Annotated in this window: 44 protein-coding genes; 6 read left to right on the top strand and 38 right to left on the bottom strand. The window is 65.3% G+C overall.

Translation table 11 applies throughout. The features are described from left to right. Positions 1 to 68 precede the first annotated feature (68 nt). Complete coding sequence (locus HOP58_RS20800; protein ID WP_234261480.1) at positions 69 to 368, bottom strand: cation-transporting P-type ATPase; 300 nt, start codon at positions 366 to 368, stop codon at positions 69 to 71. Between the two features lie 18 nt (positions 369 to 386). Then, positions 387 to 1,394: a lysylphosphatidylglycerol synthase transmembrane domain-containing protein gene (locus HOP58_RS20795; RefSeq protein ID WP_234261478.1), complete on the bottom strand. Its 1,008-nt coding sequence runs from the start codon at positions 1,392 to 1,394 to the stop codon at positions 387 to 389. A 274-nt stretch (positions 1,395 to 1,668) separates the two neighbouring features. Here HOP58_RS20795 and HOP58_RS20790 point away from each other — a divergent pair, with 274 nt between their 5' ends. Beyond that, positions 1,669 to 2,679 carry a trypsin-like peptidase domain-containing protein gene (locus HOP58_RS20790; protein ID WP_234261475.1) on the top strand — a complete coding sequence of 337 codons (1,011 nt, stop codon included), beginning with the start codon at positions 1,669 to 1,671 and terminating at the stop codon, positions 2,677 to 2,679. A 112-nt stretch (positions 2,680 to 2,791) separates the two neighbouring features. Here the strand turns inward: HOP58_RS20790 and HOP58_RS20785 are convergent, their stop codons facing one another. From HOP58_RS20785 to ftsH, 4 genes are read right to left on the bottom strand one after another with little or no spacing between them, the layout of a single operon-like run. After that, on the bottom strand, positions 2,792 to 3,523 hold the full coding sequence (locus HOP58_RS20785) for an ABC transporter ATP-binding protein (RefSeq protein ID WP_234261474.1): 732 nt from the start codon (positions 3,521 to 3,523) through the stop codon (positions 2,792 to 2,794). A gap of 10 nt (positions 3,524 to 3,533) precedes the next feature. After that, positions 3,534 to 4,739 carry an ABC transporter permease gene (locus HOP58_RS20780; RefSeq protein WP_234261472.1) on the bottom strand — a complete coding sequence of 402 codons (1,206 nt, stop codon included), beginning with the start codon at positions 4,737 to 4,739 and terminating at the stop codon, positions 3,534 to 3,536. A gap of 5 nt (positions 4,740 to 4,744) precedes the next feature. Further along, complete coding sequence (locus HOP58_RS20775; RefSeq protein WP_234261470.1) at positions 4,745 to 5,947, bottom strand: efflux RND transporter periplasmic adaptor subunit; 1,203 nt, start codon at positions 5,945 to 5,947, stop codon at positions 4,745 to 4,747. A 37-nt stretch (positions 5,948 to 5,984) separates the two neighbouring features. Next, a complete protein-coding gene (gene ftsH / locus HOP58_RS20770) occupies positions 5,985 to 7,811 on the bottom strand; it encodes an ATP-dependent zinc metalloprotease FtsH (protein WP_234261467.1) in 1,827 nt (608 codons plus the stop codon). A 333-nt stretch (positions 7,812 to 8,144) separates the two neighbouring features. Between ftsH and HOP58_RS20765 the strand changes: the two genes are divergently transcribed. After that, on the top strand, positions 8,145 to 9,842 hold the full coding sequence (locus tag HOP58_RS20765; protein WP_346657490.1) for an alpha/beta fold hydrolase: 1,698 nt from the start codon (positions 8,145 to 8,147) through the stop codon (positions 9,840 to 9,842). Between the two features lie 93 nt (positions 9,843 to 9,935). On the opposite strand, the gene HOP58_RS20760 is transcribed toward HOP58_RS20765, so the two are convergent. From HOP58_RS20760 to HOP58_RS20720, 9 genes are all read right to left on the bottom strand, one after another. Further along, positions 9,936 to 10,502, bottom strand: a complete 567-nt coding sequence (locus HOP58_RS20760) for a sugar O-acetyltransferase (RefSeq protein ID WP_346657489.1) — start codon at positions 10,500 to 10,502, stop codon at positions 9,936 to 9,938. Continuing rightward, positions 10,474 to 11,007: a nucleotidyltransferase family protein gene (locus tag HOP58_RS20755; protein ID WP_234261463.1), complete on the bottom strand. Its 534-nt coding sequence runs from the start codon at positions 11,005 to 11,007 to the stop codon at positions 10,474 to 10,476. Before HOP58_RS20755 ends, HOP58_RS20760 begins: the two co-directional genes overlap by 29 nt. A 137-nt stretch (positions 11,008 to 11,144) precedes the next feature. Beyond that, a complete protein-coding gene (locus HOP58_RS20750; RefSeq protein ID WP_010629485.1) occupies positions 11,145 to 11,852 on the bottom strand; it encodes an LrgB family protein in 708 nt (235 codons plus the stop codon). Next, positions 11,849 to 12,226: a CidA/LrgA family protein gene (locus HOP58_RS20745; protein ID WP_010629486.1), complete on the bottom strand. Its 378-nt coding sequence runs from the start codon at positions 12,224 to 12,226 to the stop codon at positions 11,849 to 11,851. The genes HOP58_RS20750 and HOP58_RS20745 overlap by 4 nt, the downstream gene beginning before the upstream one ends. Positions 12,227 to 12,360: 134 nt before the next feature. Then, positions 12,361 to 13,368, bottom strand: a complete 1,008-nt coding sequence (locus HOP58_RS20740; RefSeq protein WP_051004675.1) for a nucleoside recognition domain-containing protein — start codon at positions 13,366 to 13,368, stop codon at positions 12,361 to 12,363. Then, a complete protein-coding gene (locus HOP58_RS20735) occupies positions 13,361 to 13,771 on the bottom strand; it encodes a VOC family protein (RefSeq protein WP_010629488.1) in 411 nt (136 codons plus the stop codon). Before HOP58_RS20735 ends, HOP58_RS20740 begins: the two co-directional genes overlap by 8 nt. Positions 13,772 to 13,798: 27 nt before the next feature. Beyond that, positions 13,799 to 14,368, bottom strand: coding sequence for a GNAT family N-acetyltransferase (locus HOP58_RS20730; protein ID WP_010629489.1), 570 nt, complete (start codon positions 14,366 to 14,368; stop codon positions 13,799 to 13,801). A 25-nt stretch (positions 14,369 to 14,393) separates the two neighbouring features. Beyond that, positions 14,394 to 14,885 carry an AAC(3)-I family aminoglycoside N-acetyltransferase gene (locus HOP58_RS20725; RefSeq protein ID WP_191223356.1) on the bottom strand — a complete coding sequence of 164 codons (492 nt, stop codon included), beginning with the start codon at positions 14,883 to 14,885 and terminating at the stop codon, positions 14,394 to 14,396. Positions 14,886 to 14,920: 35 nt separating this feature from the next. Beyond that, entirely contained in the window at positions 14,921 to 15,565 is a 645-nt protein-coding gene (locus HOP58_RS20720) for a cell division protein ZipA C-terminal FtsZ-binding domain-containing protein (RefSeq protein ID WP_191223355.1), read from the bottom strand. 366 nt (positions 15,566 to 15,931) lie between these two features. Between HOP58_RS20720 and HOP58_RS20715 the strand changes: the two genes are divergently transcribed. After that, on the top strand, positions 15,932 to 17,344 hold the full coding sequence (locus HOP58_RS20715) for a PhoH family protein (RefSeq protein ID WP_010629492.1): 1,413 nt from the start codon (positions 15,932 to 15,934) through the stop codon (positions 17,342 to 17,344). 80 nt (positions 17,345 to 17,424) lie between these two features. On the opposite strand, the gene HOP58_RS20710 is transcribed toward HOP58_RS20715, so the two are convergent. From HOP58_RS20710 to HOP58_RS20655, 12 genes are all read right to left on the bottom strand, one after another. Beyond that, positions 17,425 to 19,221, bottom strand: coding sequence for a proton-conducting transporter membrane subunit (locus HOP58_RS20710; protein WP_234261461.1), 1,797 nt, complete (start codon positions 19,219 to 19,221; stop codon positions 17,425 to 17,427). After that, positions 19,218 to 20,723 (bottom strand): proton-conducting transporter membrane subunit, encoded by a 1,506-nt coding sequence (locus tag HOP58_RS20705; RefSeq protein WP_191223354.1) that lies wholly within the window; start codon positions 20,721 to 20,723, stop codon positions 19,218 to 19,220. The genes HOP58_RS20710 and HOP58_RS20705 overlap by 4 nt, the downstream gene beginning before the upstream one ends. Further along, positions 20,720 to 22,210 carry a proton-conducting transporter membrane subunit gene (locus HOP58_RS20700; protein ID WP_191223353.1) on the bottom strand — a complete coding sequence of 497 codons (1,491 nt, stop codon included), beginning with the start codon at positions 22,208 to 22,210 and terminating at the stop codon, positions 20,720 to 20,722. Before HOP58_RS20700 ends, HOP58_RS20705 begins: the two co-directional genes overlap by 4 nt. Then, entirely contained in the window at positions 22,207 to 22,881 is a 675-nt protein-coding gene (locus HOP58_RS20695) for an NADH-quinone oxidoreductase subunit K (RefSeq protein ID WP_234261459.1), read from the bottom strand. The genes HOP58_RS20700 and HOP58_RS20695 overlap by 4 nt, the downstream gene beginning before the upstream one ends. A 10-nt stretch (positions 22,882 to 22,891) precedes the next feature. Next, positions 22,892 to 23,116 carry a hypothetical protein gene (locus tag HOP58_RS20690; RefSeq protein ID WP_234261457.1) on the bottom strand — a complete coding sequence of 75 codons (225 nt, stop codon included), beginning with the start codon at positions 23,114 to 23,116 and terminating at the stop codon, positions 22,892 to 22,894. A 134-nt stretch (positions 23,117 to 23,250) separates the two neighbouring features. Beyond that, the gene (gene trpB / locus HOP58_RS20685) at positions 23,251 to 24,453 is read right to left on the bottom strand and encodes a tryptophan synthase subunit beta (protein WP_191223351.1); all 1,203 of its coding nucleotides are present in this window, start codon (positions 24,451 to 24,453) and stop codon (positions 23,251 to 23,253) included. An 89-nt stretch (positions 24,454 to 24,542) separates the two neighbouring features. Continuing rightward, positions 24,543 to 25,466 (bottom strand): prenyltransferase, encoded by a 924-nt coding sequence (locus HOP58_RS20680; protein ID WP_191223397.1) that lies wholly within the window; start codon positions 25,464 to 25,466, stop codon positions 24,543 to 24,545. Between the two features lie 14 nt (positions 25,467 to 25,480). Further along, a complete protein-coding gene (locus HOP58_RS20675; protein WP_010629499.1) occupies positions 25,481 to 26,146 on the bottom strand; it encodes an alpha/beta fold hydrolase in 666 nt (221 codons plus the stop codon). A 77-nt stretch (positions 26,147 to 26,223) separates the two neighbouring features. Further along, positions 26,224 to 27,993, bottom strand: coding sequence for an SLC13 family permease (locus tag HOP58_RS20670; protein ID WP_010629500.1), 1,770 nt, complete (start codon positions 27,991 to 27,993; stop codon positions 26,224 to 26,226). 202 nt (positions 27,994 to 28,195) lie between these two features. Next, positions 28,196 to 28,402, bottom strand: coding sequence for a cold-shock protein (locus HOP58_RS20665; RefSeq protein ID WP_010629501.1), 207 nt, complete (start codon positions 28,400 to 28,402; stop codon positions 28,196 to 28,198). A 202-nt stretch (positions 28,403 to 28,604) separates the two neighbouring features. Beyond that, on the bottom strand, positions 28,605 to 30,257 hold the full coding sequence (locus HOP58_RS20660) for a GMC family oxidoreductase N-terminal domain-containing protein (protein WP_010629502.1): 1,653 nt from the start codon (positions 30,255 to 30,257) through the stop codon (positions 28,605 to 28,607). 307 nt (positions 30,258 to 30,564) lie between these two features. Next, on the bottom strand, positions 30,565 to 32,076 hold the full coding sequence (locus HOP58_RS20655) for a CoA-acylating methylmalonate-semialdehyde dehydrogenase (protein ID WP_010629503.1): 1,512 nt from the start codon (positions 32,074 to 32,076) through the stop codon (positions 30,565 to 30,567). A gap of 173 nt (positions 32,077 to 32,249) precedes the next feature. Here HOP58_RS20655 and HOP58_RS20650 point away from each other — a divergent pair, with 173 nt between their 5' ends. The 3 genes from HOP58_RS20650 to HOP58_RS20640 all read left to right on the top strand — a co-directional run bounded on the left by HOP58_RS20650 (position 32,250) and on the right by HOP58_RS20640 (position 35,366). Next, a complete protein-coding gene (locus HOP58_RS20650; RefSeq protein WP_234252884.1) occupies positions 32,250 to 33,152 on the top strand; it encodes a LysR family transcriptional regulator in 903 nt (300 codons plus the stop codon). Positions 33,153 to 33,244: 92 nt separating this feature from the next. Beyond that, complete coding sequence (locus HOP58_RS20645) at positions 33,245 to 34,270, top strand: LacI family DNA-binding transcriptional regulator (protein WP_234261455.1); 1,026 nt, start codon at positions 33,245 to 33,247, stop codon at positions 34,268 to 34,270. Between the two features lie 82 nt (positions 34,271 to 34,352). Next, complete coding sequence (locus tag HOP58_RS20640) at positions 34,353 to 35,366, top strand: sugar kinase (protein ID WP_267963538.1); 1,014 nt, start codon at positions 34,353 to 34,355, stop codon at positions 35,364 to 35,366. Positions 35,367 to 35,399: 33 nt separating this feature from the next. Here HOP58_RS20640 and uxuA read toward each other — a convergent pair whose 3' ends face one another. The 11 genes from uxuA to dctP all read right to left on the bottom strand — a co-directional run bounded on the left by uxuA (position 35,400) and on the right by dctP (position 47,264). Next, entirely contained in the window at positions 35,400 to 36,578 is a 1,179-nt protein-coding gene (gene uxuA, locus HOP58_RS20635; RefSeq protein ID WP_234261451.1) for a mannonate dehydratase, read from the bottom strand. Between the two features lie 16 nt (positions 36,579 to 36,594). Next, on the bottom strand, positions 36,595 to 38,070 hold the full coding sequence (locus HOP58_RS20630) for a mannitol dehydrogenase family protein (RefSeq protein WP_010629508.1): 1,476 nt from the start codon (positions 38,068 to 38,070) through the stop codon (positions 36,595 to 36,597). Continuing rightward, positions 38,067 to 39,350 (bottom strand): TRAP transporter large permease, encoded by a 1,284-nt coding sequence (locus HOP58_RS20625; protein WP_234261449.1) that lies wholly within the window; start codon positions 39,348 to 39,350, stop codon positions 38,067 to 38,069. The genes HOP58_RS20630 and HOP58_RS20625 overlap by 4 nt, the downstream gene beginning before the upstream one ends. After that, positions 39,341 to 39,955, bottom strand: coding sequence for a TRAP transporter small permease (locus tag HOP58_RS20620; protein WP_234261448.1), 615 nt, complete (start codon positions 39,953 to 39,955; stop codon positions 39,341 to 39,343). The genes HOP58_RS20625 and HOP58_RS20620 overlap by 10 nt, the downstream gene beginning before the upstream one ends. A gap of 91 nt (positions 39,956 to 40,046) precedes the next feature. After that, on the bottom strand, positions 40,047 to 41,015 hold the full coding sequence (locus HOP58_RS20615; protein ID WP_234238473.1) for a TRAP transporter substrate-binding protein: 969 nt from the start codon (positions 41,013 to 41,015) through the stop codon (positions 40,047 to 40,049). Between the two features lie 97 nt (positions 41,016 to 41,112). Further along, positions 41,113 to 42,144, bottom strand: a complete 1,032-nt coding sequence (locus HOP58_RS20610; RefSeq protein ID WP_234261447.1) for a zinc-binding alcohol dehydrogenase family protein — start codon at positions 42,142 to 42,144, stop codon at positions 41,113 to 41,115. Between the two features lie 13 nt (positions 42,145 to 42,157). Then, a complete protein-coding gene (gene manD, locus HOP58_RS20605) occupies positions 42,158 to 43,369 on the bottom strand; it encodes a D-mannonate dehydratase ManD (protein WP_234252877.1) in 1,212 nt (403 codons plus the stop codon). Positions 43,370 to 43,419: 50 nt separating this feature from the next. Continuing rightward, entirely contained in the window at positions 43,420 to 44,841 is a 1,422-nt protein-coding gene (gene uxaC, locus HOP58_RS20600) for a glucuronate isomerase (protein WP_234261446.1), read from the bottom strand. 31 nt (positions 44,842 to 44,872) lie between these two features. After that, complete coding sequence (locus HOP58_RS20595) at positions 44,873 to 46,162, bottom strand: TRAP transporter large permease (protein WP_234261445.1); 1,290 nt, start codon at positions 46,160 to 46,162, stop codon at positions 44,873 to 44,875. Then, complete coding sequence (locus HOP58_RS20590) at positions 46,159 to 46,650, bottom strand: TRAP transporter small permease subunit (protein WP_234261444.1); 492 nt, start codon at positions 46,648 to 46,650, stop codon at positions 46,159 to 46,161. Before HOP58_RS20590 ends, HOP58_RS20595 begins: the two co-directional genes overlap by 4 nt. 98 nt (positions 46,651 to 46,748) lie before the next feature. Next, positions 46,749 to 47,264, bottom strand: a complete 516-nt coding sequence (gene dctP, locus HOP58_RS20585) for a TRAP transporter substrate-binding protein DctP (RefSeq protein WP_234261425.1) — start codon at positions 47,262 to 47,264, stop codon at positions 46,749 to 46,751. Between the last annotated feature and the right edge of the window lie 124 nt (positions 47,265 to 47,388).

Genomic DNA, 47,388 nt, shown 5'->3' with positions numbered 1-47,388 from the left:
ACTTCCAGAAGCTGGAACTGGTCGTCAGCAACGTCAAGTTCCAGGACGGGGAGCAAGTGGTTGATCAATCAGACAGGAATGCGGCCTGATCGCCATCCACCAGATTTGACGATAACTCTCCAGTCATGCACCACCAGCGAAACCAGCGCACCAAACAGCAGGATCAGTACCAGGGGGCTGCGGAATTGGTGAGCAAACAAGCGTAATGCCTGACGGTCGGGCTCGCTGCGCAGGCTGCCTTGCCTCGCCGCTGACAGGCGCTCGCCGGCCAGCTCGGTGGACAAGCCCTGCTCGCTGCTGCCGAGCTCCGCCAGCAGTTGCCGGGCATCGCGGCTCCAGTAGGCGTCTTCTTTCGCACTGAGTGACATGGCCGCTCTCCCCATTTGTCAGCGCAACGCCCGCCGCGCAAACCATAGACCTGGCAGCATGGGTAGCCAGAGGGTCATGCCGCGCAGCAGCAGCGTGGCCGTGAGGGCAGCCTCGAGAGGAACCCCGAGTAGCGTGAGCATCGCCACACAGCCGGTCTCGAAGGTGCCGAGCCCCAGGGGAACCGGTGTCAGTGTGGCGATGATCGAGGCGATCACGAAACTCGGCAGCGCTACCCAGTACGAGACTTCCAGCCCGATGGCCTGGAGCAGGACCCACAGGGTGGCCGCGTCCAGCAGGAAGATGGCTGCCTGGAGCGCCGTGGCCCGCAGCAGCAGGGACGGACTGCGCATGAGGTGCCCCGGCGCGTGGCCCACTTCCTCGAAGAACTGCGCGAGGCGCGGCCAATACTTCAGGAGCGGGGCGAAAAGGCGGTAGCCACGACGCTGCACCACCAGAAGCCCGGCGGGAATCAGTAACGCCACCGCACAGAAGGCGCCCACCAGCACGATTACCCAAGCCTGCACTGCGTGGTAGAGCCACAGCAGCCCCAGGCTGACAAGGGCGAGCGACAGATAGGCGAAGTAGTAGGTAACGAGATCCAGCACCAGGGTCGCCATGCAGAGTTCCGGCGCGACTCCCCGGCGACGCAGGGCTGCAATGAAAAAGCCGGCACCGCTGACCCCGCCACTCGGCAGCGCCTGATCGGAAAATAGCTTGGCGATACCCAGCGGCACTAGAGCGCGCAGGCTGAGCCCCACCTTGGCGTGGCGAAGGATTTGATGCCAGACAGCTGCGGCGCTGACGTAGGTCAGCAATTGAAAGCCGAGGGCCGCGAGCAGCCAGCGTGGCTCGGCATTGCGTGCCAAGCGAGCGAAGCTTTCCAGTTCGCCGAGATGGGTAACGATGAGCACCAGCCCCAACAACAGCACCAGCCCGACATACCAGGAACGCAGGTGCCGCTTCAGGAAAGCGATAACGCGTCGCCGCGGACTGGCTCTACCGTTCGAGGGGAATGGACTGGTCATGGCACCTGTCGATCCCGTCGATAGGCCGGCGTCCGTATGAAGGAGGACGGAAACGGAGCTGCTGCGAATCCATGATGCACGACCATCCGGCCTCCCAGGAGCTGGCGATTCAAGTCTGAATCGCACAACCAAGCTCACCTGACGACTTAGATTCGTGTCCTGCACTCGACGCGGATGACGAGAAGCGCTACATCAATATGTATGTCCGCAAGGAGAAGGAGGCAAGCCAATTACGTGAACCAGAACAGGCACTGGGAGTGAGGCAGCGTCAATCATGCTACCCGACGAGGAGTTAGGTGAAGAAAAGGGGCACGCTTGTCACGAAGTGAGTCCGCAGACGACTCCCGAGGTCGAGATGCTCGACGCCTACTCGCGGGCCGTCATCGCCGTGGTGGACGCAGTGGGTCCCGCTGTGGTCAGCCTCTTCACTAGTGGTAACCCGAGCCATGGCGGTGTCGAGCAACAAGGTGCAGGCTCGGGCGTCATACTTGCTCCGGATGGCTATCTGCTGACCAACAGCCACGTGGTCGGCAAAAGCAAACAACTGAGGACGGTTTTCACCAGCGGACAAAAAACCACAGCTGCAGTGGTGGGTCGAGACCCCGATACCGATTTGGCTGTTCTGCGGGCCGAGGCCACCGCTCTGCCCTACGCCACGCTGGGAGACTCCAGCCAACTTCGTGTTGGGCAGTTGGTTATTGCCATGGGCAATCCGCTGGGTTTCGAGTCGACAGTTTCCACCGGTGTCATTAGCGCCCTCGGACGCACCTTCCGGAGCCAGAATGGACGACTTATCGAAAACGTCATCCAGCACACCGCCCCCCTGAACCCCGGAAACTCTGGTGGTCCGCTGCTGGACTCGAGGGGGCGCGTGATCGGCATCAATACAGCCATCATTGCCGCTGCCCAAGGGATCGGCTTCGCCATACCTGCTAACACGGCCAAGTGGGTGGTGTCTCACCTGATCAGGCACGGTCGGGTAAAGCGCAGTTACTTGGGTATCCACGCCCGTGACCGAAAATTGGATCGGCGCTTAGCCCGTTTGCACCGTTTGGAGCAAGAGACAGCCGCCGAAATAATGATGGTGGATCCGCAAGGCCCGGCTAGCAAGGCCGGCCTCAAAGAGGGCGACCTCGTCGTCGCCATCGATGAAAAACCCCTGTTCAGCGTCGACGATCTGCAACGGTCGTTGGCGGAGCACAAGCCAGGAATAGCTGTCAGGCTGATGTTCATCCGCAGGCTTGAGCTACTCAATGTGATGATCGAGCCGGTTGAAGCGAACTGATACGTCTCATGTAGGGCAGTTCAAGCTCTCGCATCATGAAGCCTATGTGCTTACAACGACCGTCTCACCCGGGACTGTGGCCGGTCAGGCCACGGCGGGATCCGCCGGCTGTTCATCGCTTCGCATCGTCGCGAACGATACGTCCGTCCACCAGTTCGATGACCCGGTCGCAGCGCGCCGAAATTCTCGGATCATGAGTGACGATCAGCACCGCGCAATCGTGTTCGGCATTGAAGCGACGAAACAGCTCGAACACTTCATCGGCACTGGCGGTATCGAGGTTGCCGGTGGGTTCGTCGGCCAGCAGCAGCACCGGCTGGCTGACCAGGGCCCGGGCAATCGCCACGCGCTGCTGCTGGCCGCCCGAGAGTTCGTTGGGCCGCCGGGACGCAAGGGCAGCCAGACCTACCGCGGCCAGCAATCCCCTGGCCCTGTCGATCATCGCGGCAGTCGGCCGACCTTGCCGAATCATCAGCGGCATCAGCACGTTGTCCAGCACGCTGAAGGCCTGGATCAGGTGATGAAACTGGAAGACCAGGCCGATCGTGCCACCGCGCAGGTCGGTGCGTTCCTGATCGTCCATGGCACTGGTCGGCCGCTCGAGCACGAACAGCTCTCCCGATGTTGGCGTGTCTAGCAGGCCGATGAGGTTGAGCAGCGTACTCTTGCCCGAGCCGGAGGGCCCGGTGAGGCTGGCGAAGGTACCGCGATCTAGGCGCAGGTCGATCGCATGCAGCACTTCGTTCTCCACCGGGGTGCCTACGTCATAGGCCTTGCACACGCCGGCCAGCCGCAGCACCTCGTTGCCCTGAACCTCGTGGTTCTCAATCTCATGGCCCTCCATCTCATGGCTCCTAGACATGGCGAATGGCCACCGCGGGGTCGAGTCGGGCCGCGCGGCTGGCGGGCCAGGCGGCGGCAGCAAGGCCCGCCATACTCGCCAGCGCCATGGCCGCCGGAATGAGCCACGGGTTGAAGCCGATCACGAACAGGCGGGGGCCGAACACGTCGAAGGCCAGCACCAGCAGCGAGCCGAACAGTGCCCCCAATCCCCCACCGGCCAGCCCCAGCAGTGCCCCCTGGATCAGAAACACACGCAGGATTCGCCCCCGGCCAAGACCCATTGCCCGCAGAATGCCGATCTCGCGGGTGCGCTGCACCACGCTGACCGCCAGCACGCTGGCGATGCCGAATGCCACCGAAAGGCTGACGAAGCTGCGAATCATGGTCGTGGAGAGGGTCTGGGAGCGCAGTGCATTGAGCAGCTGCGCATTCGTCTCCATCCAGCTCTCCACGCGCTGTCCGGTTAGCGCCTCGAGGCGAAGCGCTAACCGGTCGGCAGCGAACACCTCCGCTACCGTTAGTTCGAGCGCCGTCACTCCCCCGGGCAGGTCAAGGAGGCTGCGAGCCTCGTCCAGGTCGAGGTACATGAGCCGATTATCGATCTCGCGTACCCCCAGCTCGAAGACCCCCGCCACGGTCATGACCACGGTGCGCTCCCCGGCGGTGTCGAGGCGCATCCGGTCACCGCTCTGAAGACCCAGGTCATCGGCCAGCTCCCGGCCGATCAGTATCTCGCCGGGACGCAGCCGGAACACCCCTTCGACCATGTGGTCGGCAATGGGCAGGATGGCCCGCAGCCGCTCCGTGTCGGCCCCGATGATCGAGACCGAGCGGTTGGCGCTGCCGCGCACCGCCAGGGCCGGACCGCTGATCGTCGGCGATACCGCGGTCACGCCCGGCCAGCGATCGAGCACGGGCACCAGCGCCTGCCAGTTGTCGATGGAGCGCAGGCGCTGCGGTCTGCGGTCCTCCAGCACCAGGGCTATCGGCGCCGGGTCCTGCAGCGGCAGTACGCGATTGAACTCCTCGGGCGGCAGCAGGCGAATGTGAGCCTGCGTGCCCAGGGTGCGCTCAATGATATTGGCTTGGAGCCCGGAGATGAGAGCACTGATGAAGACCACCACGGCCGCCCCCACCATGATACCGACCAGCATCAAGGCGGTCTGGGCGCGTCCATCACGCAGCAGGCTCCAGGCGATGAACCCTTCGATCCACATGATCGTCACCGTATGAAGGAAAAAGGCTCCCGGGACGAGGCGGGTGCCCCCTGCTCCGGGTGTTCGGTTAGGTCAGGCCGGATGCGCTGCCCCGGACTGAGGCCAGGATCGGTCAGCACGATCTCGCCCGCCCCCAGACCTGCGGTAACCTCGGAGTGAAGCAGCCCCCTCAGCCCCAGGCTCACGCTGCGAGGTGAAACACGGCCCGCCTCGACCCCGTACACTTGGGCAGAGGCGCCCTCGACCCCGAATATGGCATCGTTGGGCACTATCAACGCCCGCTCACGGCGCGCAGTTTCCACATTGACCGAGACGGTCATGTCCTCACGCAGAAACCAGGGCTCCTCCTCCATGACCAGCCGGACGTCCACGGTGCCGCGGGCGGCGTCGACGATCGGTGCGATCAGGCTGATCGTGGCGTCGAACGGCTGGTCAGGATAGGCGTCGGTGACACAGCGGGCACGCTGCCCCACGGCGAGCTGACCGAGGTGCCGCTCGTCGAACGGCACCCGCAGTTCGCGCTGCCCGGTGCGAGCGATCTCCAGCAGTACCCGGCCGGGCTGCACCACATCCCCCGGCTCCACGTTACGAGTCAGTACCGTGCCGGTGACGGGAGAGTGGATGACGGCACGCTCCAGGCCCGCCTCGGCGGCGGCCAGCCGTGCCCGCAGCAGCGCCTCCTCCGCACCGCCCGCTGCCAGCGCTTCCACGTCGAGGCGCGAACGCTCCAGGGCGGCCCGGGCCGCGGCTTCGCGCTCTTCGGCCTGCTCTACCGCCTGACGCGAGACCATGTTGCTCTCCAACAGGCGGCGTACACGCTCATGTTCGCGCTGAGCCTGCTCGAAATGCACCCTGGCGTCGGCAAGTCCGGCCTCGGCCTGGGGCCGCCGCGCGCTCTCCAACTGGCGAAGTGCCGCACGAGTCTCCTGCACGCGCTCGGCAAGTTCCGATGAATCGAGCACCACCAGGACGTCGCCGGGTTCGACCTGCTGCCCTTCGCGTACCAGGCGCTCGGTCACCCGCCCCACGATCTCGCTGCCGATCTGCGCCCGCGACGAGGCCACCACCCGGCCGCTGGCCACCACCTGCTGGGTCAACGCGCCCTCTTTCACTGCATACGCCGTGGCAGCGACAGGCATCCGCCAGTAGACGAGCCCCACGACCATCATGGCGACCAGCGTAACGAGGAGAACGATCCTTCGGCTCATGGGCATCTCACGTTCTGCCGCCATCCATCGCACGAAGTCAGGAAGAAAGCCCCGTTCCGGACGGTTTCATGGCGGGGAATTCATCGGCGGTCAGCGCCTCGCGCTCCAGCAGCATGGTGGCGCCGGCGATCAGCTCATCCCGGCGCCGTTCCAGGATCTGAGAAGCCTGGGTATAGGCGTCTGTCACCAGGTTACGCACCGCGAGATCGATCTCGCGCCCGGTCGCTTCGGCATAGTCCTTGGGATGCGAGGTACCGTAGAAATCGTTGCCCAAGAAGGCTTGACGGTCTTCTTCATAGACTACCTGACCGACGGAATCCGCCATGCCGAAGCGGGCCACCATGCGCCGTGCGATGTCGGTGACCTTGGCCAGGTCATCGGCTGCGCCGGTGGAAATTTCGCCGAAAATGAGCTGCTCGGCGGCCCGTCCGCCCATGAGCACGACCATGCGGTTTCTGAGTTCGGTGGTGGTCTGCAGGAAGCGATCCTCGGTCGGCCGCTGGATCGTATAGCCGAGTGCTCCCACACCGCGCGGTATGATCGAAACCTTGTGGACGGGATCCATGCCGGGTAGCGTCGCCGCGACCAGGGCATGCCCCATTTCATGATGCGCCACCACCGCGCGCTCATGCGGATTCAACAAGCGGCTCTTCTTCTCGAGTCCGGCGACGATTCGCTCGATGGCATTGGTGAAGTCCGCCATGGCCACGGCGTCGGCCTCCCGCCGGGTCGCCAGCAGCGCCGCCTCATTCACCAGGTTGGCGAGATCGGCTCCGGTAAAGCCAGGGGTCAGCGCCGCCAGGTGGTCGAGATCGACATCGGCGCCCAGCTGCCAGATCTTCTTGATATGCACCTCGAGAATGGCGAGACGCCCGCTGCGCTCGGGCCGGTCGACCAGCACCTGACGGTCGAAGCGTCCGGCACGCAGCAGGGCAGGATCCAGGATCTCCGGACGGTTGGTCGCCGCCAACAGCACGATGCCTTCGGAAGGGTCAAACCCATCGAGTTCAGAGAGCAACTGGTTCAGGGTCTGTTCCTTCTCATCGTACCCCCCTGTAATACCGGGACCGCGTGCCCTGCCGAGGGCATCCAGCTCATCGATGAAGATGATGCAGGGCTTGGTGCTGGCCGCTTGTGCGAACAAATCCCGCACCCTGGCGGCCCCGACACCGACGAACATCTCCACGAACTCCGAGCCGGAGATGGAGAAGAACGGCACCCCCGCCTCGCCGGCAACGGCCCGCGCCAGCAGGGTCTTGCCGGTACCGGGCGGGCCGACCAGCAGAATGCCCTTGGGAATATGGGCGCCCAGGCGGCCGTAGGTCTTGGGATCGCGCAGGAAGGCGACGATCTCCTTGAGTTCTTCCTTGGCCTCATCGACACCGGCAACGTCGTCGAAGGTGACCTTGGTATCGGTTTCTACATAGACCTTGGCCTTGGACTTGCCAACGGACATCAGTCCGCCCAGGCCCTGCTTCTCGGCGAAGCGGCGGAAAAAGAACATCCAGATCAGATAGAAAATGCCGATGGGCAGCACCCAGGACATCAAGTTCTTGAAAAAGGTGCTTTCGACTTCCCCGTCATACTTTATGCCGTGCTGGGTCAGCATATCCGCGAGCGGCGGATCTACCCGATAGGTGATGAAAGAAGTACGACCATCGGGCTGCGGTTGAGTGAACTGGCCCACGATGCGCTCAGGTCCCACCACGACGTCAGTGATCTTGCCTTCATCCAGCAGCTGTACGAATTCCGAATACGGTATTGGATCTACATGGCGCCAGTTCTCGAACCAGCTGAGAAAAGCCAGCCAAAGGAGGACCGCGGCGATTACATACCCGAGATTGATCCGCTGTTTCTTGTCCATCTCATGTTACCGCCCAAGCGCTCAATGAGATTCACCTGATCATAGCCCACGCAGCCAGAATAGGACGGGGGTAGGTAGAGAGTCTTGATCCCAGGCAAGTTTGATGAATATCAATGGCCGAAGCGACGAAGCCTGCAATACTGGTGCTTGAGTTCATCGGACCACCGCGACGGCGATTGCCCGCGGCCACCCCGCCTCGATCATGGAGGCCATGTCATGTCACCCGATTCACCCAACCCGTCCGACCCAGATGTCACTCCCCGGGACGCCCCCTGTGAACGACTACCCGCTACTGCGGAGCGCCCCAACCCAGGGTTCTACTCCACCCATGCCATGGACCGGGCCTTCAAGGCCAACCTGGCCAGACTGACCGCCGGCATCACCCCGGCCGGCCTGGCCAGCGTCTATTTCGAATGGCTGGTCCACCTGATGCTCTCCCCGGGCAAACAACTGGAGCTGGGCGAGAAGTACACCCGCAAGCTCACGCGGTTCGGACAATACCTCAATCGCGTAGCGGCGGGGTCCGGTGCCGCTGCCTGTATCGAGCCGCTGGAGCAGGACCAGCGCTTCAGCGGCGAGGAGTGGCAGCGTTGGCCGTTCAACTTGATCTATCAATCTTTTCTGCTGACTCAGCAGTGGTGGCACAACGCCACCAGCGAGATCGACGGCCTTTCCCCGGAGAGCGAGCGGGTAGTGAACTTCATCACACGCCAGGTACTCGACCGGTACTCGCCATCCAACTCTCCGTGGTTGAACCCTGAAGTGGTTGCTACCACTATGGCGACCGGCGGACAGAATCTGGTAGTGGGTTGGCAGCACTTCATCGAGGACTGGGAGCGGGCCGTGTCCGGCAAACCACCGGTCGGTGCCGAGGCGTTCCGCGTAGGCAAGAACCTGGCGGTCACCCCGGGCAAGGTGGTCTACCGGAACCAACTGATCGAGTTGATCCAGTACGCACCAACCACGAAGCAGGTTTACGCGGAACCGGTGCTGATCGTGCCCGCCTGGATAATGAAGTATTACATTCTCGACCTCACGCCCGCCCAGTCATTGGTCAAATACTTGGTGGATCAAGGCCATACCGTCTTCATGATCTCCTGGCGCAACCCGAGCTCGGAGGATCACGACCTGGGAATGGAGGATTATCGTCGGCTGGGGCCGATGGCGGCGCTGGATGCGGTCTGTGGCATCACTGGCAGCCACAGGGTGCACGGGGTGGGTTACTGTCTGGGTGGAACGCTGCTCTCCATCGCGGCGGCCGCCATGGCGCGGGATGGCGACGAGAGGCTGGCTTCCCTGACCACCCTGGCCACTCAGGTGGACTTCACTGAAGCTGGCGAATTGATGCTGTTCATCGGCGAAAGCCAGGTCTCGTACCTGGAAAACATGATGTGGGATCAGGGCTATCTCGACGGCTACCAGATGGCCGGCGCTTTCCAGATCCTGCGCTCCAACGATCTGATCTGGTCGCGCATCGTGCATGACTACCTCCTGGGCGGACGCCAGCCCATGAATGCTCTCATGGCCTGGAATGCGGACCTGACTCGCATGCCCTACCGCATGCATTCCGAGTATCTGCGCCAGCTGTTCCTGAACAACGATCTGGCCAATGGGCACTATCGGGTGGATGGCCGACCGGTCGTGATTCAGGACATTCGGGCGCCACTGTTTGTCGTCAGTACCACCACCGATCACGTGGCTCCCTGGAAGTCCGTCTACAAGATCCATCTGCTGGCGGATTCCGATGAAGTAACCTTCGTGCTGACCAACGGTGGCCACAACGCCGGGATCATCAGCGAGCCGGGGCATTCTGGTCGCAGCTTCCGGATCGATACGCCACAGCGTGGCAAGTTTTACCTTGATCCGGAGACCTGGGTACAGTTAACACCGGAACAGGACGGCTCCTGGTGGCTATCCTGGCACCAGTGGCTGGCCAAGCACTCGACCAAACAGGTAGCTCCCCCGGCGATGGGCAACAAGCAGCACCCGGCCATCGCTGACGCTCCGGGAGAGTATGTGCTGGCCTCGTGAGCGTCGGCCTCTACCCCGCCCTGTAGCGGTGATGGTTGTGCCCTTCAATTTGCAAAGCGCTTACGCTGCACTGTCATGACCGACTAGAAGCCGTCAGCCAGCGATCTCTTCCTTGAGCGGGCGTATCACCCGGCAAGGGTTGCCGGCGGCGAATACGTCCTCGGGGATGTCCTTGGTCAACACGCTGCCGGCACCGATGACCGTACGGGAGCCGATGGTAACGCCGGGGCACAGAATCGCGCCGCCGCCGATCCACACGTCGTCGCCGATAGTGATTGGCTTGGCGGCTTCCAGACCGCTGCGGCGCTCTTCGGCATCGAGCGGGTGGGTAGCGGTATAGACCTGCACGCCCGGGCCGAACATGGTGTGATTGCCGATGGTGACTTGCGCCACGTCGAGGATCACGCAGTTGAAGTTGAAGAAGACCTTCTCGCCCAGGGTGATGTTGCCGCCGTAGTCACAGTAGAAAGGCGGCTCGATGAAGCAGCCCTTGCCCATGGCGCCGAACAGCTCGCTCAACAGCCGCTTGCGCTCCTTTCCCTGTGCGTCGCTGGTATCGTTGAAGGCCTTGGTCAACAGGCGGGCACGGTGGCGCTCACGAAGCAGCTGCGGGTCGCGGGGGTCGTAGAGCTCACCGGCCAGCATCTTTGCCTTTTCCACTCTCATCTCCTTGGTGCAGCATTTCTCGTATGTCCTGCTCATCCACCGTCCGGCCGAGCATGGTCTTGTACTGGATGAGATCCTCTTTCTGCATCACGGGTAGCTCGAGCCCCAGCAGCGTCATGGTTCGATGGCGGCTGAAGTCGATAGCGAGTTCGGTCCAGACTTGCCGACCGACATCGTAAATCGACACTCCCGAGGCGTTGCCGACCTCTACCTTGACGCCTTCATAGAGAAACTGAACGTACTCCAGATTCCAGCCCTCTTCCTTGTAGCGCTTCGCGGGCTTGGAGATATAGGCCTGCCCGGCTGCTACCACCTGAGCAAAGCTCTCTGCCGGGACGAAGAGATCGATGTCATGGAGCGGGCGGCTGGCACCATATCCCTTGGCAGCCAGACCGCCGCAGATGAGACAAGGGATATTTCTACTGCGCAGCAGCGAGACGATCCATTGCGCCGCGAGTTGCTCCCTTTGCGCTGTAGTGTGGTGGTTTTCTCGAGTCACTTCGCCCTCTCCATGCGCCAGATGCTCCTTGAGTCTCTACTCGCCCTACCTTGAATCAGTCCTGACCTTGATGAACGGTTCTGCCCAGCGCGGCTGGCAATCGCTCCAGTAAGCGCCAACTTACTCATGACCTCGCGCTATGCCAGCAGTCGCCACGCCAGCGGCAGGAAAAGTGCGCTGAATACGCCGACCAGACTCATGCCAAGGGAGGCGAACGCGCCGGCCTTGGGGCCGAGTTCGAAGGCACGCACGATGCCGATGGCGTGGCCGTTCACCCCCAGCGCGAAGCCGAGAATGCGCTGGTCGGTGATGTTGAGCAGACGCGCCAGCAGCGAGACGAAGATGGTGGTGAGCACGCCGGTGATGAGCAGGCCGCCCAACATCAGCGAGAGCGAGCCGCCGATCTGCTCCTGTATGCCCATGGCCAGCGGTGCGGTAACCGATTTGGGCGCCAGCGAGGCCAACACCGCGGGGGGAGCGCCCAGCAGCCAGGCAATGAGTACGGCATAGAAGGCCGCCAGCACGGCGGCGAGCGGCAAGCTGCAGAGAATCGGCTTCCACAGGGCGAAGATATGCTGACGCTGCTGATAGAGCGGTACCGCCAAGGCCACGGTGGCTGGGCCCAGTAGCAGAGTGAGCCAGGCGACGTTGCGCTGGTAGTCGGCGAAGTCGTAGCGTAGCAGCCACAGGCCGGCTGCCGTGAATACGGCTCCGATCAGCACCGCCGGACACCAGCTCGGCCGGCCCATGCGCTCGAACAGGGTCACGCCGCCGAGGTAGGCGGCCAGGGTCAGCGCTACGGCGAGGGTGGGTGTGTCGAGCAGTGAGTCGTACAGCGCGTTCAAGACAGGCGCTCCCGCTCGTTGCCGCTATCGGCTTCCTTGGGCATGAATCGCAGCATCAGCCACAGCGTGGTGAGCACGCTGAGGAAGGTGCCCACCCCCAGCGCGACCATTACCGCCGTCCAGTGGCCGGCGAACTCATCGATGACGAAGAACACCCCCACCACTCCAGGCATGATCAGCATGGCGAGCAGAGGAATCAGCGCCTGGCTCGCGGTGGCCACGCTCTCGTTCAAACGCCGCTTGACCAGCAGCCATGTCAGCAGCAACAAAAGCCCCGCCATGGCATGGGAAACCGGCAGTGAAAGCAGCTCGACGAAGGCATGGCCGAGCAGTTGGAAACCAAGTAGCCAGAGGAAACCGCGCAACAGCTTCATGCCATCTCCGACGCAGCCGAACAAAGTAGGTAAGCATCACTGGCTATCGGTTGAGACAGACAGCGACACCATGGGACAACCTACGAAATGTTAACACGCTATCATTCTGCGTGAGCGAGCAGCGCTGTATTACCTTACCCTTCTCTGCTCGCCTCGCGCTCCGCCACTGCCCGCGACGCAAACATCCAGGAAGGCAGCTCTGCGCGGCTCAGCCATGGCAATCTTGCCAACACGGCAATGATCACTAGTGCGAAAGCGAGCCGCGCCCATAGCAGACCGGAGAGGTCCGCTCCCATCAGCATGATCAGCAGCGTGTCTTCGATCAGGCTGTGGCACAGGCCAAGAAAACAGAGCGTGAGCACGATGTCCCGCGGGGTCAGGCGCCCCGAGCGCGCCTCACGCAGCAGCAGGCCCGCACCGAAGGTGAGCCCAAGGGTAATGCCGATGACGGTGATGTTGGCTGCCGCCGGACCGATGCCCAGCAACCGCAGCAGCGGATAGAGCAGCTTGTGGATCAGCCGCTCCACGCCCAGCCAACCTAGCAGCCTGAGCAGGCTCATCAGCGCGAAGATCACAACGAAGATGGTCGCCAGTGTCACGACCTGACCTTGCAGCCAGGCCGTCAGCGTCGCGTCTTGAACCGAGGGTTCCCACACCACTTGGTTGGCATGCTGCAGCCAGCCACCCCACGAATAGCTCAGATGCAGCAGCCAGCCCAACAGCCAGGCACCGCCTCCGCGCAGCACGATGGTCAACCACCAGGGTACCCCAGCCAAACGGGCCACCGCCCCCTCTATCGGCAGTGAGTGCCCCACGGCCATCAAGGTGCCCAGTATCGTGACCTGCGCCACGGTCAGCGGCGTATCCCGCGTAACCTCGAAGAAGATCACCAGGCCGGTGTAGATGTTGGTCAGCAGCGTAGCGGCCCACACCACGCTGAGCGGTTCCGGTAGCCCCAGAGGTGACATCAGCGGAGACAGCCACTGGCTGAGCAGTTCGGTCATGCCCAGCATCTCGAGCGCTTTCACGATTAGCAGCGCCGGCACCATCACCTTGAGCAGTGTCCAGTACACCTTGGCGGCTTCACGCAGGAGACTACCCACCGTACCGAAAAGAGGGGTAAGGCTTCGCCTTTCACTCATCCGTTGGCCCGACCCAGACGAAGGGGTTGTGGGCAACCTCCCACAGATACCCATCCGGATCGGCGAAATAGCCCGAGTAGCCGCCCCAGAACACCTTCTGGCCGGGCTTGACCAGCTTGGCGCCGGCAGCGACCGCCTGTTCCAGCAGCTCGTCGACCTCCGCCTCCGAAGCCAGGTTGTGCGCCAGCGCGATGCCGGAAAAGCCGCTGCCCTCGGGTGAAATGCCGGCATCCTCGGCCAATGCCTCGCGGCCATAGAGCCCCAGCCAGGTGCCGTTGAGGGTGAAGAAGGCCACCTCGGGCGGCGATTCCATACGCGGCAGGCCCAACCCTTCTTCGTAGAAACGAATCGATGCCGCGAGATCGCGTACGCCGAGCGTGATCATGCTGATTCGTGGCTTCATGTGGCCTCCCGTACAGCGCGAGATCTGCTATTTGCTAAGTATGGCCGGAAGCTCAGCCTCGGCACGGGAGGCCGAGCACTTATGCTGCCACTGGCTACGACGCATGCGGTAGAGACGCACCGGCTGATGGTTGAAGCTCAGCGTATCGAAACGGCTGAATCCTACCTTTTCGGCCACCCGCAGTGACGCCGCATGATCCGGCTCCACCAGCACGATGATCGAATCGAAGCGCCGCTCTTCGAAGGCGTGATCGAGAGCGGCGACGGCCGCCTCGGTAGCAAGGCCCTGACCCCAGTAGGGCCTGGCGAGACGGTAGCCCAGGTTCCACTCGGTAGTGCCCTTCACCTGTTCGGGCGAGACACCGCAGAAGCCGACGAACTCGTCGCTTTCGCCGCTCACCATGGCCAGCGGACCGGTGCGGTGCTGGATATAGCAGTCGAAGCACCAATCCAGGAACAGGCGGGTCGCTGCTTCGTCGCAAACGCCGTGTAGCGAATGACGCATGACTTCCGGGTCGGCAAGCATATCGGCAAGCGCGGGCACATCGGCGGTGGCCAGCGGCCGCAGCCGTAAACGCGGCGTTTCCAATTCGAACATGGTCCCCCTCCCTGGCAGCGCTCGTTTATCGGTGTCGGCTGGATGGCCCTGGTGTCACGGGTACGGCAATATCGAAGTGCAGCACCTCCTCCCGCGTGCCGAGCTTCGAATAGAGCTCGATGGCAGGAGTATCGCCATGATCCGCCTGTACGAAGACCACGTAGGCACCGCGCTGAGCGGCGATGCTTTGCAAATGCTCGATCAAGGCGGTAGCGATACCCTGCCGGCGATGCGCTTTTCCAACGGCCAGATCATAAATATAGATCTCACTGCGCGCCTGCTCGAACTTGTGCAGTACATAAGCAGCCAGACCGCCCACTACCTCATCCCCCTGGCGAGCCACCAGGGCAATGAAGGTGTCGCTGCCCAGCAATCGCTCCATGTAGGCCTGCCCCGGGCGCGCGGCGCCATAGGCTTCCACCTCGTTGAAGGCCTCGCCGAAAACCGTGAGCAGCTCGTGCATCAACGCCGTGTCGCCGGGATTTAGCTGGGTCAGGATGAAGGCATCGGGGGGCATGGGCTGAGCGCTCTCTTATCGAACCATTCTTTGGCTTAGCGAGCCATCCTCTGCGCCTGCTGCCTCAGCGCTTCGAACTCCTCTGCGCTGACGGCATTGCGCTCGGCATCGAGAATATGACCGCCAATGTCGGCAATGGCCTGAGTGATCTGAATCAGTGTGTCGGGATTACGTGCCACGCTGCGCTTGCTGATGAAGTGGATCAGGATGGAGACACCGGCCACGGTGGGCTGGTCATCGCCATCGTGAATGGGCGGCAACGTGCCCGGCGGCGACGAGTTGGCGATGGTCAGCTTGTAACCGGCGAGAGGGTCGCGGATGGTGTAAACGCCGAGCTTGGCGTCGTAGTGCGCGTTGTACTCCTTGAGCAGGCGGGCAAGACGCCGATTGGTGTCCAGGCCCGGCCAGTCGAGGATCACGAACAGGCACTGCTTGATTTCCTTGCTCGACACGACCTGAAAACGGCGCATCGGCTCAGGCTCGGTTGGCTGAGCGGACGGCACTGGCTCAGTGGACTGAGTAGGCGGCACTGGCTGAGTGTCGACTACCCGGGTCTGAACCCGCGGAGCGAGCTCGGCATCTTCGCGTTGACGTCGGCTCTTGATGAACGCCACGAAACACAGCAGCGCCAGCAACAGCGCGACACCCGCCACGATCAAAACGCTTACGACCGGATCCATCCTGCATACCTCGACCTTCACTGGCCCACGATATTACCCCTGCCACCTGCTCGCACCTGATGGGCAAACGTGTAGCCATTGTTATTTTACGTAATGCTACGCTCTTTTGCCACGCCGTGCATGCCGACTTCTCAACGTTGGAGGCCGGCCAAGGCGAGCTCACGACTTTACCATAGGAAACGCATTACGCTGCGTTGAAGCATTTCGATGGCAGCGCGGAGCGAGAGACTCCATGCTAAGGGTAACTCGAGCAGAAGAGGAGCCCTGCCATTCACGTGACGCTGGTCGCCAGTAGCGAACTGTCACGCCATGGAATGATGTGAAGGCCAGTGTTGTTGGTGCCGTCAACTCAGGAGTGCTACCCCGATGGTACGACTCGACAAGAAAGCCAAGCGGTTGTACGTGCTGGATACCAACGTTCTTCTGCACGACCCCGCTGCCTTGTACCAGTTCGAGGAACACGAGGTGGTCATCCCCATGACCGTGCTCGAGGAACTCGACAAGCTCAAGAACGGCCTGCGTGAGATTGCCCGCACCGCCCGCCAGGTCAGCCGCACCCTCTCCGACCTGACCAATCAGGTCACCTTCGACGAAATCCAGCGGGGCATCCCGATACCCCGCGCCGGCGGTACCACCCTCGGCAAGCTCCGCTTTCTCTGCTACCCAGAGCTGAAGCCGCTGGAGCACCTGGAGGAGAGCCCCGACAACGTGCTGCTGGCCGAGACCTGCCGGCTGCGTGACGAGCGCCCCGATGCTTCGGTGATCCTCGTTTCCAAGGACATCAACCTGCGAGTCAAGGCCGCCGCCCTGCACGTGCCGGTAGAAGATTACCTGACCGACCGCGCCTTCAGCGACAGCGACGTGATGCTCGAAGGGGTGCGTATCTATCCCGACGCCGAAGGCAGCAGCGGCCCCTGGGATCAGATGGAGGTCGAAGTCGAGGTGGAACGAGTCGACCACCATACCTTCTATCGCCTCGAGGGTCGGATACCCAGCGACTGGCACCTGGGCATGCTGGTTTCCGACAGCGAGAACGGCGCCAGCTTCGAAGCCATCGTGCGCGAACTGGGCCCCAACCAGGCGCGGCTGCAGTTGCTGACCAACTATCGCCACAAGGATGGCGTGTGGGGCGTACATGCCCACGACAGCCGGCAGAACTTCGCCCTCAACCTGCTGATGGACGACGACATCGATCTGGTCACCATTGCCGGCAGCGCCGGCACCGGCAAGACCTTCATGACCCTGGCCGCGGCGTTCCAGCAGACCCTGGACGCCAAGCGCTTCGAGCGCATCGTCTTCACCCGTGCGCCGATCTCGATGAGCGAAGACATCGGCTTCCTGCCAGGCACCGAAGAGGAGAAGATGTCGCCGTGGATGGGCGCCTTTCACGACAACATGGACAACCTGCTGCGCGACGAGCATGACGGCAGCACCAGTTGGAGCCAGGATGCCACCCGCAGCTTGATCGGCTCACGGGTGCAGATCCGCGCCCCTGGCTTCATGCGCGGACGCACCCTCAACGACACCTTTCTGATCATCGACGAGGCGCAGAACTTCACCCCGAAGCAGCTCAAGACTCTGCTCACCCGCGCTGGACGCAACACCAAGATCGTCTGTCTGGGCAACGTCGGTCAGATCGATACACCCTACCTCACTGCCAACACCTGCGGCATGGCGGCTGTGGTGCAGCGCTTCAGCAACTGGCCCCATGCCGGCCACGTGACGCTGCGCAGCGTTGAGCGCTCGCGCCTGGCACTGGCCGGTGAGGAGCTGTTGTAGACTCGAGCGATACAGTAGGAGCGCAGCATCGGGCCTGGCATCGCCGGGCCCGATGCCTTTGGTTGGCTCGGCCACAGCGATTAACCCAGCCACAGCCCAATCAACAGAACTACGGCCACCCCTACCATGAGCGGTACGGCCAGGCGGCGGAAGCTGCGCTCGAAACGCGGCAGTTCGCTGATCGTCGCGGTGGCTCGCGTTTCCCACTTTTGCAGGCGACCGCGCAGCCGCGAGCCGCGACTTTCTCCGGCTTCAGCCAGATCGTTGAGCAGGCTCAGCAGCCGGCTTGCCAGCTGCGCATACCACCACCAGAGATCCCCCGGCAGGAGCCGCTGGGCACGACGCCACCTGCGTTTGCTGCGCAAGGTAGCCAACAGCATCAGCGCTGCCACCACCAGCCCCAGCGAAACAGGCCACAACAGGCCCGGCCATTCCGCCAACGGCGGCCAGTTGGGGTGCCGGCCGGCGAGAGGCAGCCACAGCGGCACGCTCGAGGCAGCCACGATGCTGGCCAGCCAGGCCAGCGGCATGGGCGCGTGCAACGGGATACGGTAGCGGCCCCGCTCCTGCCACTGCCGCCACAGGGCGCGCGACATCAGCAGCGTGGTGCCGACGGCGGCCACGCTGAGCCAGGTGACCAGCGCTCCATGGCCGGCGTCATAAAGCAGCTCTTTGAAGGTCCATTTCGTCGCCAGCCCCGAGGTCACGGCCCCCGCCAGCGACAGCGCCGGCAACATGAGCAGCAGCCAGACCAGCCAGCCAGGCAGCCGGGGCGGATGCTCGCTGATGCCAACCCCGAGGAACAGGGCACCCTTGGTCAGGCCGTGATGGGCGGCGAACAGGGTGATGGCGACCAGCAGCCCGGGCCACAGCGGCGGTGAGACCATACCGACCCCGACCAGCGTCGTGATCATGCCCATCTGGCTGACACTGGAATAAGCCAAGACCGCCTTGGGATGGCGCTGTATCACGCCGTAAAGCGCCGCGCCCAGAGCCCCTGTCAGACCCAGCACGATCACCAACCTGCCCAACGGCTCGAGTCCGGTCGCTCCCAGCGGCAGCGTGCTCAGCCAGCCGACCAAGCCAGCCTTGATCATCACCCCGCTGAGCACTGCACTGGCCGGCGTCGGTGCCACCGGATGTGCCAGGGGCAGCCATACGTGCAGCCCGATCACCCCGGCCTTGACACCAAACCCCAGCCACAGCAGCGTCGCCATCCAGGCGCCCTGCTCAGCCGTGGCGATACCTGCGCGCAGCTCGGTCAGGGTGAGCACCTGGGCGGTACCGGCCGACCACAGCAGCCCGCCGAGTATCAGCCCCTCGCCGAGCACAGCCATGATCAGGTAGGCACGTCCACCCAGGTGGGCGTCGCGGTTGCCGGCGTGCACCACCAGGCCGTAGGCGGCAAAGGTCATGAGCGCGAAGCCCAGATAGAAACTGGGGATGTCCTCGGCGACGATCAGCAGCAGGTTGCCGGCCAGGGTCAACGGCCATAACAGGGCGAACCCCAGCAGGCGACGAAAGGCATCGCCATCGCCCGATTCAGCAGCCTGCTGCTCGACAACCAGGTATCCCCGGGCGTAAAGGCCGGCCAGGCCCCACAGCAAGGCACTGAACAACAGCCAGGGACGGCGGCCATCGTCGAGCTGCCAATTTCCGCCCAGCAACCACCCTTCCATCAGCAGCTGCGCTTCACCCGGCCATAGTGCCAGCAGCAGGGCTGGCATCGGAGCGGAGATCCACCAGTAATCGAGCAGTGCCGGGCGCGGGCCGGGGCGCCCCAAAGCCCCATTTTCCACGACAAGGAGCAGCACGTTGCGCAGCGCCAGCCCCAGCGGCCAGAGCAGCGTCACGGCCAGCAGCAGGCTCGGCATCATGGCGTGTACTCCTCGGCGGTCACGAAGGTGGCCAGATCCAGAGGACTGAACGGCAGCCCGGCGAACAGCCCCGCCATGATGCTGAACAGGGCCGTGGCAACCGCCGGCCACAGCAGCCAGCCGCTGGTCTCGAAGCGTCCGAGATGGCGCTCCTCAGGCCACTCGCCGACACCGTGGGCCGGCCCCGGGCGGAACCACAGGCGATAGAGAATGGGCAGGAAGTACGCCGCGTTGAGCAGGCTACTGGCCACCAGGACGATAATCACCCAAGGCATGTTCGCCTGCACCGCCCCCATACCCAGATACCACTTGCTGATGAAGCCGGCCACCGGCGGCAGTCCGATCATGCCAAGCGCTCCCACGGTGAAGGCGATACTGGTCAGCGGCATGCGCCGCCCGGCACCGTTGAGCTGATCGATCCGGTGGATGCCGAGCTCCTCGGCATAGTTGCCGGCACAGTAGAACAGCGTGACCTTCATCAGCCCCTGGTGCATCAGGTGCACGAGCCCGGCGATGGTACCGAAGGGTCCGAACAGGCTGATACCGAGCACGATGTAAGAGACCTGACTGACCGTGGAGAAAGCCAGCCGCGGTTTGAGTTCCTGCTGCGCCAGGGCGCGCATCGAACCGTACAGGATGGTGACGGTGGCGATGACCGCCAGCAGGGTGAGCAGGCCCAACTGATAGGTCAGGCCGATGCCGTAGACATCGTACACCAGCCGTACGATACCGAAGGCCCCCGCCTTCACCACCGCCACCGCGTGCAGCAACGCACTCACCGGCGCCGGCGCCACCATGGCCCGGGGCAGCCAGCCGTGCAGGGGCACCAGCGCCGCCTTCACCCCCAGGCCCAGCAGCAGGATCAGGAACAGCACGGTGAGCATCAGGTGGGCGTCCGGCCCCAGCTCGGCCAGCCGCTCGCGTTCACCGAAGGCAACGTCACCCACCAGGGCATGCAGGGCCACCACGCCGAGCAGCAGCAGCAGCCCGCCGGTCAGGGTGTAGCGCAGGTAGACCGTGCCAGCGGCCAGCGCCTTGGGGTGGCCGCGGTGCACCACCAGCGGATAGGTCGACAGCGTGAGCAGCTCGTAGAACAGCAGGAAGGTGAACAGGTTGCCGGCCAGGGCGATACCGATGGTGCTGGCCACGCACAGGCTGAAGAAGCCGAAGAAGCGCTTGCGGTTGGGCGAGTCCTCGAGATAACCGATGGCGTAGATGGTGGTCGCCAGCCACAGCAGCGACGACAGGCCGGCGAACATGAGGCCCAGCGCATCGACCTGGAACAGGAAGGTGACCCCCTGCACTACGGTGAAGCTGAAGCGGTACTCCGCGCCTTGGTAGCCCCCCAGCACCATCAGTGCCACCAGCCCCAGCTTGAGCAGCGCCGCCGTCAGGTTGAGCACGGTGCGCAGGCGCCAGGCCCGCTCGGGCAGCGCGAAGATCAACGGCACCATCAACAGCGATGTGGCCAACGTGGCCAGCGGCAGCCAGGCCTGGCTCATGGCGCACCTCCTGCAACCCGCAGCAGCGACAGCGGCCATTCCGCCACCAGCCCCAGCAGCAGCGAGGCCAGCGCCAGCATCAGGGCCAGGATCTCCATGCTCCAGGGTACGCGGCGGAACTCGCCAAGTTCGCCGCCTTCGACGAACGAATAGCGCAGGATGCGAAACACGTAGGCCGCGCCCAGCAGAGTGCCCATCGCCAGGGCGGTCAGCCACAGCCAGTATCCCCCCTCCAGCGCCGCCTGCAGCAGCAGCCACTTGGCGGTGAAGCCGCCGCTGGGCGGCAGCCCGATCAGGCTGATCGAAGCGATGCCGAAGCTGAGCAGCGACAGCGGCATGCCTCGACTGACGCCGGCCAGCCCCCGCACGCTGGACTGCCGCGTGGAGAAGACCAGATTACCGGTGGCGAAGAACATGCCCGCCTTGGCCAGACTATGCGCCGCCAGCTGCAGCCAGGTGCCCTCCCAGGCGGCGGCCGATACCGACGGCGAGGTGCCGACCATCAGCGCCAGCCCCAGCATGAGATAGCCGAGCTGCGACACCGTGGACCAGGCCACCACATCCTTCAGCTTGGCCGCCCGCCACGCCAGCAGCCCGCCCCAGACGACGGCGGCGCTACCCATGGCACCGAGCAGCCAGCCGGCCACGCTGGCGCCCGGCACCAGCACCAGGATCAGCTGCAGGGCGATGAAGAAGGAGCCCTTCACCACCAACGCGGCATGCAGCGCACTGACCGGCGTCCAGGCCGCGCCGTGCACCGGCGCCAGCCAGGCATGCAGGGGAAAGATCGCCGCCTTGAGCAGCAGCCCGGCGCTGAGCAGCGCCACCGCGACCCACAGCAGCGGGCCGGGCTCGGCCGCCAATGCCAGCCCGGCCAGGTCCAGGCGCTGCCAGGCGCCCAGCAGCAGCGCCACCCCGAGCAGGAACGCCAGCGAGCCGACCAGCGCCAGCAGCAGGTAGCGCATCCCGGCGGCCAGGGCTTCCACCCGCCCGGGCAGCAGCATCAGTCCGACCGCCGCCAGCCCCATCAGCTCCAGGCCGATATAGAGCGTAAGCAGGTCTCCCGCCAGCCAGATCAGCGACAGGCTGCTGGCCAGCGCGCCCTGCAGCGGCCACAGCCATGCCTGGCCGACGCGGGCGCCGATCTCCACGCTCAGGTAGGCCGGCGCGTAGGCGGCACTGGTCAGCGTCAGCAGCTGGGTCAGCAGCAGCAGCAGCAGGGTCAGGGCGTTGGCCCGCCAGTGCAGCTCCAGCGGGCCCAGCGCAATTAGCCAGGCCTGGGCGCCCTCGTCGAGCACCTGGCGCGAAAGCAGCGCCAGCGCCACCAGCGGCAGCAGGCAGACCAGGATCACCGGCCAGCTGCGCACCGGGCGGGTCAGCGCGCCCAGCACGCCCATCAGCAGCGGCAGGCCGAGCACCAGCAGCACCCAGTGCAGCTCCGTGGAAGTGGCGTGGGGAAGCACATGCAGGCCCAGGCGTTCGATCATTCGGCGCCCCGCCCTGGCGGATGGAAGGCCGCGGCGCTGAACGCCTCGAGTCCGTTGATTCGGCGAATCAGCAATGACCCAAGGGCAGTACCCAGCAGCGCAATCACCAGCCCGGTGATGACCAGGCCATGGCCCGCCGCCGGGGTGGTGTCACGCACCAGGGACATCAGCATCAGGAAAATGCCGGTGCCGATCACATTGAAGGCCAGCAGCCGGCGCAGCAGGTGGCGGTGCAGCGCGAAGGCCCACAGGCCCAGGCCGACCAGCCCCAGCCCGCCGAGGCGCAGCGGCTCGGTGCCGCTCTCGTTGGGGTGCGCCGCCAGCGCCATGCCCAGCATGGCCATCACCAGCAGGGCAGGCATCAGCCGCAGCAGGCCGCGCCGCCAGGTCAGCGGCACCGGGTCGCGCCAGCGCGTGAGACGCCCCCTTGGCGTGATCTCGCCGCGCCGCATCCCCAGTGAATGGAACAGGAACAGGCTGGTCAGCGCGGCGCCCAGCAGCAGCTCCAGCAGCGCCAGCCAGATGAAACCGGAGAGCCACCAGGTCAGCGCCACGCTCAGCGCAAAGAACACAAACCAGGCGCATGCCCTGACCATATGCCGGTCCAGCAGCGTCAAGGCTGCCAATACCGTCATGGCCAGGGCCGATAGCACCTCCAGAAATAGCGGCATGCACCGTGCCTCAGTGATGGCGGCGGTTCACGACCTCTTCGATCAACGCCTCGGACTCATCCTTGGGCACTTTTTCGAGCATGTCGACGGCTTCGTGGTAGTCGCACAGATAGCGCTTGCAGGACGCGCAGTGGACCTGATCGGTGGGGTTGCGTACCTGGTTGACGCGGTAGAGGTGGCTGCCGCATGAGGGACAGGCCACCGGCAGGCGGATATCCTCGGAAGTATCAGGCATCATCACAGTCTCCTTGTGTTGAATGTCCAGCATCGAGCGAACGGATTGGACGTTCTCGTCCAATACCTTGGGACTCATTCTGCCCGACTCAACCGTGGAAGGCCAATTTCGGGCAGGCGTCCCCTACTAGCCTGTCAGAGTCCGAGCTTTTGCGCCACGTAGTCGGCATCCTTGTCGCCGCGGCCGGAAAGGTTGATCAGGATATGGTGGTCCTGCGGCAGGCTGGGCGCCACCCGCATGGCCCAGGCCACGGCATGGGCGCTCTCCAGCGCCGGGATGATGCCTTCTACCCGCGACAGGGCCAGGAAGGCGTCGAGGCACTCGGCGTCGGTGGCGGTCTCGTAGTCGACGCGGCCCTGCTCCTTGAGGTAGCTGTGCTGCGGCCCCACGCCCGGGTAGTCGAGCCCCGAGGCAATGGAGTACACCGGCAGCGGGTTGCCCTGGCCGTCTTCCAGCACATAGCACGCCATGCCGTGGATCTCGCCGGGCTTGCCGAGCGTGAGGGTGGCGGAGTGGCGCGGCGTGTCGAGCCCTTCGCCCGCGGGCTCCACGCCTACCAGGCGGACTGCATCGTCATCGAGGAAGGCGGTGAACATGCCGATGGCGTTGGAGCCGCCGCCGACGCAGGCGGTGACGTGGTCGGGCAGCCGGCCGTGGCGCGCCAGGAACTGCTCGCGCGCCTCGCGGCCGATGATCGACTGGAAGTCGCGCACCATCTTGGGGAAAGGGTGCGGCCCCACCACCGAACCGATGGCATAGATGAAGTTCTGCGGGTCCTTCAGGTACTCCTCGAAGGCGCTGTCCACCGCGTCCTTGAGCGTGGCCGTGCCGCGCGTGACCGGCACCAGCTTGCAGCCGAGGATCTTCATCTTGGTGACGTTGGGGTGCTCCTTCTCGATATCCACCTGGCCCATGTGGATCTCGCAGGGAATGCCCACCAGGGCGCAGGCGGTGGCCAGCGCCACGCCGTGCTGGCCGGCGCCGGTCTCGGCGATCACCTTGGTCTTGCCCATGAACTTGGCCAGCAGCGCCTCGCCCAGGCAGTGGTTGATCTTGTGCGCGCCGGTGTGGTTGAGGTCCTCGCGCTTGAGATGCAGCTGGGCACCGCCAAGCTTCTGGGAAAGGCGCCGCGCGTGGAAGATCGGGCTGGGACGGCCGACGTAGTCGGCGAACAGCTCGGCCAGCTCCTGCTGGAAGTCGTCGCGTACGCGAATCTCTTCGTAGGCGGCGTGGATCTCGTCCATCACCGTCTTGAGCTCGGGCGGGATGAACTGCCCACCAAAGCGGCCGAAGAAACCTTGAGCGTCGGGAAGGTTGGCGTACGGGGAAGTGCTCATCGAGGGGTCCTGGGGGTAGCGGAAACGGATGCTGCCATCTTGCCCAGCAGGCACGGCCATGTCGATACAGCCAAGGGCGCAAACGCCGTTCAGGCCGCCGCAATGAGCCCCAGGTTGAGCAGCGTCAAGCTTGCCAGCAGCACGGCCACGTTGCGCCCCATCAGCGGCAGCAGCGGCGCCACTTCGCCCCGCTCCACCTCGGGCGGCAGCCGCAACAGGCCGTGCACCAGCCAGGCCAGCGGCGGCAGCGCCAGCCACATCAGCCAGGCCCCTGCGGGCAGGGCGTCGGCCAGCCAGGCCAGCGGCACCACGGCAAAGGCCGCGACCATCAGCAGCGCCACCAGCCGCGCCGCCCGCCTTGGCCCCAGGCGAATCGCCAGGTGGTCGCGCCCTACCCGGCGATCGGCCTCGATGTCGGGCAGCTGGTTGAGCAGCAGCAGCGCGCTGACCATGGCCGTGGGCACCAGCGCGACCGCCACCGCCGTGCCGCTCAGCGTGCCGGTCAGCGCCTGGTACCCTCCCGCCACCATCAGCAGGCCGAAGCCCACCCCGGGCGCCAGCAGGCAGAGCCAGGGGCGGCGGGTCAGCCAGCCGGTATAGGCCACCACCAGCGCCACCCCGGCCAGGCCGTAGAGCAGCAGGGCGGGCCCCGTGCGCCACAGGAACCAGGCGCCGATGCCGACGACGCCGGCCAGGCAGGCCTGCGCGGCGGCCAGCACCGCCCGGGCGGCCTCGGGCCGCGCCAGCAGCGCTCCGCTGCCGCCTGAGAACGGCGTGCGCTCGGTGAGCTCATCCAGCCCTGAGAAGAAGTCATAATGCTCGTTGAACAGGTTGACTGCAGCGTGAGCCAGCAGTGCCCCAAGCAGCACCAACAGGGCATCCCACCCAGCCACCGCGTGGCCGTCGGCCCAGGCCGCGGTGATCGCCAGGCCCGCGCACAGCGGCGCCAGCACCAAGAAGTTCGGCCGACTGCTGCGCAGGCAGGCCCGCGCGGCAGAAGGTGGCGCCGCCATGTCGTTCACGGGTTTCAGCTCAGGCGGGCGTTGAGCCAGGCGGCGATATCGCCGACCTGCTGCGGACAGACCGCATGAGCCATGGGATAGCTGCGGTAGTTGACCGGATACTCCAGCGACTGCAGGCGCTGCTGGGCGGCCTTGCCCAGCGCTTCGGGCACCACCGGGTCGAAGGATCCGTGGTGAATCTCGATGGGCAGCCCGCGGTTGGCTTCGTTCAGCTCGATGGTCTCGGCGGTAGCGAAGTAGGTGGACATGGCCAGCAGCCCACCAAGCGGGGACGGGAAGGAGAGCGCTGCCTGGTAGGCCACCGCCCCTCCCTGGGAGAAGCCGGCGAGAATGATGCGCCGGCTGTCGATACCGTGGTCGATCTGCTCCTGCACCAGCGCCTGGATGCGCTCGGCCGAGGCCACCAGTTGCCGGGTATCGACACGGCGGTCGAGGCTCATCTCGTAGATGTCGTACCACGCCGGCATCACCATGCCACCGTTGATGGTCACCGGCAGCCGCGGTGCATGGGGCAGGATGAAACGCACATCGAGCCCCTCTTTCAGCGTCAGCGCCGGCACCAGGGGCTCGAAATCGTGGCCGTCGGCGCCCAGGCCATGAAGAATGAAGACGCAGGCGTCGGCCGGACGGCCGCTTCTGGGCTCGATGATCAGTTCGCCGGGATGGCTCATGGCGGGTTCCTTCGTCGTGGCTCGTATCAACCCGACACCCTACCGCAAAGCCATGACCACGGCGAGCGCCGGGCGGCTCAGAACGGCCACACCAGCGGAATCAGCACGAGGGCGACGATCGCCGTCAGCACGTTGAGTAGGCCGCCCACGCGCAGGAAGTCGCCGAAGCGGTAGCCACCGGGGCCGTGCACCATCAAGTTGGTTTGATAGCCGATGGGCGTGAGGAAACTGGCCGAGGCGGCGAACATCACCGCCACTACGAAGGGCATGGGATTGACGCCAAGACTCTCGGCGCTGGCCATGACCACCGGGAAGGTGATCACCGCCGCCGCGTTGTTGGTCACAAGCTCGGTCAGCAACGCCACCAGCAGATAGGTGCCGATCAGCAGCAGCAAGGGGTTACCGTCGGCCACACCCAGTGCCAGCCCGGCCAGGGTGGCCGCCGCACCGGAACTCTCCAACGCCGCGCCCAGACCGAAGGAAGCGGCAATGGTGAGTAGTACCTGAGTATCGAGCCCGCGCTTGGCCGCCCCCACCGAGCAGCAGCCGGTGGCCAGCACCAGCACCGCGCCCAGCATGGCAGCGTTCATCATGCTCATCACGCCGAAGGTGGCGAGAGCCACCACCCCCGCCAGGATGCTCCAGGCCAGCCAGGCCTTCTCGTGCTTGGGACGCGCCTGGCCGTTGACCTGACTGATCAGCAGGAAGTCGCGCGACTGGCGGTGACGCTCGATGAAGGGCGGGCGTGCTTCCAGCAGCAACACGTCGGCGGGCTGCAGGCGCACCTGGCCGAGGTTGCCGGCCACTCGCTCGCCGCCCCGACACACCGCCAGCACCGCGGCGCCATACAGCGTGCGAAAGTGGCCGTCGCGAATGCGCTTGCCGACGAACTGGCACTGGTCGGAGACCACCGCCTCCACCAGCCGCCGCTCCTTGAAGTCTTTTTCAAGACTCGACTCGCCATGGCGCGACGGCATCAGACCGCGAATCTGCTGCAGTTCCACGGCGCCGTCGGAGGTGCCAGCAAAGACCAGCCGGTCGCCACCCTTGAGCCGTTCGCCCGGCCCTACCACGCTGACCACGTTGCCCTCGCGCTCGATCTCCACCAGAAACAGCTCGCAGAGGTGGCGCAGGCCGGCCTCTTCCACGGTGCGGTCTACCAAGGGGCCGTTCGGGTCGACCTCCATCTCGATGGTGAACTCGCGGGGATTCTCGAACGCCGACGCCGTACCACGACGCTCCGGCAGCAGGCGCGGCGCGATGACGATCAGATAGAGCGCTCCGATCAGGGCCACCGGCAGCCCCACCCAGGCAAGATCGAACAGCCCCATCGCCAGCCCAGGATAGCGCTCCACCAGCAGGCCATGCACCACCAGGTTGGTACTGGTGCCGATCAGCGTGACGGTGCCGCCCAGGATCGAGGCGAAACTGAGCGGCATCAGCAGCCGGTGCGCCGGCAGCTTCAGGCGTTGGCTCCAGCTGAGCACGGCGGGGATATAGGTAGCGACAACCGGAGTATTGTTGAGAAAGGCACTGAGGGCAGCGACCGGCACCACCAGCCTCACCAGCGCGCCACCCTCGCGACGAGGACGCCCCAGCACATGGCGAATGATCAAGTCGATACCGCCGGTCTCACGGATGCTAGCCACCAGCACGTACATGAAGGCCACGGTGAACAGACCGGTACTGGAGAAACCGCCCAAGGCCTGGCTCGGGTCGATGATGCCGAGCGTCAGCAGCAGGATGACCGCCCCCAGCAGAACGATGTCCGGGCCGAGGCGCGAAAAGGCCATCAAAGGGAAAACGGCCATGACCACGGCCAATGAGATCCAAGCATCCAGCGGCATGTGCGAGGGTTCCGTTCACAAAGGTGCTGAGCCATTGTGAAGGCTGCCGCATATTCTAAAAAGTTATTTTTAGAAATTCATTAATGCCAAAAATGCATATACCTTGCACACGAGAAACGCATGCACAGCAACGCAAAAGGCCCGCTTGCGCGGGCCTTTCGTCGCCACCGAGGTGGCACATCAACTCATGGTAAGCCGAAGCTTAGCCAATGACCTTGATGTTGGAAGCCTGAAGGCCTTTCTTGCCCTGAGTGACGTCGAAGGAGACCTTCTGACCGTCCTGCAGAGTCTTGAAGCCGTCAGCCTGGATCTCGGAGAAGTGAGCGAACAGGTCGTCACCGTTGTCGTCCGGAGAGATGAAGCCGAAGCCCTTGGTGTCGTTGAACCACTTGACAGTACCGGTAGCCATTATCGAATTCCTCTAATAGCATTGATTTTCCGGGAAATACCCGAGTTGCAGTGGGTAAAACAAGAAACTTTTCACCGGGAAATCAAGACGCCATGAGCGTTTCGATAACCACTTGCGATGTTCGACTTGCTAACCAACTGCACGCATCTTGCGCTCTTCGTCCCCACACGTCAAACACTATTTTGTGTAGGTGACGTTAATGTTACCTCGATTCGAGAATCCAGGCAGCCGCCTTCTCGGCGATCATCAGCGTCGGCGAATTGGTGTTGCCGCTGGTGATGGTGGGCATCACGCTGGCGTCCACCACCCGCAGTCCCTCGACGCCGCGCACCCGCAGATGCGAGTCCACCACTGCCATGGGGTCGTCGTCGCGGCCCATCTTGGCCGTGCCCACCGGATGGAAGATGGTGGTGCCGATATCGCCCGCCAGACGCGCCAGGTCTTCGTCGCTCTGGTACTGCACACCGGGCTTGACCTCTTCGGGACGGTACTTGGCGAACGCCGGTTGCTCGGCGATTCGCCGGGTGACCCGCAGCGAGTCTGCTGCCACGCGGCGATCCTCTTCGGTGCTGAGGTAGTTGGGCGCGATGGCCGGGGCCTGACGCGGGTCGCGACTCTTGATACGCACGCTGCCGCGGCTGGTGGGGTTGAGGTTGCACACGCTGGCGGTGATCGCCGGATAATCGTGCAGCGGCTGGCCGAAGGCCTCGAGGCTGAGCGGCTGGACGTGATACTCGATGTTGGGGTGTTCGTATTCGTCGCTGCTGCGGGTGAAGATGCACAGCTGCGAGGGGGCCATGCTCATCGGCCCGGTGCGGCGCAGCAGGTACTCCATGCCGATCTTCGCCTTGCCCAGCCAGGAGGCGGCCAGGGTGTTGAGGGTCTTGGCTCCGGTGACCTTGTAGACCGAGCGGATCTGCAGGTGATCCTGCAGGTTCTCCCCTACCCCGGGCAGCTCGTGAACCAGCGGAATGCCGTGCTCGGCCAGAAGGGCGGCCGGGCCGATGCCGGAAAGCTGCAGCAGCTGCGGCGAACCGATGGCGCCTGCGGCCAGGATCACTTCACGCTTCGCCTTCACCCGGCTGACGCTGCCGTTGCGTTCGAGTTCGACGCCGGTGGCGCGGGGCTTGCCGCTCTCATCGGTGTCGAACAGCAGGCGGTGCACCTGGGCGGAGTGCCACAGGGTGAAGTTGCTGCGTTTTTCGCACACCGGGCGCAGGAAGGCCTTGGCGGCGTTCCAGCGCCAGCCGTCGCGCTGGTTGACCTCGAAGTAGTCGACGCCCTCGTTGTCGCCGCGGTTGAAGTCCCGCGTGCGCGGAATGCCCGCCTCCACTGCCGCTTCGGCGAAGTCATCGAGCACCTCCCACTTGAGCCGCTGTTTCTCGACCCGCCACTCGCCGCCGTGGCCGTGATAGTCGCGGTGGGCGGCATCGGCATCGCCGCCCTCGTCCAGGCGGTAGTGGTCTTCGTGCTTCATGAAGTCCGGCAGGCAGTTCTCCCAGCGCCAGTCGTCGTCGCCCACCAGCTCGGCCCAGCCGTCGTAGTCTCGGGCCTGGCCGCGCAGATAGAGCATGCCGTTGATGCTGGAGCAGCCGCCCAGGGTCTTGCCGCGCGGGTAGATCAGCGAGCGGCCGTTGAGCCCCTTGTCCGGCTCGGTCTTGAAGCACCAGTCGGTGCGCGGGTTGTTGATGCAGTAGAGATAACCCACCGGGATGTGCACCCAGTGGTAGTTGTCGCGGCCGCCCGCTTCGATCAGCAGCACCCGGTTGGCCGGGTCGGCGCTGAGGCGGTTGGCCAGCAGGCAGCCAGCGGTACCGGCCCCCACTACGATGTAGTCGAATTCCTGCTCTGCCATGGCGTGCTCTCTCTCGGCATGCCACCGGCGCCCTTAGCCGACAGCAAAGCCTCTCTCTTATGTACGGCAGTTGATGCCCGTTCGAGGCTGATCCGAGGGGAAGACCTGCGAGGAGGCGCTGTGAACCCATCCCTGGGCGCTACATTTGCCCTGCGGCGCTCTCGCGTCCTGCTCCGCTTGCAGGGCCGGTGCTGGCCATCCATGGCCAGCCCGTTCGGAGCAGTGCTCCTCACCCCTGGCAAATGACCTCCTCTTCGGTCTCCCCTCGGCGCCTCTCACTGACGCCGTGCGTATCCGTCAGCAGGACTCACTTATGGGTCGGCATGGCGAACTCGGCGCCTGCGTTGATCGAGTCGGACCAGCGCTGCATGATCGACTTCTGCTTGGTGTAGAAGCGCACGCCCTCTTCGCCGTAGGCGTGGGTATCGCCGAACAGCGAGCGCTTCCAGCCACCGAAGCCGTGCCACGCCATGGGCACCGGAATCGGCACGTTGATGCCGACCATGCCGACCTGAATGCGACGGCCGAACTCGCGGGCCACGCTGCCGCTCTCGGTGAAGCAGCTCACGCCATTGCCGAACTCGTGGTCGTTGATCAGCTGGATGGCTGTGGCCACGTCGGGGACCCGCACGCAGGCCAACACCGGGCCGAAGATCTCTTCCTTATAGATGGTCATCTCCGGGGTGACGTGATCGAACAGCGAACCGCCCATCCAGAAGCCTTCGCCGCAGCCGTCGCCGGTGGTAGAGGCATCGAAGTCACGGCCGTCGACCACCAGTTCGGCGCCCTCGGCAACGCCCTTCTCGATGTAGCCGGTGATGCGCTGGTGAGCCTGGGCGGTGACGATGGGGCCCATCTCGGCGTCGAGCTCGAGGCCGTTCTTGACCTTGAGTGCGCGGGCACGCTCGGCCAGGCGCGGCACGACCTTGTCGGCCACGTCGCCCACCAGCACCGCCACACTGATCGCCATGCAGCGTTCGCCGGCGCTGCCGTAGGCGGCCCCGATCAGGGCGTCGACGGCCTTGTCGAGATCGGCGTCGGGCATCACCACCATGTGGTTCTTGGCACCGCCCAGGGCCTGGACGCGCTTGCCGTGGCGTGCGCCGTTCTCGTAGATCAGGTTGGCGATGGGGGTGGAGCCGACGAAAGAGAGCGCCTGCACGTCGGGATGCTCGATCAGCGCATCGACGGACTCCTTGTCGCCCTGCACCACGTTGAACACGCCGTCGGGCAGGCCGGCCTGCTTGAGCAGGTCGGCGATCAGCAGCGAGGCGCTAGGATCGGTGGGGCTGGGCTTGAGGATGAAGGTGTTGCCAGCGGCTATGGCCACCGGGAACATCCACATCGGCACCATGGCCGGGAAGTTGAACGGTGTGATACCGGCTACCACGCCCAGCGGCTGACGCACGGTCCAGTTGTCGATGCCGTTGCTCACCTGTTCGGTGAAGTCGCCCTTGAGCAGCTGCGGAATGCCGCAGGCGAACTCGACGATGTCGATGCCGCGGGCCACTTCGCCCTGGGCGTCGGTGAAGACCTTGCCGTGCTCCAGTGTAATGGCGCGGGCCAGCTCGTCCTTGTTGGCGTTGAGCAGCTCGAGGAACTTGAACAGCACCCGCGCGCGACGGATCGGCGGGGTATCGGCCCAGGCCGGGAAGGCGGCCTTGGCGGCGGCCACGGCGGTGTTTACGTCGGCACGGGAAGCCAGCGCCACCTGCCCCGTGACCTGACCGGTGGCCGGGTTGTAGACGCTCTGATGACGACCCGACTCGCCGGTCGTCATTTGTCCGGCGATATAATGGGCGATGGTGTTCTGAGTCATGGGTGCTTCCTCTTGTCGTAAGCTGCCCTCGGTTGGACGGCACGTCTTTCGGCACGTCCAGCGAACAGGCACACGGCTGTGACTGTCTAGACTACCGCGCCGAGAGCAAGGATCAATTGAGTAATTCAAAAGCCAGATATAAGCTTCTTTTATATCCTGACCGACTCTCCGCCATGCACGACCTACCCACGCTTCGCGCCTTCGTTACCGTGGCTCATGAGGGCAGCGTCTCCCGCGCCGCCGAGCGCCTGCATCTGACCCAGCCGGCAGTCAGCCTCAAGCTCAAGCAGCTGCAGGAAGCCCTGGGACTGACGCTGTTTCGCCGTCGCCCACAGGGCCTGGCGCTGACCGCCGACGGCCACGCCCTGTTGCCCGCGGCGGAGCGGGCACTGGCCGCCATGGCCGCCTTCGAGCAGAGCGCTCGCGCCCTGCACGGCACCCTGCGCGGCCGGCTGCGCATCGGCACCATCGTCGACCCCGAGTTCATTCGCCTCGGCGCCTTTCTGCATCGCCTGGTGGAGCGCGCACCGCAGCTGGAAACCGAGCTGCAGCACGGCATGAGCGGCAGCGTGCTGGAGTGGATTCGCCGCGACGAGCTCGATGTCGGCTTTTTCCTCGCGCCGCCCGGCGAAGGTCCCGGGCCGGACGCAGCGGATATCGGTCATCGCGAGCTGACCCACTTCCACTACCACGTAGTGGCCCCACCCGGCTGGGGCAGTCGGGTGGCCAGCAGCGACTGGAAGAGCCTGGCCGCCCAGCCGTGGATCGTCACACCGACGCTTTCGGCCCACCACCGCCTGCTGCGCGGCGCCCTCGACCCGCTCGGGGTGACGCCTCACGGCGTGGCCCAGGTGGATCAGGAAGCGTGCATGCTCGATCTGGTGCGCGCCGGCGTGGGCCTGAGCCTGGCCCGCGACGCCCTGGCGATGGCCGAGCGTCAGGAGCGCGGTCTGGTGGTGGTCGAGGGCGTCCGCCTGCCCTGCGCGCTGTGCTTCATCTGGCGGAGAGAGCGCAGTGAGGAACCTGCCGTGGCCGCAGCGCTGGAGGTGCTGAGCAGCGTGTGGGGCGAGAGTTAACGCCGAGCCACCACCTCAGGCTGTAGTCGTGCGGTTGTCGCTAGCACCGTCTCGACCTATGATGGGAACGTTCCCATTCATCGAGTCGCCTCATGCCACGTCGCGCCACCATCATCGAAGTCGCCCGTGAAGCCGGTGTTTCCAAGACCAGCGTATCGCGCTACTTCAGCGGCGAGCGCGATAAGCTGTCGCCGGCGCTGTGCGAGCGCATCGCCGCGGCCGCCCTGCGTCTCGATTATCGCCCCAACCAGATGGCCCGGGGCCTCAAGGGGGGCCGCTCGCGCCTGATCGGCATGCTGGTGGCGGACATTCGCAACCCCTTCTCAGTGGCAGTGATGCACGGCGTGGAGCGCGCGTGCCGCGAGCAGGGCCTGGCGCTGCTCGTATGCAACACCGATAACGACCCTGAGCTCGAACGCACGCACCTGGGGCTGATGGCCGCCTACCAGGTGGAAGGACTGATCATCAACGCGTCCGGCAGCCCCGACGCAGAGCTGCAAGCGTTGACCGATCAAGGCATGCCGCTGGTACTACTCGACCGCGAACTAGGCACCGTGCAGGCCGATCTGGTGGGGCTCGACAATGCAAAGGCCATCGATCTGGCTCTCGACCACCTCGCCGAGCAGGGTTACGGCGAGCTGCTATATCTCAGCGAGCCGCCCGAGCGGGCCAGTCCACGCCGTGAGCGCCTGACGCGCTTTCAAGACGGTCTGGCGGTTCGTCGTCTGACAGGCGAGGCTTACACGATGAACGGCAGCGACGATGAACTGGTGCGAGCCATCGAGGCCTTTCTCACGCGTTCAGCTCACAAGGGCTCGGGTGAAGTGCCGCGTGCCCTGCTGTGTGCCAACGGTGCGGTCACCCTGGCCGCCACCCGCGCCATGCAAAGGCTCGGCGCACGACTCGGCAAGACCGGGCTGATGGGCATCGACGAGCTCGACTGGTGCGCGCTGATCGATCCGGGCATCACCACCCTGGCGCAGCCCACCGAAGCGATTGGCCAGCAGGCCGTCGCCAGCCTTCTGGCCAAGCCCAACAGCCAGGCCGATGCCAAGGCCAGGCAGCATCGATTCGAACCCAAGCTGATAGCACGAGGCTCCACGCGTCTCACCGGCTGAACTCCCAACCCAACTGTTCCAGACTGACTGACAATCCTTGCCCACTCGAATGGTAACGTTCCCAAGAACAAGCGAGATACCCATGAGCCACTCAAGCCCAGTTTCAAGCCCGGTTTCAAGTAAAGAGCCTAGCCCCGAGATTCTCACCTTTGGCGAGGCGATGACCCTGTTCGTCGCCGACGCCCCTGGCCACCTGGCCGAGGTGGAGCACTTCCAGCGCCGGATTGCCGGCGCCGACACCAACGTGGCCATCGGCCTCGCCCGGCTGGGTTTCCATGTCGGCTGGCTGAGCCGCGTGGGAGCCGACAGCTTCGGCGACTTCATTCGCCACACCCTGGAAGCCGAAGGGCTGGACTGTCGTTATCTCGGCAGCGACCCCACCCACCCTACCGGTCTGATGTTCAAGGAGCGTGCCCTGGGTGGCGCCGACCCGCGAGTGGAGTACTTCCGCCGTGGCAGCGCTGCCAGCCACCTCTCGCTCACCGATGCCGCCGAGGTGGACTTCACCGCCCTGCGCCATCTGCACGCCACCGGCATCCCCCCGGCGCTGTCGCCCAGCGCCCGCGAACTCTCCCGGCACATGCTGACTCAGGCTCGCCAGGTCGGCGCCAGCATCTCGTTCGATCCCAACCTGCGTCCCAGCCTATGGAAGAGCGAGGCCGAGATGCGCGATACCCTCAATGACCTCGCCAGCCTCTCCAACTGGGTGCTGCCGGGGCTCGCCGAGGGGCGTCTGCTGACCGGTCAGGACACGCCCGAGGCCATCGCCGACTTCTATCTCGAACGCGGCGCCTCGGCGGTGATCATCAAGCTCGGCCCCCAAGGCAGCTTCTACCGCGGCAGTCTTGGCGGCGAGCTGGAGTCCTTCAGCGTGCCCGGCTTTGCGGTGGACGAAGTGGTAGATACGGTGGGCGCCGGCGACGGCTTCGCCGTGGGAGTGGTCAGCGCCCTGCTCGACCGCCGCTCCCCACGGGAGGCGGTGCGCCGCGGCAATCTGATCGGCTCGCTGGCGGTGCAGGTGATAGGCGACATGGAAGGCTTGCCGAGTCGCGAACAGCTGACCGAGCTCGAGGCCAGGCTGGACCAGGGCGCCTGATGGCGCCCTGAGAGGCAGGCAGCCCGGCTACGCTCAGCTCAGCAAGCGGCGTACCGCCAGCTCCACGCCGCGCAGCTCGGCGAGCCCCTTCATGCGACCGTAGAGCGGATAGCCGGGGCGGGTGTCGCGGCGCTGGTCGTCGAGAATATGGTGGCCGTGATCCGGCCGCAGCGGCAGCCGCGGGCCGCCCTCGCGCTCGCGGCGCCGCTCCTCCGCCACCAGCGCGGCGATCACCGCCACCATATCGACGTCGCCACCGAGATGATGCGCCTCGTGGAAGGTGCGCGGATCGGTGGCCTCGCGCCGGGTCGAGCGCAGGTGAGCGAAGTAGATGCGCGGGCCGAAGCGGCGCGCCATGGCGGCCAGGTCGATGTCGTCGCGCACGCCGTAGGAGCCGGTGCACAGGGTCAGGCCATTGGCCTCGCTCGGTGCGGCATCGAGCAGCCACTGGGCATCCTCGGGGGTGGAAACCACCCGCGGCAGACCGAACAGCGGACGCGGCGGGTCGTCGGGATGAATGGCGAGTCGCAAACCAGCCTCCTCAGCCACCGGCACGATGGCGTGCAGGAAGTGGCCGAGATTCTCGCGCAGGCGCTCGGCGTCGATGTCGGCATAGCCGTCCAGCGCCTCTTGGAAACGCGCCAGGGTGTAATGCTCCTCGGCCCCCGGCAGGCCGGCAATGACGGTATCGATCAGCGCCTCGCGCCCGGCGGCGTCGAGGCCGTCGAGGTAACGCCTGGCCTCGGCCCGTTCGGCCTCGCTGTACTCGGCCTCGACGCCTGGGCGCTTGAGCAGATAGAGATCAAAGGCGGCGAAGGCCGTCTGATCGAAGCGCAGCGCCAGGCCGCCGTCCGGCAGGCGCCAGGCCAGGTCGGTGCGGGTCCAGTCGAGCACCGGCATGAAGTTGTAGCAGACGAGGTCGATACCGCAGGCCGCCAGGTTGCGCAGGGTCTCCCGGTAGGCGGCAATATAGCGCTCACGCTCGGGCGCGCCCTGCTTGATCGCCTCGTGCACCGGCACGCTCTCAACCACCGACCAGGTCAGCCCCGCGGCTTCGATCTCTGCCTTGCGCTCGGCGATGGCTTCGATCGGCCAGGCCGTACCGTTGGGTATCTCGTGAAGCGCCGTAACGATGCCGGTGGCACCAGTCTGGCGAATCTCGTCGAGGGTGATCGGATCGCTGGGGCCGAACCAGCGCCAGGTGTGTTCCATGACCAATCTCTCCCTATCAGGTGGGGGCGTCGAGCCTTGCAAGCGCGGCGTCGAGGCCATACGTCGTCAGGCAGCGGTAGGCCGCTACCACCGCCCCCGTAAAGCCGGCGTGTTCGGCCAGCGCCGGTGGCACCACGGCGTCGAGCTCGAGAAAGGCCAGCACCAACGCTTCGACATCCTCGTCGTGGGCTTCGTGCAGCAGCCTGAAGGTGCCCGCCATGGGGTCGTCGACGGCATGGGCATTACCGTGCAGGTCGCTTCCGGCGGTATAGCGGATCCACGCCGCCAAACCGAGCGCGGTGCACGGTACCTCATCCCCCATTTCGAGCCGCGCCAGGGCGCCGTGCAGCCAGCGCTGGGGCAGCTTTTGCGAGCCGTCCATGGCGATCTGCTGCAGGCGATGACGCAGACTGTCGTTGGCGAAGCGCGCCAGCAAGGAGTCCGCGTAGCCCACCAGGTCGGTGCCCTCGGGCATCGCCAGGGTCGGCTCCGCCTCGCACAGCATGTAGCGACGCAGCAACGCCACCAGGTCGTCGCGGCTCACCGCATCGAACACTGTCTCGATGTCATCCAGCGCGCCCAGGTAGGCAAGCAGCGAGTGGCTGCCGTTGAGCATACGCAGCTTCATGGTCTCGAACGGCGCCACATCGGCGACCATCTCCACGCCCTCGGCCTCCCAGGCCGGTCGGCCGAGGGGGAAGTCATCCTCCACCACCCATTGAGTGAACGCCTCGCCCACCACGGCGTTGGGGTCCTCGACGCCCAGCTCGGCTAGGCGAACGAAATCGGCCGCGGTCATGGCCGGCACGATGCGGTCGACCATGCTGCAGGGAAACGCCACCTCGCGCCCGATCCAGGCGGCAAGCTCAGCGTCGCGACAGGCGGCGAGCTGCACCACCGCCGCCCGTGTGCGCTTGCCGTTGTTCGGCATATTGTCGCAGCACAGCACCGTGAACGGCGGGACGCCCGCGCTGCGCCGCCGGGCCAGGGCCTCGACCAGAATGCCCGGCGCGGTGCGCGGTGCCTGGGGTTGATCGATATCGTGAGCGATCAGCGGATCATCACGCAGCAGGCTGCCCTCGGCGGGGCTCAGGAAGTAGCCCTTCTCGGTCACCGTGAGAGTGACGATACGCGTCTCGGGCGAGGCCATGCGCGCCAGCAGCGACGCGAGATCGCGCCCCCACTCCCCCGCCAGGTCCCGGCCGGTGAACAGAGCCTGCTCGACCACGCCGATCTCGCGCAGGGTAACGGTATCGCGGTCGGCATATTCGGCCACGTGGTAGCGGCAGCCGGCGTCGCACAGGGCATCCACCAGCGCCACGCCGCCGCGCAGGTTGGCGCTGCAAACACCCCAGGCATCGTCGCCGCTGCGCTGCCGATAGCGCTCCAGGTAGACCGCCTGGTGGGCACGGTGGAAAGCCCCCAGCCCCAGGTGGACGATGCCGATGCGCCCGGTAGGCGCGGCGGCGGCGATACGTTTAACGTCGTTCATCTTGTCCCCATCAACAGGTCGGGAAGCCACAGCGAGATGGCCGGCACGTAGGCCACCAATAGCAGTACCAGAATATTGCAGACCAGGAACGGCAGGATGGCGCGAGCCACGGTGAGCATCTGCAGCTTGCCGATGCCCGAGACCACGAACAGGCACACCCCCACCGGCGGCGTGGTCAAGCCAATCATCAGGTTGAGCACCGCCATCACCGCGAAGTGCACCGGGTCCATGCCGATTCCGGTGGCCACACCCAGCAGCGCCGGGAACAGGATGATCAGCGCAGCGATGGTCTCCATGAAGGCGCCGACGAACAGCAGGATCAGGTTGAGAATCAGGATCACCACGATGGGGTTGTCGCTGATCGCCATGATCAGGGCGGCGATGGTCTGGGGGATCTGCTGGCTGGTGAGGATCCAGCCGAACAGGTTGGCCAGGCCCACCAGTAGCAGCAGCGCCGACGAGGTCAGCACGGTGTCGGTGAGAATCGCCGGCAGCTTGCGCCAGGTCAGCCCTTTGTAGACGTACATGCCCACCACCAGCGCATAGAGGCTGGCGACGATGGAAGCCTCGGTGGGAGTGAAGAAGCCACCGATGATGCCGTAGAGGATGATCACCGTCATCAGCAGCGCCCAGAAGGCGGTACGCCCCTCACGCAGCAGCTCGCGCAGGGTGGCACGGCGCCCCTTGGGGTAGCCGCGCTTCACCGCCAGCAGATAGACGGTGATCATCATCGCCATGCCCAACAGCAGGCCGGGCACGGCCCCGGCCAGGAACATGCGCCCCACCGAGACGCCCGCCAGCGAGCCGACGATGATCATCGGCACGCTGGGCGGGATGATCGGACCGATGGTCGACGAGGCGGCGGTAACCGCGGCGGCGAAGGGTTTGTCGTAGCCGGAGCGCGCCATGCCGGGGATCATCACCGAGCCGATGCTGGCGGCATCGGCCACCGCGGTGCCAGAGATGCCGCCGAAGATCATCGAGCCGCCGACGTTGGCCAGGCCGAGGCCACCACGGATATGACCGACCACGGCGTTGGAGAAGCGCACGATGTGCTCGGTGATGTTGCCCACGTTCATCAGGTTGCCGGCCAGCACGAAGCCGGGAATGCACAGCAGCACGAAGGTATCGATACCCGAGTACATGCGCTGCGGCACGATGGTCAGCGAGATACCTTCCAGCAGCAGGTAGGCGAGCGATGAGATGCCCAGCGCGAAGGCAATGGGCAGGCCCAGCACCAGCAGCAGCAGAAACACACCGAACAGCACCATCACTTCCATGACGCACCCTCCCGGTCGCCCTCGACGGACGGCCGCCATGCCGCCAGCACACCTTCGCAGAAGCCGATGACGCTGTAGAACAGCACCAGGGCGAACAGCACCACGGTGGAGAAGAAAATATAGAGCATGGGCACCCTCAGGGTGGGCGAGGTCTGCCAGGCGCCGTTCTGGGCGAACTGCCACGCCGCAGGCAGCACCATCAGGGCGAAGCCGCCGATCAGCAGACAGATCAGCGCCTGATAGGCGGCGCGTGCGCGCAGCCCCAGCAGGTGATGGAACAGCTCGACGTTGACGTGCCGGTGACGGCGTATCGCCACCCCGGCCGCCAGCGCCACCATATAGATGAAGAGATAGCGCGACAGCTCCTCGGTCCAGGACAGGGCGAACGGCAGAAACAGCCGGCCCGAGATCTGCAACAGCACGGTCGCGGCAATCCCGATCAGCGCCAGATTGGCGAGCAGCATGAACAGACGGTCCATCCAGCCGATGACACGACCCAAAAGCCCCTGAAAACCGGGCACGGCGGACAGCGCCTCGAGACTGGCCACGACCTCCTGGCCGTCACGCGCCGCTTCGTCCTCGTCGCGCTGTGGGGAAATATCCATAGGCGCTCCTCGCTGGGGGTTCGCCAAACCGGGTGAAATGGGCGGGTACGGGCCCCGTGAAATGTGGGCGGGCCTGGCCCGCCCGGTCGGTTCACAGGTTCTGGATGGCGTCGAACAGCTCACGCTGCTCGTCATTGAGGGCCGCTTCCACCGCCGGTCGCGCCTTCTCGGCGAAGGCTTCGGTGTCGACCTCGACGAACTCCATGCCGCGCTCCTGCAGGGCCTGCTCCAGGCGCTGCTGATCCTCCTCGAACAGCTCGGCCTGATAGACCTGCATCTCCTGGGCTGCCTCGCGCACGATCTGCTGCAGCTCCTCCGGCATGCTCTCGAGCCGGTTGCGGCCGATCACCACGTAGATCCAACTGCGCACGTGGCCGGTCAGGTTCACGTAGTCCTGCACCTCGTTGAAGCTGGCGCTCTCGATCAGGCTGAGCGGGTTCTCCTGGGCCTGGATGGTGTTCTGCTGCAGGGCGGTGAACACCTCGCTGAAGGCCATCGGCGTGGGACGTGCACCCAATGCCTCCCAGGTGCTGACGAACAGCGGCACGTTGGGCACCCGCAGGCGAATGCCGTCGAGGTCGTCGGGGTGACGGATCGGCCGGTTGGAGGTCAGCTCCCGCGGGCCGCGCTCGAACCAGGCCAGCGGCACCAGGTTGGCGCGCTCGGCGATCTGCGCCTCGATCTGTTCGCCGATCTCGCTTTCCACCGCCTGGCGCAGATGCTCGGCGTCGCGGAAGGCATAGGGCACCGCCATCATGGCCGCCTTGGGCGCCCAGTTCTGCAGGCTCTCGCCGGTGATGGTCATGTCGGCGGTGCCGAGCTGGATGCTGTTGATGAGATCCATCTCGTTGCCGAGCTGCTCGTTGGGATAGAGCAGCACCTCGATACGGCCGTCGGAGTTCTCCTCGACCAGCTCCTTGAAGCGTTCGGCGGCCTGATGCCAGATGTTCTGCTCATTGGCCAGGTGGCCGAAGCGCAGCGTGACCTCGGCAGCCAGCAGGGATTGGCTGCCGATGAGAGCCGCCCCGAGGACGGCGCCGGTGACGAGTCGTTTGAACATGGCGTTACTCCTTCTTCGTACTGGTTGTTATTGCTGTGTTGTTGTTGCTGTTATGGGGCATCGCGAGCTTGCGATGCCGCTGTCGCCTCGAGCTGGCTCAGGTACCGGTATCGGCACCGATACCGATCAGCACCTTGCGAGCCCTTTCGGGATGGTGATCGAGCATGTGGATGGCACCGGGCATGTCGTCGAAGGGCAGGCGATGGCTGACCAGCGCCAGCGGATCGAGACGCCCCGAGGCCATGCGCTCGAGCACCTCCGGAAACTTGCGGTTGTTGAGCCGCGAGCCGACCAGGGTCAGCTCCTTCTTGATCACCTCCAGTTGCACCAGGTCGCTGGGGGTGGGATTGAAACCGAGCAGGCCGATACGCCCCGCCGGCGAGGCGATGCGCAGCATCTGCGGCAGCAGCGCCGGCACGCAGGCGGCATCGGCGATCAGCGGCATGCCCTCGCCGCCGGTCAGCTCGCTCACCTCGACCTCGACATTCTCCTTGCCGTGCCAGATGCGCGTGGCGCCGAGCTCCCGGGCCGTGGCCAGGCGCTCCTCGATCAGGTCGATGACGGTGATGTCCTCGATGCCCAGGGCGCGAGCCATCTGCAAGATGGTCAGGCCGATCACCCCAGCACCGTAGATCAGCAGGCGGTCGCCGCGCAGCGGCTGCATCCGCTCCAGCACGTTGGCGGCGATGGAATAGGGCTCCACCAGCGCGCCGGCTTCCAGCCCCAGGCCCTCGGGCAGCAGGTGGATGTTGGCTGCCGGCACGTTGACCCACTCCTCGAAACCTCCGTCGCGGTGCACGCCGATCACCTGCAGCGCGCTGCACACGTTGGGGCGGCCGATGCGGCACGGGTAGCAGCGCCCGCAGCTGACCACCGGGTCGATGCACACCCGGGCGCCGATCTCGATGCCCTCGACGCCCTCGCCCAGCGCCTCGACCGTGCCGGCGAACTCGTGTCCGGTAATGCGCGGGAAGCGTACGAAGGCGTTGTCGCCATGGATGATGTGCATGTCGGAACCGCAGATCCCGGCGAAGGCCACCTTCACCAACACCTCGCCGGCAGCGGCACGGGGCGCCTTTGTCTCGACGACGGCATAGTCCAGCGGTGCGTTGACCTGAAAGGCTTTCATCGGTGCGCTCTCCTCACCAGTGCCAAAGCGTGCCGTCTTCCAGCCGGTTGACCGGCAGGCTGGCGCGCTTGTAGGGGTACTGCTTGGCCAGGGCCTCGTCGATGTCGACGCCGTGCCCAGGCGCCTCGCCGACCAGGAAGTGGCCATCCTCGAAGCGGTAGTCGTGGGGGAAGACGGCGTCGGTTTCCGCGGTGTGGGGCATGTGCTCCTGAATGCCGAAGTTGGGCACCCAGGTGTCGAAGTGGACCGCCGCGCCCAGGCACACCGGCGACAGGTCCGTCGGACCGTGGAAGCCGGTACGCACGTGGTAGAGCGAGGCCAGGTCGGCGATGCGCCGCACGTGGGTGATGCCTCCGCCGTGGGAGAGCGGCGTGCGGATGTAGTCGATCCACTGGTTCTCGAGCAGCTCGCGGTAGTCGTGGATCGAGTTGAACACCTCCCCCACCGCCAGCGGCGTGGTGGTGTGCTGGCGGATCAGGCGGAAGCTCTCCTGGTTCTCGGCCGGCACGCAGTCCTCGAGCCAGAACAGATGATAAGGCTCTACCGCCTTGCCCAGGCGCGCCGCCTCGATGGGCGTGAGCCGATGATGTACGTCGTGCAGCACGTGCAGCTCCTCGCCGAAGCGCTCGCGTACCGCGGCGAACAGCTTGGGCACGTGGTTGAGGTACTTCGCGGTGCTCCACACATGCTCGGCGGGCAGCTCGGAGTCCGCCGGTTCGTAGCGCTCGCCCTCACGCTTGGCCACGCCGTAGATCGTCGGGATGCCGGGCACGCCGGCCTGCACCCGTACGGCGCGATAGCCGAGCTTGACGTGCTTCTCCACCTCGGCCAGGCAGCCTTCGATGTCCTTGCCGGTGCAGTGGGCGTAGGTCATCACCCGCTCGCGGCTCCTGCCGCCGAGCAACTGATAGAGCGGCATACCCGCCGCCTTGGCCTTGATGTCCCACAGCGCCAGGTCCACCGCCGACACCGCCGCCATGGTCACCGGCCCCCGACGCCAGTAGGCGCCGCGGTAGAGGTAGTGCCAGATGTCCTCGATGCGACTGGCGTCGCGCCCGATCAGGGCGGGAATCACGTGCTCCTCGAGATAGGCCACCACCGCCATCTCACGGCCGTTCAGGGTGGCATCGCCGATGCCGTAGGTGCCCGACTCGGTGACGATCTTGAGGGTGACGAAGTTGCGCCCCGGCGAGGTGACGATCACATAGGCGTCGCTGATTTTCATGGTTGTTCCGTCGCAGTCATGGGGTGGTTGGCCGTTGTCGTTGTCCGTCGTTAGCGCTGGAAGAGGTAGCGCTGCACGTTGTCGTAGCACACCGCCCGCACCAGCTCGCCGATACGGTCGAGATCGTTCGGCAGCTCGCCGCGCTGCATCTGCGCCCCGAGCATCTGGCAGAAGATGCGGCGGAAGTAGTCGTGACGGGAGAACGACAAGAGGCTGCGCGAGTCGGTGAGCATGCCGACGAAGTGGCGCAGCAGGCCGAAGTTCATCTGCGTGACGAGCTGGCGCTCGATGCCGTCGCGCTGATCGTTGAACCACCAGGCGGCGCCGAACTGCAGCTTGCCGGGAATGCCGTCGCTGGCGAACGAGCCGACCAGGCTCGCCAGCATCTCGTTGTCGCGGGGGTTGAGGTTGTAGACCACGGTGCGCGGCAGCGCCCGCTCGCGGTCCAGCGCATCGAGAATCGCCGCCAGCGGCTCGGCGTAGGTGACGTCCCCTATCGCATCGAAGCCGCTGTTGGCACCTATCTCGGCCAGGCCGCGCCGACTCAGGCTGCGCAGCGCGCCGAGATGGAGCTGCATCACCCAGCCGCGGCGGGCATACTCGCGCCCCAGCCACAGCAGCAACGCGGTGGTGAAGGAAGCGCTCTCGTCGCTACTCAGCGTTCTGCCCTGGCGGCGACGCTCGATCAGCCGGTCGAGTTCGGCCGTGCTCGGCGGTGCGACGAACACCGGCCTCTCCAGGCTGTGGTCGGAGAGGCAGCAGCCGTGGGCGGCGAAGTGCTCGAGGCGCTGGTAGAGCGCCGCCAGCAGGTCGTCGTAGCCGCGAATAGTCACCCCGCTGGCACGCTCCAGCTCGCCGAGATAGTCGACGAAGCCGGCCTGCTCGATCTTGAGCACGGTATCGGCACGGAAGGTCGGCAACATGGCGGGGGCCGCCCCGCTCTCGGCATGGCGCCGGTGCAGCGCCAGATCGTCCACCGGATCGTCGGTGGTGCAGACGGTGCGCACGTCGAAGCGCTCGAGGATGCCCTGGGCGCTAAGCTGTGGGGTGGCCAGCCGATCGCGTGCGGTTGCCCAGATCTCCTCGGCGGTGGCCGGCGAGAGCAGCGTGTTCTCGATGCCCAGCGGATGGCGCAGCTCCAGGTGGGTCCAGTGGTAGAGCGGGTTGCCGAGGCAGTGGGGCACCGTTTCGGCCCAGGCCTGGAAGCGCTCGCGGTCGCTCGCCTCGCCGGTGATGCGCTGCTCGTCGATGCCGGCGATGCGCATCGCCCGCCACTTGTAATGGTCGCCCTTGAGCCACAGTTCGGTGAGGTTGTCGAACTGCACGTTGCCGGCGATCTCTTGCGGGCTCAGGTGCGAGTGGTAGTCGCAGATCGGCATGGCCGCGGCATGCTCGTGGTAGAGCCGGCGTGCCGGCTCGTTCTCGAGCAGGAAATCCGGCCCCATGAAGGCGATCTTGTCGGTGAAGGCCATTGAACCCTCCATAGTTATCGCTCGCTCATGCTCAGCCCATCAGCCAGTTGGGCAGGAACAGCACGATGTCGGGGAAGAAGATGATGCCGAGCACCACCACGAACACCGCCAGGGCGAAGGGCAGCAGCTCGCGGCTGTAGTCGAAGAAGGAGCAGCGCAGGATGCCGCACACGGTGTACATCGAGATGCCCACTGGCGGCGTCATGCCGCCGAAGGTCACCAGTGTCATCATCAGCAGGCCGAAGTGCACCGGATCGATGCCGGCGGCCTTGATCACCGGCACCAGGATCGGCGTGAGCAGCATCACTACCACGGTGGCCTCGAGCAGCATGCCGAGCAGTACCAGCAGCACGGCCAGGGTCAGCAGCAGCGCGGTGGGACTGGCGAAGACGCCCAGGGTCAGCTCGGCGATGGTCTGCGGCACCCGCTCGAAGGAGACCACGTAGCCGATGATCCCCGAGAACATGATGATCAGCATGATCATGCCGATGTCGCGCACGCTGGCGTGCATCGCCGTGAGAACGTCGCGCAGGCCCATCTCGCGGTGGATCACGCAGCCCACCAGCAGTGCATAGGCCACGGCGAAGGCCCCCGCTTCGGTGGGCGTGAACAGGCCATAGCGGATACCCACCAGCAGCCATACCGGGAACAGCAGTGCCCAGATACTGCTGCGCGCGGCGGCGAGCGCCTCGCGCCCGCTCGGCAGCTTTTCGCGTACCGGTGCGTAGCCGCGCCGCTTGGCGACGAAAAAGGTCGTCACCATCAGCGCCACCATCAGCAGGAAGCCGGGCACCACGCCGGCGATGAACAGCCGGCCGATGGAGACCTCGCCCAGGTAACCGTAGAGGATCAGGCCGATGCTCGGCGGAATGGTGGCGGTGATCAGCCCGCCGATGGCCAGCACCGCGCCGGAGAAACCCGGGGTGTAGCCCTCCTGGATCATGCCCTTGCCCAGCACCCGCGACTGCATCGCGGCATCGGCCACCGCCGAACCGGACACGCCGCCCATCAGGGTGCTGAGCACGATGCTGGCCTGGGCCAGACCACCGCTCATCCAGCCGGCCAGCAGCGTGGAGAGCCGAATCAGCCGCGGGGTGATGCCGCTTGCGTTCATCAGGTGGCCGATGAAGATGAACAGCGGCACCGCCAGCAGCGGGAACGACTGGGTTGCCGAGACGATGCGCTGCACCCCGATGTTGGTCGGCAGGAAGGTCTCGGGCAGGAAGAAGTAGGTGAACCCGGCAATGCCGATGGCGAAGGCCACGGGCATGCCGATGGCCATCAGCAGCAGCCCCAGGCCCAGCAGTAGCGCGGCGGTCATGGACGCTGCTCCACGATCTCGGCGTCCGGCGCCAGGCTCATCACGATGCCCTTGGCCGCCACGCGGCGCAGCAGCGAGACGATCATCAGGCTGGCCCCCACCGGCAGCGCCAGGGTGATGTAGCCGTAGCTCAGCCCGGCCACGCCCATGGGGCGCTGCCAGTTGGATAACGCCAGGGGAAAGCCGTAGCGCACCAGCAAGGCGAGAAAGCCCAGCATCAGCACCAGGCACAGCCCGGTGACCAGGCGCTGCAAGGGCAGCGGCAGCCTGATGGCCAGGGCGTCGATGCGTACCTGGCCGCCGTGGCGCAGGGTGATGTCGGCCCCCAGCACGGCGGTCCAGATGAACAGCAATTGGGCCAGTTCGGCTCCCCCGGCGAAGGGTTGGCCGATGGCGCGAGCCGTGGAACTCGCCAGCAACGTGAGGGACGTCGCGCCCAGCAGCACAACGGCGAGCCAGGCCTCGAGTCGGTCGTACCAGTACCACATGTCGAAGGTCCTCGGAGCCGGAGTGCCTCCGGCCGATTCCATGGAACGGCGTGCAAGTCGACCGCCCCTTGCCGCCGAGGCGACAAGGGGCGTCAGGCTCACTCTCCGGCGGTCAGCTGGTCGCGATACTGGCCGTAGCCGAGTTCGTCGTAGACGCCGCCGACGCGCTCGCGGAACAGCTCGACGTCCACCTCAGTGAAGGTTACCCCTTCCGCTTCCATGCGCTCGCGCACGGCATTCTGGGCATCGGCGGTGGCTTGGCTGGCCTCTTCACCGGCGCTCTGCAGCTCCTCGTCGAGAATCGTGCGCAGTTCCTCGGGCAGCGACTGATACCACTGCTCGGAGGTGGCGATGCCGGTCATCAGGTGGATATGGCCGGTCAGCGCAATGTGGGTGATCACCTCGTGCAGGTTCTGGCCCTCGGCGGCGGTGAGCTGCGCCTCGGCGCCATCGATCGCCCCGAGCTGCAGCGCGGAGTAGACCTCCGACCAGGGCAGCGGCGTGGGCGTGGCGCCCATCGACTCAATGGTACGCAGCCACACCGGCGAGTTGATGGTGCGCACACGCACGCCGCGCAGGTCCTCGGGCGCCTCGACCAGCTTCTTGGTCAGCATGTGACCCTGAATTCAAGTAATAAGCGCAGCACCTGCGGTGTTGAGGGCTCCTGAGTATTCACCCAAAAACACCTGTGCCGGTGTCCGATAACCGAGCCGCTTTCGGGGACGGTCATTCAACTTT

This window comes from Halomonas sp. MCCC 1A11062 (assembly GCF_021404355.1).
GTDB lineage: Bacteria > Pseudomonadota > Gammaproteobacteria > Pseudomonadales > Halomonadaceae > Halomonas > Halomonas aerodenitrificans.
The sequence above is the reverse complement of the archived record's forward strand: the minus strand, read 5'-3'. Positions and strand labels throughout refer to the sequence as shown.

Coding starts and splice junctions, on each gene's coding strand:
- HOP58_RS20800 (WP_234261480.1), bottom strand. CDS start 368: ATGTCACTCAGTGCGAAAGAAGACGCCTACTGGAGCCGCGATGCCCGG.
- HOP58_RS20795 (WP_234261478.1), bottom strand. CDS start 1,394: ATGACCAGTCCATTCCCCTCGAACGGTAGAGCCAGTCCGCGGCGACGC.
- HOP58_RS20790 (WP_234261475.1), top strand. CDS start 1,669: ATGCTACCCGACGAGGAGTTAGGTGAAGAAAAGGGGCACGCTTGTCAC.
- HOP58_RS20785 (WP_234261474.1), bottom strand. CDS start 3,523: ATGGAGGGCCATGAGATTGAGAACCACGAGGTTCAGGGCAACGAGGTG.
- HOP58_RS20780 (WP_234261472.1), bottom strand. CDS start 4,739: ATGTGGATCGAAGGGTTCATCGCCTGGAGCCTGCTGCGTGATGGACGC.
- HOP58_RS20775 (WP_234261470.1), bottom strand. CDS start 5,947: ATGAGCCGAAGGATCGTTCTCCTCGTTACGCTGGTCGCCATGATGGTC.
- ftsH (WP_234261467.1), bottom strand. CDS start 7,811: ATGGACAAGAAACAGCGGATCAATCTCGGGTATGTAATCGCCGCGGTC.
- HOP58_RS20765 (WP_346657490.1), top strand. CDS start 8,145: ATGGACCGGGCCTTCAAGGCCAACCTGGCCAGACTGACCGCCGGCATC.
- HOP58_RS20745 (WP_010629486.1), bottom strand. CDS start 12,226: ATGAAGCTGTTGCGCGGTTTCCTCTGGCTACTTGGTTTCCAACTGCTC.
- HOP58_RS20740 (WP_051004675.1), bottom strand. CDS start 13,368: ATGAGTGAAAGGCGAAGCCTTACCCCTCTTTTCGGTACGGTGGGTAGT.
- HOP58_RS20735 (WP_010629488.1), bottom strand. CDS start 13,771: ATGAAGCCACGAATCAGCATGATCACGCTCGGCGTACGCGATCTCGCG.
- HOP58_RS20730 (WP_010629489.1), bottom strand. CDS start 14,368: ATGTTCGAATTGGAAACGCCGCGTTTACGGCTGCGGCCGCTGGCCACC.
- HOP58_RS20725 (WP_191223356.1), bottom strand. CDS start 14,885: ATGCCCCCCGATGCCTTCATCCTGACCCAGCTAAATCCCGGCGACACG.
- HOP58_RS20720 (WP_191223355.1), bottom strand. CDS start 15,565: ATGGATCCGGTCGTAAGCGTTTTGATCGTGGCGGGTGTCGCGCTGTTG.
- HOP58_RS20715 (WP_010629492.1), top strand. CDS start 15,932: ATGGTACGACTCGACAAGAAAGCCAAGCGGTTGTACGTGCTGGATACC.
- HOP58_RS20710 (WP_234261461.1), bottom strand. CDS start 19,221: ATGATGCCGAGCCTGCTGCTGGCCGTGACGCTGCTCTGGCCGCTGGGG.
- HOP58_RS20705 (WP_191223354.1), bottom strand. CDS start 20,723: ATGAGCCAGGCCTGGCTGCCGCTGGCCACGTTGGCCACATCGCTGTTG.
- HOP58_RS20700 (WP_191223353.1), bottom strand. CDS start 22,210: ATGATCGAACGCCTGGGCCTGCATGTGCTTCCCCACGCCACTTCCACG.
- HOP58_RS20695 (WP_234261459.1), bottom strand. CDS start 22,881: ATGCCGCTATTTCTGGAGGTGCTATCGGCCCTGGCCATGACGGTATTG.
- HOP58_RS20690 (WP_234261457.1), bottom strand. CDS start 23,116: ATGCCTGATACTTCCGAGGATATCCGCCTGCCGGTGGCCTGTCCCTCA.
- trpB (WP_191223351.1), bottom strand. CDS start 24,453: ATGAGCACTTCCCCGTACGCCAACCTTCCCGACGCTCAAGGTTTCTTC.
- HOP58_RS20680 (WP_191223397.1), bottom strand. CDS start 25,466: ATGGCGGCGCCACCTTCTGCCGCGCGGGCCTGCCTGCGCAGCAGTCGG.
- HOP58_RS20675 (WP_010629499.1), bottom strand. CDS start 26,146: ATGAGCCATCCCGGCGAACTGATCATCGAGCCCAGAAGCGGCCGTCCG.
- HOP58_RS20670 (WP_010629500.1), bottom strand. CDS start 27,993: ATGCCGCTGGATGCTTGGATCTCATTGGCCGTGGTCATGGCCGTTTTC.
- HOP58_RS20665 (WP_010629501.1), bottom strand. CDS start 28,402: ATGGCTACCGGTACTGTCAAGTGGTTCAACGACACCAAGGGCTTCGGC.
- HOP58_RS20660 (WP_010629502.1), bottom strand. CDS start 30,257: ATGGCAGAGCAGGAATTCGACTACATCGTAGTGGGGGCCGGTACCGCT.
- HOP58_RS20655 (WP_010629503.1), bottom strand. CDS start 32,076: ATGACTCAGAACACCATCGCCCATTATATCGCCGGACAAATGACGACC.
- HOP58_RS20650 (WP_234252884.1), top strand. CDS start 32,250: ATGCACGACCTACCCACGCTTCGCGCCTTCGTTACCGTGGCTCATGAG.
- HOP58_RS20645 (WP_234261455.1), top strand. CDS start 33,245: ATGCCACGTCGCGCCACCATCATCGAAGTCGCCCGTGAAGCCGGTGTT.
- HOP58_RS20640 (WP_267963538.1), top strand. CDS start 34,353: ATGAGCCACTCAAGCCCAGTTTCAAGCCCGGTTTCAAGTAAAGAGCCT.
- uxuA (WP_234261451.1), bottom strand. CDS start 36,578: ATGGAACACACCTGGCGCTGGTTCGGCCCCAGCGATCCGATCACCCTC.
- HOP58_RS20630 (WP_010629508.1), bottom strand. CDS start 38,070: ATGAACGACGTTAAACGTATCGCCGCCGCCGCGCCTACCGGGCGCATC.
- HOP58_RS20625 (WP_234261449.1), bottom strand. CDS start 39,350: ATGGAAGTGATGGTGCTGTTCGGTGTGTTTCTGCTGCTGCTGGTGCTG.
- HOP58_RS20620 (WP_234261448.1), bottom strand. CDS start 39,955: ATGGATATTTCCCCACAGCGCGACGAGGACGAAGCGGCGCGTGACGGC.
- HOP58_RS20615 (WP_234238473.1), bottom strand. CDS start 41,015: ATGTTCAAACGACTCGTCACCGGCGCCGTCCTCGGGGCGGCTCTCATC.
- HOP58_RS20610 (WP_234261447.1), bottom strand. CDS start 42,144: ATGAAAGCCTTTCAGGTCAACGCACCGCTGGACTATGCCGTCGTCGAG.
- manD (WP_234252877.1), bottom strand. CDS start 43,369: ATGAAAATCAGCGACGCCTATGTGATCGTCACCTCGCCGGGGCGCAAC.
- uxaC (WP_234261446.1), bottom strand. CDS start 44,841: ATGGCCTTCACCGACAAGATCGCCTTCATGGGGCCGGATTTCCTGCTC.
- HOP58_RS20595 (WP_234261445.1), bottom strand. CDS start 46,162: ATGACCGCCGCGCTACTGCTGGGCCTGGGGCTGCTGCTGATGGCCATC.
- HOP58_RS20590 (WP_234261444.1), bottom strand. CDS start 46,650: ATGTGGTACTGGTACGACCGACTCGAGGCCTGGCTCGCCGTTGTGCTG.
- dctP (WP_234261425.1), bottom strand. CDS start 47,264: ATGCTGACCAAGAAGCTGGTCGAGGCGCCCGAGGACCTGCGCGGCGTG.